Source organism: Nostoc sp. (assembly GCF_036918245.1).
Taxonomy (GTDB): Bacteria; Cyanobacteriota; Cyanobacteriia; order Cyanobacteriales; family Nostocaceae; genus Nostoc.
On record NZ_JBALEF010000056.1, the window covers coordinates 230,686 to 288,356 of the forward strand.

Annotated in this window: 54 protein-coding genes, 3 pseudogenes and 1 riboswitch (2 of these 58 only partly in view); of the genes and pseudogenes, 26 read left to right on the forward strand and 31 right to left on the reverse strand. The window is 42.0% G+C overall.

What is annotated here, in order from left to right; all coding sequences use genetic code 11:
- Together V7L12_RS16125 and glsA are read right to left on the reverse strand one after the other, a co-directional pair.
- A protein-coding gene (locus V7L12_RS16125; RefSeq protein WP_335085578.1) for an FAD-dependent monooxygenase crosses the window boundary here: on the reverse strand, positions 1 to 489 show its 5' end (the start). The gene continues 582 nt to the left of window position 1, outside the view; the window shows 489 of its 1,071 coding nt (coding positions 1–489); it begins with the start codon at positions 487 to 489; its stop codon lies beyond the left edge, outside the window.
- A gap of 198 nt (positions 490 to 687) precedes the next feature.
- Positions 688 to 1,671 (reverse strand): glutaminase A, encoded by a 984-nt coding sequence (glsA, locus tag V7L12_RS16130; RefSeq protein ID WP_335085580.1) that lies wholly within the window; start codon positions 1,669 to 1,671, stop codon positions 688 to 690.
- 899 nt (positions 1,672 to 2,570) lie between these two features.
- Here glsA and V7L12_RS16135 point away from each other — a divergent pair.
- The 7 genes from V7L12_RS16135 to V7L12_RS16165 all read left to right on the forward strand — a co-directional run bounded on the left by V7L12_RS16135 (position 2,571) and on the right by V7L12_RS16165 (position 9,462).
- The gene (locus tag V7L12_RS16135; protein ID WP_335085582.1) at positions 2,571 to 3,674 is read left to right on the forward strand and encodes a septal ring lytic transglycosylase RlpA family protein; all 1,104 of its coding nucleotides are present in this window, start codon (positions 2,571 to 2,573) and stop codon (positions 3,672 to 3,674) included.
- 46 nt (positions 3,675 to 3,720) lie between these two features.
- The gene (locus tag V7L12_RS16140; RefSeq protein WP_335085584.1) at positions 3,721 to 3,900 is read left to right on the forward strand and encodes a hypothetical protein; all 180 of its coding nucleotides are present in this window, start codon (positions 3,721 to 3,723) and stop codon (positions 3,898 to 3,900) included.
- A gap of 35 nt (positions 3,901 to 3,935) precedes the next feature.
- Entirely contained in the window at positions 3,936 to 5,540 is a 1,605-nt protein-coding gene (locus V7L12_RS16145) for a bifunctional pantoate--beta-alanine ligase/(d)CMP kinase (RefSeq protein ID WP_335085586.1), read from the forward strand.
- 502 nt (positions 5,541 to 6,042) lie between these two features.
- Complete coding sequence (locus V7L12_RS16150; protein ID WP_335085588.1) at positions 6,043 to 6,645, forward strand: superoxide dismutase; 603 nt, start codon at positions 6,043 to 6,045, stop codon at positions 6,643 to 6,645.
- Between the two features lie 261 nt (positions 6,646 to 6,906).
- Positions 6,907 to 7,113 carry a hypothetical protein gene (locus V7L12_RS16155; protein WP_104906601.1) on the forward strand — a complete coding sequence of 69 codons (207 nt, stop codon included), beginning with the start codon at positions 6,907 to 6,909 and terminating at the stop codon, positions 7,111 to 7,113.
- Positions 7,114 to 7,182: 69 nt separating this feature from the next.
- On the forward strand, positions 7,183 to 8,319 hold the full coding sequence (locus V7L12_RS16160) for an AIR synthase related protein (protein WP_335085590.1): 1,137 nt from the start codon (positions 7,183 to 7,185) through the stop codon (positions 8,317 to 8,319).
- Between the two features lie 456 nt (positions 8,320 to 8,775).
- Positions 8,776 to 9,462, forward strand: coding sequence for a PHP domain-containing protein (locus tag V7L12_RS16165; RefSeq protein WP_334822660.1), 687 nt, complete (start codon positions 8,776 to 8,778; stop codon positions 9,460 to 9,462).
- 222 nt (positions 9,463 to 9,684) lie between these two features.
- On the opposite strand, the pseudogene arsC reads toward V7L12_RS16165, so the two are convergent.
- The 9 genes and pseudogenes from arsC to V7L12_RS16210 form a co-directional block, all read right to left on the reverse strand.
- Positions 9,685 to 10,083 (reverse strand): annotated as a pseudogene (gene arsC, locus V7L12_RS16170) (arsenate reductase, glutathione/glutaredoxin type); the annotation flags it as partial.
- Between the two features lie 38 nt (positions 10,084 to 10,121).
- A pseudogene (arsB, locus tag V7L12_RS16175) lies at positions 10,122 to 11,183 on the reverse strand (ACR3 family arsenite efflux transporter).
- Between the two features lie 196 nt (positions 11,184 to 11,379).
- The gene (locus V7L12_RS16180; protein ID WP_335085594.1) at positions 11,380 to 11,706 is read right to left on the reverse strand and encodes an ArsR/SmtB family transcription factor; all 327 of its coding nucleotides are present in this window, start codon (positions 11,704 to 11,706) and stop codon (positions 11,380 to 11,382) included.
- Positions 11,707 to 11,786: 80 nt separating this feature from the next.
- Entirely contained in the window at positions 11,787 to 12,491 is a 705-nt protein-coding gene (locus V7L12_RS16185; RefSeq protein WP_334928028.1) for a precorrin-2 C(20)-methyltransferase, read from the reverse strand.
- A gap of 2 nt (positions 12,492 to 12,493) precedes the next feature.
- Complete coding sequence (locus V7L12_RS16190; protein WP_335085596.1) at positions 12,494 to 13,120, reverse strand: precorrin-8X methylmutase; 627 nt, start codon at positions 13,118 to 13,120, stop codon at positions 12,494 to 12,496.
- Positions 13,121 to 13,168: 48 nt separating this feature from the next.
- The gene (gene cobG, locus V7L12_RS16195; protein WP_335085598.1) at positions 13,169 to 14,677 is read right to left on the reverse strand and encodes a precorrin-3B synthase; all 1,509 of its coding nucleotides are present in this window, start codon (positions 14,675 to 14,677) and stop codon (positions 13,169 to 13,171) included.
- 62 nt (positions 14,678 to 14,739) lie between these two features.
- Positions 14,740 to 14,823, reverse strand: a riboswitch (adenosylcobalamin-variant (AdoCbl-variant) riboswitch).
- A gap of 276 nt (positions 14,824 to 15,099) precedes the next feature.
- Positions 15,100 to 16,236 carry an FMNH2-dependent alkanesulfonate monooxygenase gene (ssuD, locus tag V7L12_RS16200; RefSeq protein ID WP_335085600.1) on the reverse strand — a complete coding sequence of 379 codons (1,137 nt, stop codon included), beginning with the start codon at positions 16,234 to 16,236 and terminating at the stop codon, positions 15,100 to 15,102.
- A gap of 17 nt (positions 16,237 to 16,253) precedes the next feature.
- Entirely contained in the window at positions 16,254 to 16,436 is a 183-nt protein-coding gene (locus tag V7L12_RS16205; RefSeq protein WP_335085602.1) for a hypothetical protein, read from the reverse strand.
- Positions 16,437 to 16,549: 113 nt separating this feature from the next.
- Complete coding sequence (locus V7L12_RS16210) at positions 16,550 to 17,305, reverse strand: dienelactone hydrolase family protein (RefSeq protein ID WP_335085603.1); 756 nt, start codon at positions 17,303 to 17,305, stop codon at positions 16,550 to 16,552.
- A 150-nt stretch (positions 17,306 to 17,455) separates the two neighbouring features.
- Between V7L12_RS16210 and V7L12_RS16215 the strand changes: the two genes are divergently transcribed.
- Complete coding sequence (locus V7L12_RS16215) at positions 17,456 to 17,869, forward strand: GNAT family acetyltransferase (protein WP_335085605.1); 414 nt, start codon at positions 17,456 to 17,458, stop codon at positions 17,867 to 17,869.
- A gap of 103 nt (positions 17,870 to 17,972) precedes the next feature.
- On the forward strand, positions 17,973 to 18,413 hold the full coding sequence (locus tag V7L12_RS16220; protein ID WP_335085607.1) for a VOC family protein: 441 nt from the start codon (positions 17,973 to 17,975) through the stop codon (positions 18,411 to 18,413).
- A 198-nt stretch (positions 18,414 to 18,611) separates the two neighbouring features.
- Here the strand turns inward: V7L12_RS16220 and V7L12_RS16225 are convergent, their stop codons facing one another.
- On the reverse strand, positions 18,612 to 19,097 hold the full coding sequence (locus V7L12_RS16225; protein WP_335085609.1) for a molybdenum cofactor biosynthesis protein MoaE: 486 nt from the start codon (positions 19,095 to 19,097) through the stop codon (positions 18,612 to 18,614).
- A gap of 255 nt (positions 19,098 to 19,352) precedes the next feature.
- Positions 19,353 to 19,769 (reverse strand): KTSC domain-containing protein, encoded by a 417-nt coding sequence (locus V7L12_RS16230; RefSeq protein ID WP_335085610.1) that lies wholly within the window; start codon positions 19,767 to 19,769, stop codon positions 19,353 to 19,355.
- 516 nt (positions 19,770 to 20,285) lie between these two features.
- On the opposite strand from V7L12_RS16230, the gene V7L12_RS16235 reads away from it, so the two are divergent.
- Both V7L12_RS16235 and V7L12_RS16240 read left to right on the forward strand, forming a co-directional pair.
- Positions 20,286 to 20,675, forward strand: coding sequence for a hypothetical protein (locus tag V7L12_RS16235; protein ID WP_335085612.1), 390 nt, complete (start codon positions 20,286 to 20,288; stop codon positions 20,673 to 20,675).
- Between the two features lie 227 nt (positions 20,676 to 20,902).
- Positions 20,903 to 21,847 (forward strand): tetratricopeptide repeat protein, encoded by a 945-nt coding sequence (locus V7L12_RS16240; protein ID WP_335085614.1) that lies wholly within the window; start codon positions 20,903 to 20,905, stop codon positions 21,845 to 21,847.
- A 40-nt stretch (positions 21,848 to 21,887) separates the two neighbouring features.
- Here V7L12_RS16240 and V7L12_RS16245 read toward each other — a convergent pair whose 3' ends face one another.
- Positions 21,888 to 22,463, reverse strand: a complete 576-nt coding sequence (locus V7L12_RS16245; protein ID WP_335085616.1) for a DUF411 domain-containing protein — start codon at positions 22,461 to 22,463, stop codon at positions 21,888 to 21,890.
- Positions 22,464 to 22,802: 339 nt separating this feature from the next.
- Positions 22,803 to 22,949 (reverse strand): annotated as a pseudogene (locus tag V7L12_RS16250) (ChaB family protein); the annotation flags it as partial.
- A 109-nt stretch (positions 22,950 to 23,058) separates the two neighbouring features.
- Here V7L12_RS16250 and V7L12_RS16255 point away from each other — a divergent pair.
- Positions 23,059 to 23,202, forward strand: a complete 144-nt coding sequence (locus tag V7L12_RS16255) for a hypothetical protein (protein WP_335085618.1) — start codon at positions 23,059 to 23,061, stop codon at positions 23,200 to 23,202.
- 185 nt (positions 23,203 to 23,387) lie between these two features.
- Here V7L12_RS16255 and V7L12_RS16260 read toward each other — a convergent pair whose 3' ends face one another.
- The gene (locus tag V7L12_RS16260; RefSeq protein ID WP_335085620.1) at positions 23,388 to 23,831 is read right to left on the reverse strand and encodes a pyridoxamine 5'-phosphate oxidase family protein; all 444 of its coding nucleotides are present in this window, start codon (positions 23,829 to 23,831) and stop codon (positions 23,388 to 23,390) included.
- A 1,013-nt stretch (positions 23,832 to 24,844) separates the two neighbouring features.
- Here V7L12_RS16260 and V7L12_RS16265 point away from each other — a divergent pair.
- From V7L12_RS16265 to V7L12_RS16290, 6 genes are all read left to right on the forward strand, one after another.
- The gene (locus V7L12_RS16265; RefSeq protein ID WP_335085623.1) at positions 24,845 to 25,060 is read left to right on the forward strand and encodes a bromodomain-containing protein; all 216 of its coding nucleotides are present in this window, start codon (positions 24,845 to 24,847) and stop codon (positions 25,058 to 25,060) included.
- A 60-nt stretch (positions 25,061 to 25,120) separates the two neighbouring features.
- The gene (locus tag V7L12_RS16270; protein ID WP_335085626.1) at positions 25,121 to 25,672 is read left to right on the forward strand and encodes an alpha/beta hydrolase; all 552 of its coding nucleotides are present in this window, start codon (positions 25,121 to 25,123) and stop codon (positions 25,670 to 25,672) included.
- Between the two features lie 184 nt (positions 25,673 to 25,856).
- Complete coding sequence (locus V7L12_RS16275) at positions 25,857 to 26,429, forward strand: HdeD family acid-resistance protein (protein ID WP_335085628.1); 573 nt, start codon at positions 25,857 to 25,859, stop codon at positions 26,427 to 26,429.
- A gap of 17 nt (positions 26,430 to 26,446) precedes the next feature.
- On the forward strand, positions 26,447 to 26,647 hold the full coding sequence (locus V7L12_RS16280) for a hypothetical protein (RefSeq protein WP_335085630.1): 201 nt from the start codon (positions 26,447 to 26,449) through the stop codon (positions 26,645 to 26,647).
- A 12-nt stretch (positions 26,648 to 26,659) separates the two neighbouring features.
- The gene (locus V7L12_RS16285) at positions 26,660 to 28,732 is read left to right on the forward strand and encodes a glycoside hydrolase family 10 protein (protein ID WP_335085632.1); all 2,073 of its coding nucleotides are present in this window, start codon (positions 26,660 to 26,662) and stop codon (positions 28,730 to 28,732) included.
- Positions 28,733 to 29,027: 295 nt separating this feature from the next.
- Positions 29,028 to 29,465, forward strand: a complete 438-nt coding sequence (locus V7L12_RS16290; RefSeq protein WP_334820825.1) for an NUDIX hydrolase — start codon at positions 29,028 to 29,030, stop codon at positions 29,463 to 29,465.
- A gap of 98 nt (positions 29,466 to 29,563) precedes the next feature.
- Here the strand turns inward: V7L12_RS16290 and V7L12_RS16295 are convergent, their stop codons facing one another.
- Positions 29,564 to 30,355, reverse strand: coding sequence for a GH25 family lysozyme (locus V7L12_RS16295; protein ID WP_335085635.1), 792 nt, complete (start codon positions 30,353 to 30,355; stop codon positions 29,564 to 29,566).
- 102 nt (positions 30,356 to 30,457) lie between these two features.
- Positions 30,458 to 31,099, reverse strand: coding sequence for a DUF4232 domain-containing protein (locus V7L12_RS16300; RefSeq protein ID WP_335085637.1), 642 nt, complete (start codon positions 31,097 to 31,099; stop codon positions 30,458 to 30,460).
- Between the two features lie 189 nt (positions 31,100 to 31,288).
- Between V7L12_RS16300 and V7L12_RS16305 the strand changes: the two genes are divergently transcribed.
- Entirely contained in the window at positions 31,289 to 31,837 is a 549-nt protein-coding gene (locus V7L12_RS16305) for a pentapeptide repeat-containing protein (RefSeq protein WP_335085639.1), read from the forward strand.
- Between the two features lie 137 nt (positions 31,838 to 31,974).
- Here the strand turns inward: V7L12_RS16305 and pip are convergent, their stop codons facing one another.
- On the reverse strand, positions 31,975 to 32,913 hold the full coding sequence (gene pip / locus V7L12_RS16310) for a prolyl aminopeptidase (protein ID WP_335085714.1): 939 nt from the start codon (positions 32,911 to 32,913) through the stop codon (positions 31,975 to 31,977).
- An 893-nt stretch (positions 32,914 to 33,806) separates the two neighbouring features.
- Between pip and V7L12_RS16315 the strand changes: the two genes are divergently transcribed.
- The 3 genes from V7L12_RS16315 (at position 33,807) to V7L12_RS16325 (ending at position 38,308) form a co-directional block, all read left to right on the forward strand.
- Positions 33,807 to 36,458 carry a sensor histidine kinase gene (locus V7L12_RS16315; RefSeq protein ID WP_335085640.1) on the forward strand — a complete coding sequence of 884 codons (2,652 nt, stop codon included), beginning with the start codon at positions 33,807 to 33,809 and terminating at the stop codon, positions 36,456 to 36,458.
- A gap of 272 nt (positions 36,459 to 36,730) precedes the next feature.
- The gene (locus V7L12_RS16320; protein WP_335085642.1) at positions 36,731 to 36,946 is read left to right on the forward strand and encodes a hypothetical protein; all 216 of its coding nucleotides are present in this window, start codon (positions 36,731 to 36,733) and stop codon (positions 36,944 to 36,946) included.
- Between the two features lie 153 nt (positions 36,947 to 37,099).
- Positions 37,100 to 38,308 carry a glycosyltransferase family A protein gene (locus V7L12_RS16325; RefSeq protein ID WP_335085644.1) on the forward strand — a complete coding sequence of 403 codons (1,209 nt, stop codon included), beginning with the start codon at positions 37,100 to 37,102 and terminating at the stop codon, positions 38,306 to 38,308.
- Positions 38,309 to 38,917: 609 nt separating this feature from the next.
- On the opposite strand, the gene V7L12_RS16330 is transcribed toward V7L12_RS16325, so the two are convergent.
- From V7L12_RS16330 to V7L12_RS16375, 10 genes are all read right to left on the reverse strand, one after another.
- The gene (locus V7L12_RS16330) at positions 38,918 to 39,508 is read right to left on the reverse strand and encodes a class I SAM-dependent DNA methyltransferase (RefSeq protein WP_335085646.1); all 591 of its coding nucleotides are present in this window, start codon (positions 39,506 to 39,508) and stop codon (positions 38,918 to 38,920) included.
- Positions 39,505 to 40,254 (reverse strand): PIG-L deacetylase family protein, encoded by a 750-nt coding sequence (locus V7L12_RS16335; RefSeq protein ID WP_335085648.1) that lies wholly within the window; start codon positions 40,252 to 40,254, stop codon positions 39,505 to 39,507. The genes V7L12_RS16330 and V7L12_RS16335 overlap by 4 nt, the downstream gene beginning before the upstream one ends.
- Positions 40,244 to 41,482: an acyl-CoA dehydrogenase family protein gene (locus V7L12_RS16340; protein WP_335085717.1), complete on the reverse strand. Its 1,239-nt coding sequence runs from the start codon at positions 41,480 to 41,482 to the stop codon at positions 40,244 to 40,246. Before V7L12_RS16340 ends, V7L12_RS16335 begins: the two co-directional genes overlap by 11 nt.
- A gap of 589 nt (positions 41,483 to 42,071) precedes the next feature.
- Complete coding sequence (locus tag V7L12_RS16345; protein ID WP_335085650.1) at positions 42,072 to 43,328, reverse strand: hypothetical protein; 1,257 nt, start codon at positions 43,326 to 43,328, stop codon at positions 42,072 to 42,074.
- 89 nt (positions 43,329 to 43,417) lie between these two features.
- The gene (locus tag V7L12_RS16350; protein WP_335085652.1) at positions 43,418 to 44,122 is read right to left on the reverse strand and encodes a helix-hairpin-helix domain-containing protein; all 705 of its coding nucleotides are present in this window, start codon (positions 44,120 to 44,122) and stop codon (positions 43,418 to 43,420) included.
- Between the two features lie 21 nt (positions 44,123 to 44,143).
- Positions 44,144 to 44,485 carry an NINE protein gene (locus tag V7L12_RS16355; RefSeq protein WP_334820850.1) on the reverse strand — a complete coding sequence of 114 codons (342 nt, stop codon included), beginning with the start codon at positions 44,483 to 44,485 and terminating at the stop codon, positions 44,144 to 44,146.
- Positions 44,486 to 45,165: 680 nt separating this feature from the next.
- Positions 45,166 to 45,561 carry a hypothetical protein gene (locus V7L12_RS16360; RefSeq protein ID WP_335085655.1) on the reverse strand — a complete coding sequence of 132 codons (396 nt, stop codon included), beginning with the start codon at positions 45,559 to 45,561 and terminating at the stop codon, positions 45,166 to 45,168.
- Positions 45,562 to 46,165: 604 nt separating this feature from the next.
- On the reverse strand, positions 46,166 to 47,221 hold the full coding sequence (locus tag V7L12_RS16365; protein WP_335085657.1) for an aldo/keto reductase: 1,056 nt from the start codon (positions 47,219 to 47,221) through the stop codon (positions 46,166 to 46,168).
- A gap of 233 nt (positions 47,222 to 47,454) precedes the next feature.
- The gene (locus tag V7L12_RS16370) at positions 47,455 to 48,567 is read right to left on the reverse strand and encodes a Gfo/Idh/MocA family protein (protein ID WP_335085659.1); all 1,113 of its coding nucleotides are present in this window, start codon (positions 48,565 to 48,567) and stop codon (positions 47,455 to 47,457) included.
- 252 nt (positions 48,568 to 48,819) lie between these two features.
- Positions 48,820 to 49,839: an AraC family transcriptional regulator gene (locus V7L12_RS16375; RefSeq protein ID WP_335085661.1), complete on the reverse strand. Its 1,020-nt coding sequence runs from the start codon at positions 49,837 to 49,839 to the stop codon at positions 48,820 to 48,822.
- A gap of 376 nt (positions 49,840 to 50,215) precedes the next feature.
- Between V7L12_RS16375 and V7L12_RS16380 the strand changes: the two genes are divergently transcribed.
- The 4 genes from V7L12_RS16380 to V7L12_RS16395 all read left to right on the forward strand — a co-directional run bounded on the left by V7L12_RS16380 (position 50,216) and on the right by V7L12_RS16395 (position 54,341).
- On the forward strand, positions 50,216 to 50,359 hold the full coding sequence (locus V7L12_RS16380; protein WP_334820861.1) for a hypothetical protein: 144 nt from the start codon (positions 50,216 to 50,218) through the stop codon (positions 50,357 to 50,359).
- 67 nt (positions 50,360 to 50,426) lie between these two features.
- The gene (locus V7L12_RS16385) at positions 50,427 to 50,864 is read left to right on the forward strand and encodes a hypothetical protein (RefSeq protein ID WP_335085664.1); all 438 of its coding nucleotides are present in this window, start codon (positions 50,427 to 50,429) and stop codon (positions 50,862 to 50,864) included.
- A 551-nt stretch (positions 50,865 to 51,415) separates the two neighbouring features.
- Positions 51,416 to 52,768, forward strand: a complete 1,353-nt coding sequence (locus tag V7L12_RS16390) for a histidine phosphatase family protein (protein WP_335085666.1) — start codon at positions 51,416 to 51,418, stop codon at positions 52,766 to 52,768.
- Positions 52,769 to 53,012: 244 nt separating this feature from the next.
- The gene (locus V7L12_RS16395; RefSeq protein ID WP_335085668.1) at positions 53,013 to 54,341 is read left to right on the forward strand and encodes a dihydroorotase; all 1,329 of its coding nucleotides are present in this window, start codon (positions 53,013 to 53,015) and stop codon (positions 54,339 to 54,341) included.
- A 124-nt stretch (positions 54,342 to 54,465) separates the two neighbouring features.
- Here the strand turns inward: V7L12_RS16395 and V7L12_RS16400 are convergent, their stop codons facing one another.
- Together V7L12_RS16400 and V7L12_RS16405 are read right to left on the reverse strand one after the other, a co-directional pair.
- Positions 54,466 to 55,557 carry a hybrid sensor histidine kinase/response regulator gene (locus V7L12_RS16400; RefSeq protein ID WP_335085669.1) on the reverse strand — a complete coding sequence of 364 codons (1,092 nt, stop codon included), beginning with the start codon at positions 55,555 to 55,557 and terminating at the stop codon, positions 54,466 to 54,468.
- A 283-nt stretch (positions 55,558 to 55,840) separates the two neighbouring features.
- Positions 55,841 to 57,671: the 3' portion of a PAS domain S-box protein gene (locus V7L12_RS16405; protein ID WP_335085672.1), read on the reverse strand. 1,508 nt of this gene lie beyond the right edge of the window; the window shows 1,831 of its 3,339 coding nt (coding positions 1,509–3,339); its start codon lies beyond the right edge, outside the window; the stop codon is at positions 55,841 to 55,843.

Below are 57,671 nucleotides of genomic sequence, written 5' to 3' on the forward strand. Positions count from 1 at the left end.
CTTAGAAAGAATGCCATCAGCACCCACTATCAGATCCCCTTCCCAGTGACTTCCATCTTTAAAATGTGCGATCGCACTATTCTCAGTCTGCGTTATCGAAGCTAATTGAGCGTTAAAATGAATATTCTTAGGGGGTAAAGTATCGAGGATTGCTTCTAAAATCGCTTTCCGGTGTACGAGCATTCCTGGTAGTTCATCTTCAGCATAGGTGACAGTTTCTGAATTGATAAATCCACCTTTAAGGTTGCGAAACTCGAATAATTTTACAGGATCGCCTGAGTTAATAATTTTTTGGCTGATTTGAGGGTTTCCTTGATCAAGTGCTTTCATACCTGATTGGACAATAAGAATGCCACATCCATCGGTACGCACTACGGGAGCTTTTTCAAACAAGTCAACTTGAAACCCTTCTTGAATAAGTAAACTTGCAAGATAAGCCCCTGATGTCCCTGCGCCGATAATACCTATCTTGCTGTTGGAAGAAACCATCTGTGACTCTCTTGATTTAATCTTGTTTAGATGATGCTTGATTGAGATATTATCTTAAATAGTAAGCCAAAAAGTTGTTTATGAAGGGCGATGCCTGCGGCGGGCTACGCCTACGCTAATAGGTAAATCGAGCTTTTTGGACTTGTGTATACTATTGTAGACCAGCCAAGAGGAGCAAGAATCAGCCTCCTCCACCTTTCAATCAAATTTCGCCTCTTGACCTGAACAATCAAATAGATGTAAACCTAACCGTTGCGAAAGTTCTTCACACACTTTTACCCCCCGCACACTATTACCACGCATATCCAACAACGGTGAAAAAACTCCGATGCCCATTTTATTGGGTACAACGGCAATAATCCCACCACAAATACCGCTTTTCGCCGGAATCCCAATTTTATAAGCCCACTCACCTGCAAAGTTGTACATCCCGCAAGTATACATCACACTCAGAATATCTTTGATGTAACGCTTATCTACCGCCCGTTCTTTAGTGACGGGGTTAATACCTCTGTTAGCCAGAGTAGCCGCCATCACCGCTAAGTCTTGGCAATTCACCATCACAGCACACTGCTGGAAATAAATATCTAGCGCCTCTTCAATGTTTCGGTCAATCATCCCAAAGTTGAGCATTAAATGCGCCATTGCGCGGTTACGATGCCCTGTACTACGTTCTGAGGTAAAAACTGAAATGTCAACGAATACGTCACGGCCAATATATCGGCGAAACATATCTAGCATTCGGTTGAGGCGTTCGGTAGGACCGGAACCTTTGATTAAGCTAGTGGTGGCGATCGCTCCTGCATTTACCATTGGATTATAAGGTCGCTTCGATTGCTCATCCAAAACAATCGCGTTGAATGCATCCCCCGTCGGTTCAACGCCAACTCTAGTTAAAACATAATCCAGTCCATGATCTTCTAAGGCAAGTCCATAAGCAAACACTTTAGAAATTGACTGAATAGTAAAAAGCTGCTCGTAGTCCCCAACTTTGTAAACTTGACCATCTACTGTCACAATGCAAATGCTGAACAAATCCGGGTTTGCCTTTGCCAGTTCGGGAATGTATTTCGCTACTGCACCCTCCCGCAGAGACTTGTACTGGGAATGTAACTCGTTGAGAAAAGCTTTTAATGGCGATGGTTCTATTTCTAAATCTCCCTGATGTGCTTGGTTTGTCATTAGGCTGATGGCATTTCCCAAAATACCTACTATATATAGAAGAGGTGCAGCTGTACATCCCTACAGTTACAAAGATTTTGTCAAAAACAGCTTGCTCTAAAAAATCATACTTGAGCAATTACTGAAGAGAAACCAGATAAGCTGTGATTTTTAGCACACGCAACATCTGTTACCTAAGCGATCGCAAAGTTTTCTTAATTTTTAAGTCATTAATCCGGAAAAATATTTACTTGAGTATTGCCCTTTTTTTTATACCCAGCTATACGGCTACTATTAGTGATAAATATCACTAATATCAGTCTAGTTGTGGAGAATAAAAGTAATGATTAATGTAAGTAGAAAAATTTTTGAAAAAAGATATTAAACTCAAACTAATTTGCATAATTATTTAAGACGTAACTCATATCACGACTTATTCATAGTTAAATCTAAATATTTCATTAAATAAATGATTTTAAGTATTTATGCAGATGCTATTTAATTAAAGTTATATTATCTCCTGAGAGCAAATAGCCAAAAAACATGTAATCTAGAATACACGAGTAGTTGCGAGCCTTTACAACCGATGTGAATAGGGTATCGTCACTTTGACGTGAAATAAACATAAAATTTTTTGAAGAAATTTTTGACTTCCTGAAAAAAGCGTTACATAGCCAAAGTCCGCTTTTGAAAAAGGTTTCGCCCTCCAAATTGGAATTGGAATTTGAAAAAGCGGGCAATAGTTACGCTAAAACCCTGATCCCCAAGCCAAAAGGTTCGTGTTAGTCTGTTGCAGTTATAAAGAACAAAGTGAAGACGGAACGAGTTCGAGTTTTTCAAACAGGGAAATCACTTTCATTAGTAGAAAAATCCCGCAAATTATAAAACTTAAGTTCTACAGTCGCTTTAAAAACGGACGCATGAATCAAAGACATTTGTGGATTATTGTTGCCCTGTCTATGGCTGTTTTGGGCATACCCTCAGTCGGTTGCACTCAAACCATCAAGGGAAATGTACTAACTTCCCAAAAATCATCGGCCCCTGATGTGGTGAAGGTGGGAGAGTACCAATCAACAGCAGGGAAACAAACCTTGGATGCTGTGATTACAGAAATTCATCCTCACAACATTAGAGGACGTAAGGCGGCAACCCTTTTTATCAGAAATATACCTGTTCTCACCTTTTTGAGTTCTGTATCAAATACGAATCTTGAAACTAAAAAAGTTGGTGCAATTGACAATACTGGGGGCGTACAAGGGTACGCCCTTATTACTAGCAATTCATCAAATGCATTAAATACTGGGAACGTAACAGATGGGAGTAACCAGATTAGCTCCGCTGACGATGACCCGGTTCAGATAGCTGGTGTAATAGCAGCTAAGATCAACCAGTTGAATCGGGAAAATGTGGACGGGAGTAAGATTACCGTCAGTTGGAAAGCTGGGGAAAAATCTACTGCTAATCAAGCGCAAAATAAAAGCGCCCCTGTCCAAGAAGATGGCGATCGCTATATAATCAAAATTAATGGCGAAGAGTTGGTCGAAATCAACGAAGGTACGCGATTAGCAGGTACTACCAACGATCTAGCGCAAGATGCATTGCAAGCAACCAATCGCTTGCGGAGACTACTAGGCAATGCATCTCCCCTAAAAGAGATTGCGAATTTACCAGTACGTCAACAAATATCAATACCAAAGCTACCCCAACAAATTGCCGTCGGAGTAGTGCGAGCCACCTTGAGAGGCATGGCTTCTTATTACGGCTATGACGGTTCTGGTAATCGTACTGCTAGCGGTCAGAGATTCAATCCCGAAGAAATGACTGCCGCCCATCGCAGCTTACCCTTTGGTACGCAAGTGCGTGTAACTAACACCCGCAACGGTCGTTCTGTAGTGTTGCGAATTAATGACCGAGGCCCATTCATTCGGGGTCGAATCATTGACGTGTCTGCCGGCGCGGCTCGAATTTTGGGAATGATGGGCAGTGGCGTTGCACCAGTACATATTGAAGTCTTAGAAAAATAATCATTAGGCAATAGCCAATAAGCAATAGGGAGTAGAGATTTTCCCAATGACGCCAGTCGCCTCAAGTCGGGAAACCCGCCCACGGCGCTGGCTCCCCAATGACGCCAGTCGCCTCAAGTCGGGAAACCCGCCCACGGCGCTGGCTCCCCAATGCCCAATTCCAGTTCCGTATCACTTAATTCCCCTAGTTAAATCATCTCTTCCCTCTATTTCGGATATAAACTAACGGGGGAGGGATCGATAAAAACTAGGGGTATTTTTGTGCGTCTGCTGACAACAGTCGCAGCTTTACGCTGCTATTTAACTAAATGCTCAGAAAACAAGCTAATTGCGGTTACTGAGGATCTGAGATTAGATGAGATGACTGGCTGGTATCAGACGGCAGTCGGTCTGGTACCAACGATGGGAAATTTGCATCAAGGTCATTTAAGCTTAATCCAACGGGCGCGGCAGGAAAATTCTACGGTGATTGTGAGTATTTTCGTCAATCCCCTGCAATTTGCTCCTAATGAGGATTATCAACGATATCCCCGCACTTTAGAGCAAGACCAACAACTTTGCGAACAAGCTGGGGTAGATGCCATTTTTGCACCGACTCCGGAAGAAATGGCAGTTCCTCAGAAGAGTATACAAGAATCAAAGGTTACACAAGTTATCCCCCCATCTGCTATGATAACAGGCTTGTGTGGTCGTTCTCGGCAAGGTCACTTTCAGGGTGTCGCTACGATTGTTACCAAACTTTTCCACTTGGTACAGCCTGACCGTGCCTACTTTGGTCAAAAGGATGGTCAGCAACTAGCAATTATTAAACGCTTAGTAGCTGACTTAAATTTGCCAGTAGAGATTGTTGCTTGTCCAACAGTACGGGAAGCGTCGGGTCTTGCCTTCAGTTCTCGCAATCAATATTTGACTGCAACGGCAAAAGAGCAAGCAGCGGTGTTATATCGAGGCTTGCGACGAGCTGAAGCTGCATTCATTGCAGGCGATCGCAATAGTAACAAGTTGATAGCAGTGGTACAGCAAGAAGTGGCAATGGTCAGCACGGCCTCAGTGGAATATATTGAATTGGTTGAACCGACTACGTTGATGTCTTTAGAAAAAGTTGAGGAGGAAGGAATGTTGGCGATCGCAGCTCGTCTTGGTGCTACACGTTTGATTGACAATATTATATTGCGGGATCGTCAACCCATTATCGCTATTGATGGTCCAGCTGGTGCTGGAAAATCTACAGTGGCGCGGCAAGTGGCAGCAACCCTGAATTTAGTGTATTTAGATACAGGAGCGATGTACCGTGCTGTCACTTGGTTAGTATTGCAAAAGGGGATTGCTATTGACGATGAGTGTGCGATCGCTCAATTAGCTAATCAGTGTAAAATTGAACTTACTCCCACCCAGGATTTACAATCGTCCGTGCGGGTTTGGATTGATGGTACTGATGTTACCCAAGTGATTCGCACCATTGAGGTAACATCTCAAGTATCTGCGATCGCCGCACAAAGCGCTGTCCGTCAAGCACTGGTTAAACAACAGCAAAACTGGGGTAAAAAAGGTGGTTTAGTTGCTGAAGGTCGGGATATCGGTACTCACGTGTTCCCCGATGCCGAAGTTAAAATCTTTTTAACCGCTTCTGTCAGTGAACGCGCCCGTCGCCGCCAGCAAGACTTTAACACCCAAGGTCAACCTGAAGTGAGTTTAGAGCAGCTGGAACACGACATCGCTGAACGTGACTGGAAAGATAGTACACGCAAAGTTTCTCCTTTGCAAAAAGCAGCAGATGCGATCGAACTTCAAACTGATGGTTTGGAAATATCTGAAGTTACGGCACAAATCGTTAACTATTACCAACAGCGTTTATCTCAGTGTTAATTACTGCTATTTGCTTGTTAGTTTTTTAGTTTCAAAGGGTGGTGGGTGAGTGATTATTCACTTACCATCCTCAAAACTGTATTTAAAAATAAAATAGATAATTTGACTATTGGCTATCTTCTTTAAAAATTAACACTTAGAAAATTTAAATAAATGTAAAATTTATTTAAATATTAAATCATCTCACTTTCGAGTGATTTTTCACATCGTAATTAATCCTACTAAAGATAGAAGTATGAAAGCTTTAATTGCTAAATGCTAGTTAGTTATTAGCCTTTCGCTATCAAATATTAGTCATTTTTATTCATAGTCAGGAATTGCTAGCGATTTGACTTATCACCAAAGTACTTTGTTTCCGTCTTCACTTTGGTAGTAAAATGACGATGTTAAGTTTTATGTTCCATGATTAAAGACATAAAACCCCTAAAAATAAAAGCTATTAATTTCCCAAATTTCTGCAATAGCTTAAAACTGGAAACCGGTAAAGAGAGGATTTTACACAATGGCATTTGTACAGCCCCCACTACCCTTTGAAAAGGATGCTCTAGAGCCTTTTGGTATGAAAGCTGAAACTTTCGAGTATCACTATGGCAAGCATCATAAAGCTTATGTAGACAACCTGAACAAGCTCACTGAAGGTACAGAACTTGCTGATAAGTCTCTGGAAGAAGTGATCAAAATTTCCTTCCAAGACTCCTCTAAGGTGGGAATTTTCAACAACGCTGCCCAAGTTTGGAACCACACTTTCTTCTGGAATTCCTTGAAACCACAAGGTGGTGGCACACCGACAGGTGAACTCGCAGCCAAAATCGATAAAGATTTTGGTAGTTTCGACAAATTCAAGGAAGAGTTCTCTAACGCGGCTACAACTCAATTCGGCAGCGGGTGGTCTTGGCTGATCGATGATGGTGGTACGCTAAAGGTGATCAAAACACCAAATGCAGAAAATCCCCTAGCTCATGGTAAGAAGGCACTCCTAACCTTGGATGTTTGGGAACACGCCTACTACATTGACTATAAAAACGCCCGTCCAGCGTTCATCAAGAATTTCCTAGAAAACTTGGCCAACTGGGACTTTGCTGCTGAAAACTTGGCTAAAGCTTAATTAATTTCGGTTTTGAACTGAGTGCGATGCCTCTTAGTAAACTGCTTCTTACCTTTTGAGAATGGCAAAGCTAAATGCGTCTACGCCGCTTGTGCCAGACTATATAAAGTAGAAGCAATAAGTTAATTTACAAAAGTTGAAGCAGAAAGCCCAATAGGAAAGGGAGAAGTTCTTTTTAATTTCTCCCTTTTCTGTTTTCCAGTAGTGGGACAGACATTGCCTAAATAAAAGTAGTGACATGAAAATCAAAATATAAAATATATGGATAGCAAAGAACTAGCGCAATACATCGAAGCAACGAATAGCATCTCTAAACCTTGGGTATTGGTACAACTGCGCCTCAAAAAATTGCAAGAGCGTCGAGCCACCCTGACAAATGATGCCTACATCAAAGAATTAGAAGATATTTACCAAGACTTGATGAATTTGGGGGAATGGTGGCGTGGTATTGAAGATGAGGTATTTTAAAGTGAGGAGTTATGAGTTATGAGTTTTCCTAACTCCTAACTCCTAACTTCTTACTTAAAACGCAACCTGATGGCTCAAGCTCTCGATCAAGTCGATTACGATACTCTCGATGCTGCAAAACGACGCTTCATCGATGCCGCAAAACGCACACTTGGCTTTGCAAGCGCTTATGGCATCGTGCCCGCGTCAGGTCTGGGAGCAAGCGCTAACGCTTTCAGCCTTAACCTTGCTCCGTTTCTGGAGGCCGGGGCTAGAGAACTTTCTGTGACACTTGTCCCCGAAGGACTGGGCACCGCAGACGATACCCGCCCTGACGACCTCTCTGAAGAAGAACTTCGACGATTCTGGTGGAATATTGGTATCAAGATCATCTCGTGTCTGACGAACGATGCCGCAACTTCAGGTATGCAGACTATACTTCTCGGTCTTTATCTGCCGTCGAGTACTCCTGAAACAATCTTTACCCCCGCTTTTCTTGATGGATTTCTTGATGGAGTAGTTGAGGGGTGCAAACGCGTGGGATGTGTCTATCTCTCAGGGGAAACTCCTCAACTCAAAACCAAGATGATTCCAGGGCGGCTCGACATCGCCGGCTCAGTTTTTGGGGTTATGCCGGCTGGTGTTGCTCCTATTGATAGTTCGTGTCTGGATGCCGGAAATACCATTGTTCTCGTCGAAAGTTCAGGTCCCCATGAGAACGGCTTTACCCCACTGCGAAAGCTTGCCGAGTCGCTTCCTGATGCCTACAGAACAAAACTTCCAAGTGGGCAGGAGTTCTGGGAAGCGATGAATGCTGCTTCGTATCTCTACACGCCCCTTGTACAGGCGGTGCTTGGTGAGGGAATTCGTCCCACGGCGATGGAGAATATTACTGGTCATGGCTGGCAAAAGCTGATGCGGTCAGTGAAGCCGCTTCGGTATGTCATTGAAACGATGCTCCCAGTACCAGAGATATTTACATTTGTTGAAAGTCATCTTGAGGGTGGGGCCGAGACGATGCTTTCGGTGTTCAATTACGGTGCAGGATTCGCATTCTATACAGAGTCAGAGCAGGATGCAGAGAGAATTGTCCTGCTTGCAAGAGAACATCAACTTTCGGCTATGATTGCAGGAAGAGTTGAAGCGTCCCTTTCCCGCGAGGTAGTGGTAGAACCCTTGGGAGTCACCTTGAAGGGAGATTCTTTTGGAATTGCACGAGCGATATAATGCAACCCAAGCGATCGCTAGTTTTCTCGAAGTGTAGACTCACTTAGGCGATGCCTGCGGCGGGCTACGCCTACGCTCAAGTCATTATTGATTAAAAAAAGCTGTAATTACTGAGATAAATAACACTTTTTATACGCAATAATATTGTGACTTTCAGGCTTATTAGAAATAATTACTCTATTAAAGCTTTATTTTATAAGTCATTTACCACAAATGCTAAAGACATCTTTATGAAATTTTAGATGTAATATTTATTGCTACTTAAAAATAGAGTAGTGTAAATTACCCATGACTACTGAGATTAAGATTTGCTAACGTAGTCTTAACATATTGAAAAATTTGCTGAGAAAGCTGAGAAAGTAGCAGCCGATACTAATTTTTAGTGTTGGTTCTTTCTCATCTAGAGATGTGGCGTTTTGGTGTGTTAAGAAAATATATTTTTCTTCAGAGGGGGTTATGGTTGTAAATTTGGCCCGTACTACAGCTTCGGCAGAACTTTTGAAGCAAGTATTTCGTAACATTGATGCACATAGTTGTCCAAGGCTATTCAACTTTCACATGCACACTGTCCACTCGGATGGAAGGTTGCAGCCAAGTGCATTGATCGAGCAGGCGATCGCTATTGGGCTAAAAGGGTTAGCGATCACCGATCATCATGGTATTATCGGCTATCAAGCGGCCCTTGCTTGGTTAGAAGATTGGAAGTGGAATAATCCTGATGCAACCATTCCTCACCTGTGGAGTGGCGTGGAAATCAATGCCAACCTTTTAAATATAGAAGTTCACATTTTGGCCTATGCTTTTGCAACAGAACACCCTAGTATGAAACCCTATCTGCAAAGAAGGGCGACTACAGGCCAAGAATATCAGGCAAGTAACGTGATTGCCGCTATTCATGAAGCTGGGGGATTGGCAGTTCTGGCTCATCCAGCTCGTTACAAGCGATCGCTTTTCGATTTAATTCCAGCTGCGGCGCAAAAAGGGATCGATGGTGTGGAAACTTTCTACGCTTACAATAACCCTAACCCCTGGAAACCCAGCACCTTGGAATCAGAACAAGTGCAAAAGTTAGCTGATGAATACTTTCTTTTCAATACCTGTGGTACTGATAGCCACGGTTTAAGCCTGCTACAACGCTTGTAAAAATGAATCGATTTTTTTCAACTCTCCTGGTTCAATCTGCCAGGAGGTTATTCTATTTTGGATTTTCGCTAATCAAGCCTGATATTAACCTACATTCGGCTGGTTAGTTTGAACCATATTAGAGTTAACTTCAAGAGCTTGAGAAGCTATCATAATTGTTTGTTTAGCAGCTTTTCCCTTACGTTCACTGTAGCGGTCTGTGAGATAATCAACTTTGTTACGCAATAATTGAGTCACCCGTTCTTTAATCTCATCGCGGACTCTAGGAAAAATTTCCGGTTGTTCTGCTGGATCGTCTAACTGCCAGTCTTCAAATACTTCTCGCACAACCCACTCCGGCGGCAAATTCACGCCACAGCCACACAAAGAAATCACTACATCAAAGTCTTGCGCTTGGAAATCACTCAGGGGTTTGGAGTGTTGATCGGTAATATCGATACCAATTTCTTTCATGGTGGCGTAGGCGTAGCCCGCCGCAGGCATCGCCTCTGGTCTGACCTGACTTGCTTCTAAGCCTGAGCTAATCACTTCAATTTTTCCCATCCCAAGGGTTTTAGCAAAGCCTTCCGCCATTTGAGAACGAGCAGAATTCTTTTTACAGACAAACATCACACGTTTCATCGTTCAACTCCTCCAAATAATTTGACTAAATTTATTTATCAAGTTCTCAATTCCGATGGCAAAAAATAACGTTTCTCAAACCAGAAAGCAACATTAACAAGACCAATCAATACAGGCACTTCCACCAGAGGCCCGACGACGGCAGCAAAAGCAACACCCGAATTAATGCCAAATACAGCGATCGCAACTGCGATCGCAAGTTCAAAATTATTTCCGGCGGCTGTAAACGCTACACTTGCGGCTCTAGAATAATCTGTCTTAATCCGCCAAGCCATGTAAAAGCTAACCAGAAACATAATCACGAAGTAGACGATCAGGGGAACTGCGATCTTCACTACATCTAAGGGTATTTGAACGATCAAATTCCCCTTCAAGCTGAACATAACCACGATTGTAAATAACAGAGCAATCAGCGTGGTCGGGCTGATTTTAGTCACAAATTCCTCATGATACCACTGCTTGCTTTTCATCTTTACTAGGAAGAAACGAGTGAAGAATCCAGCTAAAAAGGGAATACCGAGATAGATAAACACACTTTTAGCAATCTCGGCAATGCTGACATTAACAACACTGCCTTGTAACCCGAATAGTGGCGGCAGTACAGTGATGAAGAACCATGCATAAGGGCTATAAAAGATAACCTGAAAGATACTGTTGAAGGCAATCAATCCCGCTGTATATTCTGTATTGCCTCGTGCCAAGTCACTCCACACAACTACCATTGCAATACAACGAGCTAATCCAATCAGAATCAATCCCGTCATCTATTCTGGATAACCGTGTAAAAAGGTAGCTGCCAAAGCAAACATCAGAATTGGCCCAATGATCCAATTCTGAAGTAGTGACACACCAAGAATTTTTCCGTTGCGAAATACATCCCCTAATTCTTCATACCGCACCTTAGCTAGGGGCGGGTACATCATTAGAATTAACCCAATGGCGATCGGTATATTGGTTGTTCCTACTTGGAACTGGTTGATAAAGGCTTCTACTCCCGGAAAGAAATAACCCAGACCAACACCAAGAGCCATTGCTAAAAAAATCCACAAGGTTAGGAAGCGGTCAATAAAGGAGAGGCGTTTTAAAGTCTTTTTGTTCATTACAATTAACCCCGTACATGAATGCAGGAGCTTCAAGCAGGAATTTCAGATTATTCAATCCAACATCCAAAATTGAAAATCTAAAATTCGGTGAGTTCTATAAAGAGTATATCTCCATCATTTCAAAAAAAATTGATTTGTAAAATCGTATGTAACTATAAGTAAACAAAAAATTACAAAAAAAATTGATGAATTTTTAAGTCTCGCAGGGGGGACGAATAGGCAATATTGGACTAAAGCGACGGAATTCTGCTAAATACTGCTCTAAGGCAACAAACTGTGGCAGATTGAGGCTGTAGTAAATCCAGCGCCCTTCTTGACGAGCGCGAACTAAACCAGCTTCTTTCAGGGTTTTGAGGTGAAAAGACAGTTTAGACTGAGTGGTTCCCAGATGGTCGCACAGGTCACACACGCATAGTTCTTGAGAGCGCAGCAGTTCTAATATCTTAATCCGTAGGGGGTCAGACAGGGCATGAAAGCCAGCAGCGATCGTATCAGGAGTGAAGGTGCTATTAGGAGGCATCAACTTTTTTTGAAGTATTTATTTATGGTAAAGTCTAAATCATAGGTTAAACAATACCTTTACCAAAAAGAAAAGTAGGTTTATAGTCGATTCTTAGTTGGAATCACAATCATTGAGAAATAGGGTACTTTGGCTGGATCAACTTCATCTAGGGGGATAATGCGTTGCTGTGATGTTGATGCCCGCTCAATATATCTTGCCCGTGATGCTAACCCTAATTTATGCAGGATATCTCGTACTTTGGTAAAGTGACGACCTAATTTCATAATCGCCGCTGCATCGGTCATCAGCAGATGGGTAGTCAGTTCTTCTGCTGGCAATGGGGCGGGTAAGACTGTGAGAATATCAGTGTAGTAGGTGAAAGGTACACCCAAGGCTACTGGACAAGCCATTAGCGAGGAAACTCCGGGGACAACTTCTGTTTCGTACTGGTCACATAACCGCGTGAACAGATACATAAATGAACCATAGAAAAATGGATCGCCCTCACATAGCACTACAACATCTCGACCTGCTGCTAGATGGTCGGCGATTGGTTCAATTTCCTTATCATAAATAGACTTTGCTTTTTCTGGTTCCAAAGCGCGGGGGAGGTGAAATAGTACCTCGATTTGATTGCCAGGAAGATACTGCGCGACGATCGCTCTTGCAATACTTTCTTTATCTGTGGCTGATTGATAAGCTACCACAGGAGCAGCACGTAATAAACGCAGCGCTTTCAGAGTCAATAGTTCGGGATCGCCTGGGCCGACACCAATTCCATAGAGACGACCTTTGGGTTGCATATTCATTCTTCCTCCGTTGCCAGGGCGTTAACTGCTGCTGCCGCGATCGCACTCCCACCGCGCCGACCGTGTAAGGTTAAAAATGGTACATTTCTGCTATCTGCTGCCAATGCGGCTTTTGATTCTGCTGCACCGACAAACCCCACTGGAAAGCCCAAGATAATCGCAGGTTTGGGCGCTCCTGCATCAAGCATTTCTAACAATCTGAACAGGGCTGTGGGCGCATTGCCAATTGCGATTACTGAGCCTTCTAGGTGCGATCGCCATAATTCTAAAGCTGCTGCCGACCTTGTAGTACCCATATTCTGGGCAAGTTCTGGCACTTCTGGCTCATTGAGGGTACAGATAACTTGGTTGTTTGCAGACAACCTCCGTCTGGTAACGCCATCGGCAACCATTCGGCAATCGCACAGAATTGGCGCTCCTGCTGCCAGTGCTGCCCTTGCGGATTGTACTGCTGTTGGTGAATATCCCAAGTCAGTAACAATATCCGTCATTCCACAGGCATGAATGAGGCGTACAGCAACTTTTGCTACATTTGGTGGCAGCACATCTAGGTTTGCTTCTGACCGGATGATTGCAAAAGAATTACGGTAAATTTCGTTGGCATCTCGGATATAGTCGGGCATTAAATTTGGGATTTTAAATTTGGGATTGACATATAAAAATCAAAAGGCTCAGATTGCCGACTTCTCTAAAAAGGTGGCAATCTTGTTGTTCATAATTGATTGAGGGATTATATTAAATAATTGCTGTAATTGTGCCAGTGCAAATCGATTAGCAAATTCTCCAAAGGACTCATCAGAATTTAAGCGTTGAATTTTATATACATATAGCATCCGCTCTATTAATACAGGTAGTTCGCCAAAAGTTACATATTGATATAGTTCGCGTCCAAATTTCTGATTGCTGTCACCAACATAAACGTGATAGCCTTCCACAGTTCTATTTTCAGCCTTAATGCTGACGCCGAGGAGAGTAATATCACTTTTGCTATGCTGGGCACAAGATTTTTCGCAGCCGCTAAAGTGGATATTAACTGGGTAATCGAGAGTAACGCGAGTTTCAAGATACTCTGCCAATGCCAACGCATGACTTTTGGTGTCAGTGGCAGAAGCGGCGCAACCCTTTTTTCCAGAACAGGCAACTAATCCACCCTTGATGTTGGTTGCAGAGGAATCTAATCCTAATAAAGCAATTTCACTTTGGACATCAACAACCCATTGCTGAGGAATATCTGTAAGGAGCAAATTTTGCCAAGGGGTTAGCCTGAGAGTTCCACTACCGTATTTTGCTGCTAAATCTGCTAAACCCCGCATCTGTCTACTCTCCAATCGGCCAAGAGGCAAGACGACACCAATGTAAAATAAGCCTTGCTGACGTTGGGAATGGATGCCAATATGCTGATATTTCTCTCCCTTGCCTTGCTGGGGGAGTAGGTCTTTTCTTATTTCACTGTACAAAAGAGAAAAAGGTAGACGCTGTTGAACTTCCTGGAGATAATTTTCACAACCCAAAGTATTCAATAACTCTCTCAAACGTAACCGCCGCTTACTCGGAGTATGACTATAAGCTAGATAGACATTTGCCAAAGCTGCTAAGACGGGCAAACATTCCTCTGGTGGTAACAAAATTCCCGTATCGCTGGGCGGTTGACCCTTCTCGCCGACACTGAGATAGAGGCGAAAGTAAACATTACCATTAACTAAGACAGCTGCAAAAGCGATATCATTCAAGCGATCGCCCACCTTAATTATCCCACCACCATCAAAGCAAACGCTAAATTTTGCCGACAGTCCCGAAAGCGCCGGATGTCCAGCAATATAACGATCCCAACCTTGGACAAAAGGTCGAGTGTCGATTAATTCTTGGGGATCGATACCAGCTGTTGGACTGGTCATAATATTGCGGATTTGGTCTACAACAGTATTGTCAGAACCCAATCCCATATTTTGTAGGTACTTCAGAACCTCAGCATTTATCCCCGTGCGGATTTCACGAACTTGTAGGTTAGCTCGATTAGTCACATCTATATAGCCGCCACCGTGCTGTTCTGCTATATCTGCGATCGCACGGCATTGCGGAGTACTAATAATTCCACCTGGTATTCTAAGGCGAGATAATATACCATCTGCGGCGGGAGTAGCATAAAACAAGCCAGGACAAGTGGCAAATCCAGAAACCAAACTTAAAACTCCTTCCCCGTGCAACGCAGGGAGTAGACGGTGAGTGTGTCTTGATAAACATCCTGAGAGTTGGCATTCTGACTTGGGTCATCCCATCACAGCTGCGGCACAGTCCCGGAATTTCACCGGAGTTTCCCAACTCCCAGCTTTAGTAATTTAGATTTTGTTTAGGTTATAGATTTCAACCAGACATCATCCAGATAATCATCTTACATTACTATAGCCAGAAATTTTAACTGAGCTTATCCACTGCCAGTCGAAAGATATAGCTTTTGAAGCTAGTCTATAAATTAAATTTAGTCATGGCTCAGGCAGGAATGCTTGAGCCTTTTTGCTGCAAAACTTGCTTTAGAAAAAGTTAGGCGATCTAAGTTGAGGTTTTTTCGTACTGATGCTTTTTGGAATTTGGAATTTTGAATTGCTTACACAGGCTGTGGTTTGAGTAAATCTGTTTTGGTAACAAATTCACTGAATGTACTTGCAACCTGCTGCGGTAATGCGATCGCTGGAGTTTGTAATGGCAACCTGGGAAATAATAATTCAGCAACTCGATATGCTTCTTCAAGATGGGGATAACCTGAGAAAACGAAGGTATCAATTCCTAAATCGGCATATTCCAGCATTCGCGCTGCAACTGTGTCTGGATCTCCGACTAAGGCAGTCCCAGCGCCCCCACGCACTAAGCCAACACCTGCCCATAAGTTGGGGCTAATTTCTAAGTTTTTGCGATTACCATTGTGTAATTGAGCCATGCGGCGTTGTCCTTCTGATTCAGACTCAGCAAACCGCCGATGTGCAGCAGCTATGGTTTCATCATCTACATACTGAATCAGTTCATTAGCTGCATCCCAAGCTTTTTGCGTAGTTTCGCGGACTATGACGTGCATCCGAATCCCAAAGCGTACCGTTCTACCTTCTTCTGCTGCTAATTGGCGTACCTTTGCAATCTTTTGGGCAACTCGATCTGGTGGTTCACCCCAAGTTAAATACACATCAATGTGTTTAGCAGCAACTTGGAGCGCAGCATCTGAAGAACCACCAAAATATAAGGTGGGATAAGGCTTTTGTACGGGAGGAAATTGGAGTTTTGCGCCTTGAACTTGCAAGTGGCGACCACTATAGGTTACTTCTTCACCTTGCATGAGCGATCGCCAAATTGTCAAAAACTCATCCGTGAGTTCATAACGCTGATCGTGATCTAAGAAAATCCCATCTTTTGCAAGTTCTTTTGTATCGCCACCAGTGACAACATTCAGAATAATTCGACCATTAGAAATTTGGTCAAAAGTAGCAGCCATTCTCACTGCCAAAGAAGGCGACATAATTGCCGGACGAAAGGCTACAAGAAACCGCAAGCGTTCCGTAACTGAAATTAATGAAGTAGCTACAATCCAAGTATCTTGTTTTTGTCCAGTACCAATTAACATCCCGCCATAGCCCAATTTATCAACAGCTTGGGCGATTTGCTGCATATAGGGATAAGTGGCTGGTCGCCTACCGATTGTAGTACCTAAATAACGCTCATCTCCCTGTGTCGGCAAATACCAAAAAACTTCCATTTTCCTATCTCCTGGCACTATTTCTGGCTAATGGTTTCCGGTGTTATAGCTGCATATTGTTCGCTAGTCAGCATCGCTTCCTTAATATTGATGGGTTTAAGAATCACTTTTTCCTTGGCAAACAAATCTGCAATTCTCTGTTGATTTTCCATGATTTCTGGCGTAATTGGTCTTAAACCGTAAGTTCGCCTTTCAACCATTGTTGTTAAAATATCTTCTGACTTATTTGGCTAATATTGGCCTATGTTCAGTCGTAGAGGCGCACAGATGTAGATGTGCGCCTCTAGTGTTGTATTGCTTCCAACCTAAAAATTTAGACTTTTTGAAGCTGAAGGTTCTTTTGGAATAGTTCTTGAACATTTTTCCAAGCATCGGCAGCAGCTTCGGCATTGTAGCTGGCGCGATGGTTGCAGAAAAAGCCATGTCCTGCTCCGGGATAACGGAAAATAGCATGAGTAATCTGATTTTTCTTCAATTCAGCCTCAATCTGTTCTGTATGTTCTAAGGGGATTCCCTGATCATCAAGACCAAAGAAGGCGTAAATGGGGCCTTTAATCTCTGGAGTGCTCGTGATGGTTGGTTCTCCACCGCCGGGAGTTGAGTTGGGAATACCGCCACCATAGAAGGAAGCTGTAACTTTAATATCTGGTAAGGTGGCAGCTAGATAAACGACATGACCACCAAAGCAGAAACCAATGGAGCCGATCGCATCTCCTTGCACATTTGGTAAGGTTCTTAAGTAGGCGATCGCAGCCTTAATATCACTCAGTATTTCCTCTGCTGTTGTCTGCTCCTTATACCCTCTTCCTTGCTGGATATCTTCAGGGGTATAGCCACCCTCAAAACCGGGGGCGGTGCGTTGAAATAAAGTCGGTGCGATCGCTACATACCCCTCTTTGGCAAATTTCTCAGCAACTTCCCGAATGTGAATATTAACCCCAAAAATTTCCTGAATCACGATCACGGCTGGGAAGGTTCCCTTTTGTGCTGGTTCAGCTAAGTAAGCATCAATTTGCAAATCTCCGTTAGGGATTTTAACTTGAGCAGTGTGAATTTCTGTGTTTGTCATCTTAGGATTAGCCTGTAATTGCTTTCAGCACGCGATGTTTTATGGTAATTTTTGTGCAATACTACTTAAAATATATCGATTTGCCGTAGTTTTAACAGTAGTATTTCACAAACAATGTGCAAAGGCAAGTCCTTTGATTTAGAGATGTAGATGAATATAAGACCATACCAAGAATCTGATGCTGAATTAGTCAGTGCTTTGTGGGATGAGGTGTTTCCTAATAATCCGTCACACAGTAGCCCAAAATTGGTAATCAGTCAGAAGCTTGCTGTACAGCCTGAGTTATTTTTCGTTACTGAGATTAACTCTGTAATTGTAGGCACTATCATGGCAGGAGATGACGGGCATCGCGGTTGGCTATACACAGTTGCGGTCAGTCCTCAGTATCAACGGCAGGGTATTGGTAGCAAGCTAGTGCAGCACGCAGAGAAGGTATTGATAGCGATGGGATGCTTCAAAATCAATCTCCAAGTTCGCGTCTCCAACGCAGAAGTAGTTGAGTTTTATAGAAAACTTGGCTATCTCATTGAAGAACGCATCAGTATGGGAAAGGTTGTCGCATAGATGTTTGGTGAGTTTGAACAGAAAAACTTTAGAAATACGCCAGTATTACGGCAAAAGGTGATTATAGCGTTACCAAATTTAACCCAAATTAGGAGAAAAATTTATGAAGCTTAATGCAGTTCATCATATTCAAGTAACCTATCCTTTTGAAGTGGAGGAAGCAATGCTATCTTTCTACAGCGGAGTTTTGGGACTGACTGAAATTGCCAGACCTGATGTCATCAAAAATGATTCAGGAGCGTGGTACAAGTTGGGAGACATTGAACTACACGTTAGTAGAGAGAAAAACGCCAATAACCAAGCATCTAGACGGCATTTTTGTTTCCAAGTCGATAACTTGAACGCCTTTGAAGAACACCTAAAAGAGCATGGGATAGAAATTATTCCCGATCAACGACCACTTCCAGGATGCGTGCGGTTTTTCCTCCGAGATCCCGGTGGGAATCGTATAGAGATTGCAGAGTTCGTTAAGAGTACTTTTGCACAGCAACAAAATCGACACCACTTTTCAAATTCTCAACACCCATCAATCAATTCTCAATAAGCAATCGATTTTGTAGCCTGAAACCCTTACTGTGGAAACAATCGACACCACTCAACGAAGTTATGGGGTTTTCAAGCTTTTGGTGAGTGGTGTCGATGAGTTCAATACACTTCAAAAAAGGGCATAGCAGTTTACCTGTGCTTGTGAAGATTTTGTCAATCTGACTCCTGAATTCTGATTGCTGAATTCCTCTTCAAATCAACAATTTTCTCCTGATGTTTCACACGCACCAATACTCACCCAAGTGCTAGAACCATCTTCCCAATGTTCTTTCTTCCAAATGGGTGCTTGATGTTTGAGCGTATCAATAGCATATTGGCAAGCTTCAAACGCCTCACTCCGATGAGGAGAACCCACAGCTACTAAAACGCTGATTTCCCCAACTTGCAAACGTCCAACGCGATGATAAATCGCAACTCGATTCACATCAGACATAGATAAGCGAATATCAGCAGCAATTTGATAAAATATCCGCAATGCCATCGGTTCATAAGCTTGATACTCTAGAGCAATCACAGGTTTACCATCAGTTTGATTGCGAACCATACCACTCATCACAACCACAGCACCATTGGCTGGATCGTCAGATTTGGTGTAGATTTCTTCCAGAGATAATGGCGCAAAGGTAATGGCAAAACTATCTTCTGATCTTGGTTTAACAGCAGAGGCAAGTGTGGTTGTCATAACTGCGTTGATATTATATAGGTTTTTTCTATTGTCTCTGAAGAAAGCATTACTTAGCACCGGGAGAAGAAGCGAGCGCGACTCTGTGTATAGTCGATCGCGTACCACACCAAATCAATCCCCAACAAGTGGAAGCATTGCAAACTCTTAGCCGCGTGGTAGTTAGACAACTAGAGAGCCGGCGGAACTTAGTTGAACTGGCAAGCATCAAACAGGAGTACAAGCAGGTACAAGAAGCATTACACCAAAGCGAATCTACTTTGGACAATCTAGACGATCGCAATCATATCTACCTTTAATCTCTTGATTGAAAAAGCTGCCAATTGAGTCAGAGGAATGTAAATCTTCCCAAGTATCCTCGTCTACGCCTAAGTATTGATAAACCGCTCCACTTTGAAACTCAACTTGCAAAATCTGTTCGTTGTGATCGTAGCCTACAGCCATAGCCATTGATGAGACAACTGGTAGCATGACAATTGGTTCTTCTTCAAAGGGTAATGCAGTCGTTTCGGCAATCGCTTCGTTTAGTTCTTGCAATCCTTCATAAGCCTGTATCGGTGCCGGAATTTCCAAAAACTCTAGTTCGTTACCTCGGTCGAGCAACAACTGCAAATATCCATCAGAGTGAGCGATCGCTACTAAACTGCTCAAGTCTACCTTAGATAGCTTCATTTATTTTGTACTCTCCTATTGGCGTAGTCGGGAGTGGTAAAGTTTTATGCAACATTTAAGCGCTTTTATAGTACATTTATACTATAAAAGCGCTTTGCCGTCAAGTTTTTTCTCCCAAGCGAGAATTTTAGGTGCGTGGAGACGCTTTAACAAAGCAGCACAAAATGTTTTTCTCTGACATCCGGCGAAATACTTACGATTAAGCTTGAGTGAATGGGAGTGTTTGAGTCACCTGTGGCAGCAATCTCTGCTTTGTGAGGAGAACTCAAGAGGCGAATTGAAAAATTGCATAAATGTTCAACTCGCCTCAGTTCAGTACTTGAAAATTTCAACCAATTTTTTCTGTTTCTAGGCTTAAGGAGTCTCTATTGCTCTTTGTGTCATTCAATTAGCTCACCCTTTTGGGTGAGTCATAGATCAACCGATCAGATGACCTGATTGAAGGAAGTTGAGATTGATAATAAAGAGGACTCTATTAATAAAGAATACCGATTGCATTTTACCTAAATATAACTTATGAAACTTGCTACCTTAATAAATTCTGCACTGATTTTTGCTTCTATTACTTTTGTACCTGGAATCGCTGGCGCTCAAATAGCTACTATCAACAATAGTGAAATAGCTGTTAACTTTAATAATTTATCCACTAACTCGACTTCTGCGAATTACCTCCAGCCTTCAAATCTAGTTGCTTTTGCTTATCAAGGAGGTCTGCAACAACATGGTATTCCTAGCGGAGAAGCGCTAATACTTAAAACTCAGAATAGAAATATAATTGCGAAAGATTTGGTTAAAGCTGCTGTTAATGCAGATAAATTACCATCACAAGTTTTAAACGATCAAAATTATCTAAGTGCTGTGAATTCAGAACTCAATGCATTGCCAGATTATGCTGCTGCTGATTAATTTGGTTTTTCTTATATTTTTTAAGAAAGCTAAGTTTTTCAGCATGGTATATTCATGTGCTTGTTAACAATAATAAAAATTTTTTATACACTCTGATGCTGCGTATGTAATAAAGTTTGATATTGAAGAAGAATTTCTCGATTTTGACATAAGTTGCACTTATTCTGTTTTAAAGCCGCAGAAAATTGTATAATCAACAGCTTATCGATCAAAAAGTTCTATAGAGAATGACAGAAGTAATAAGATCCGGGGGACTAAATAATATTGAGTCCATTGAGTTTGAAGAACAGTGCTTAGAAAAAGCCAGAGAAACAGGCGATCGCAATCGGGAAGTCATTTCTTTGGCAAGTTTGGGCAATGCTTACCAGTCACTAGGCGAGTACCACCTAGCAATTGAGTTTTATCAGCAGTGGTTAAATATAGCTAAAGAAATAGGCGATCGCTTAGAAGAAGCCAAATCTTTATCTGGGTTGGGTAACGCTTACCAATCACTGGGAAAATACCAACGAGCGATTGAATTTTATCACCAGTGGTTGAGTATTACCAGGAAAATAGGCGATCGCACTGGGGAAGGTATTTGCTTGGGAAGTTTGGGTAATACTTATGAATACCTGGGTAAGTACGAGCAAGCGATAGAGTTTTATCAGCAGTGGTTGAGTATAACGAAGAAAACAGGTGACTGGACTGGGGAATGCATAAGCCTGGGAAGTTTGGGCAATACTTATGAATCATTGGGATCTTACCAACTAGCAATTGAGTTTTACCAACAATGGTTAGGGCTGGCAAAATTCATCAGCGATCGCAATGGTCAAAGCATGGCCTTGAGTGGATTGGGCGGTGCTTATAAGGCTTTGGGACAGTACCAAAGGGCGTTTGAGTTTTATCAGCATTCATTAGAGATCAGAAGGGATCTTGATGACCGAAATGGGGAAGCAAACACCTGGTTTAATTTGGGTTTGGTGTTAGAAAAAATCAATCGAGAATCAGAAGCGATGGATGCCTTTTGCAATGCTGGTGAAATTTATCATGCAATCGGACTCGATGCCAGCCTGCAAGATTGTAACCATGCCATTGAGTTTCTTTCTCAAAATGTTGCAAGCGCAGCATCTACCTTCTGGTTGAGGAAATGGTTAAGTCATTTGTCGCAGTTGATCAAAACTGGTTCTAAATGAACAGTGGTGAGTTCCGAGTTAAAAGACCCTTTTAATTCACTCAGGACTCACCACTATACTTATTGAATACTGCAACTGAGTTATTACGATCAAAAGAAAACACAGAAAACGGGTCTTTTCGATTCCCCATCTCCATTCCAGGAGTGCCTACAGGCATTTGAGGAACAGTTAAACCAACAACATTTGGCTTTTCTTGAAGCAGACGTTTGATATCGTCAGCTGGGACGTGTCCTTCGATGATATATCCATTAACAATTGCTGTGTGGCAAGATGACAAGTTATCCGGCACGTTGTACTTTTGTTTGACTCTTTCGATGTCAGGCGTATAAAAATCCGTGATTTTAAAACCCTGTGCCTTTAAATGCTCAATCCACCCGCCACAACAGTTACAATCGGGACTGTGATATACAGTGGCATTTAGCACTGTTGATTTTAATGGTGTCTGTTGCTCCTGGATGTGCCTACTGGTAAAAACAGCTTGAGCATGACTCATCGGAGCAGTGCTTCCCAAGATGCTCAACACCCCTAATGTTAGAACCACTATTTGCACAGTGGCAGACATCAAGATGGGAAATAACCATTTTTGCCAGCAGTAAATCAATTGTTTGTGCGACATCTGATACTTCCTAAATACAATATTACTTCCAAAATACTCTGTGCTTACTTTGCGCCCCTCTGCGTTTAAAAAGACTACAATTTTACATAATAAAAGAGATATGAGTAAAATTAAATATGTGTTATCTATAACCATTGTAGAAACATAGCAGTGCTACGCCTCTACATTCATTTTTGCTCATATCTCTAAAACTGTACTATATCCTATCAAGCAAAAGCGATTCCTTATTAGTCATTATATTTTCATAAAAACAAATGGAGCGATGTCTACGACGGGCTACGCCTACGCTTTTTTTGAGGCGATCGTCCCATGATTGATATTTTGGTGGCTAGTTCACTTCTATTCTGGCTTTTTGTACCAATGCCCATCATCGCCTTTTTCGTAATCGCGCTTTACCGCACCCCAAGCGACTCGAAAGGCACTTTCTTTTCCACCAGATTGTTCTTGAGCGCTGTTAAATGCAGCCAGAAAAATTTCTTGGGCGTGCTTGGGTAAGTTTTATTTGACTGAATCTGGTAAGTCTGCAATTTGTTTGTAAGTCATAACTTTTATTTCCCCAGTCTCATATTTGTCCTTTACTTTGGGGTGAAAAGCCATGTTTGATTCTGCCTTCATTCAGTATCAAATCTTTGGAAGTTTTGAAGAGTTTAAAACCTTTCTCAGCGGCGTATTGGTAACAGCGATCGCGCAATGCTTGTATTGGTTGAAAGCCACGGGCGATGCCTGCGGTGGTCACTGAGCTTTGTCGTTCGCGCAGCGTCTCGTAGAGAAGTGCGGGCTACGCCTACACTCAATTCTGAGGCAGTACTTTCAGCGAATCAATACCGCTGAAAACTGTCGCAATTTCGTCTAACAATTACATGTCTTAAATAATTCGTAATTGAATTATTAACTACGAATTACGAATTACGAATTATTAATTACTTAAAGACTAATTGTTTGTGGCTTGAAACTCGATGCACTATCCCAATAATTAACCTGGTTAATATTTACCTTCAGCAAAGCAATATCAGGTTCGTCTAGTCCTTTAGGAAACCAGGTTTGAAGTTCTGGTTTCCATAGCTCTCGCATCTTGTTGCGCTCTTTCACAAGTTGTGCTGTACCTGAGATAGAAACGTATCGCTGCTGTTCGGATGACGAGAAACTAACATTGACCTGCTCATAGTGTTCAATTTCAGTCACCTTATGGGAACCAGCATAAGTAAAGAACCAGAGTATGCAATCAGAGTTAATCTCACCACTCTTTGACATGGGGTAACTATGCAAACTGCCATCATCATCGACTGTGGTAAACATACCATAATCAATATCTTTGATTAGTTCATGCAGTTTTTGAATCTGTTGATCGCGGTCTGTAGAAGTTGTCATTGTTTGTACTTTTTTATCTATTTGTTCTCTGGGCTGTAATTTTTGATTACAACCAGATTTAATGTTGATAAAGTTATTTTTCAGTATTAACCTTTTTAGTTTCGATTGCGTGAGCCTAAAGGTGTAATTATAATAAAATTAGCTTTTTTAGTTATATCTATAGAGATATTGTTTAAGATCCACTGGTTTCTTTTTACATACAGCAGAATTCAGAATGGGCTAGGCCCTGCTACGCTAACAGGAGTAAGACACGCTTTCTACTTGGTTAACAGACTTAGGTTGTGTACCTCATCAACTTGAAATCTGCTGTAAGTTATAAGCATAGTAAACTTAATTCCGCATTATTTCTTTAGACATAAATTTTATCAGTTTTGCACCCAGCTAAATTTAAACTTATCTATAACTTTAGGCTGATGAATATAACTATTAACTACGCTTCTAGTTAGACATATTCTGTAAGTACAATTTTTAGTCTGCGTTCTCAGCACTGTTGATGTAAATAAATGTGATTTTCATAGGCAAATTGCTGCTTATGATCACTTATAGATAAAATTGATGTTTGTTGAAAGTGAATTAAGAGATTATTGATAACAATCAAAACCAGATTTTAGAATTGCGATCGCTTCGCCAGGGCATAGCTCATCACCAATGATTAGTGGGGCGATCGCAGTTTAAAAATAAAATTAATTCAGCTTTTTTCACTACTGCATAATTTCAATGACTTTATTAATTTTTCAGATTTAATTTGACCTGCTTGGTATAATAGAATTTGCTTAAACAAATTATGCGACTGTGAAATTTTAGATGTCACAGCAATAGCGATCGCCACTCATGACTTTTTATTCGCGTATTAAAGTATTAAAATTTACCCAGCAAAGTATTCTTACTCTAAAATGTTAAATTTATACCCTCTGAATGAGCCTCTTCAACCCATAGCAGGAGTATCATTTTCCATTCAGCATCTACTATAAACAATTAGGAAATAAAATTGCAGTATATCTGCCTTTAAAATTATGGACTGGAAGTACAGGTGGAAAAATGGTTATCGGCCAAGCCGAGATGAAGCAGCAAAAAATCCTCATTTGTTAGATGAGAGTCAGTTCGAGAACGAACAAGACCGAAAGCTTGCTGAAGAAACTGCAAGGAAGCATTTGGGCGTGCCGGCATCAACCTTAGACGAAGATCAATCTATACTACCTCATGCAGCTTCGCCTAATGCCAAGATTTAATCTTAAGACATAGGCATTTTTTGCTTATCTCTACTCCATACCATTATCAAGTTTAACAAAATGCAGATTTATCAACTTTTCAGTCGATTAAACAATAAAAAATTTCCTAAGTTACTCACTCAGACAGTAGCTCTAGGCGTAGGCGCTATTGTTCTATTCTCAACTACTAATGCTAATGCTGCCGAGCAAGTTGTTTTAAAGTATGGTACTTTTCAGGGGCAAATATCTGTTGAAGAATTAAGTCAGTTTACAGAAACTGGCAAAACTACCCCAATATTAAGAGCTTATTTACAGGCGGCGCAACAAGACCCCGCAGTAGCTCGTAAGGCACTGAAAGCTCCAATAAAAGCTGATGCTGCCTTTTTAAATAGCTTACTAGCTAGTTGGGCAGGGCCAATTTTAGTTAACCAAATTGGTGAGGTAGTTCACCCTCCAGCAGGACAACTAGATCAGCAGGCACTGCGAAGCGCTTTAAGTGCATCTATTAAACAAAATGGTGAAGTTACACTACTTGGAGCCATTCAGAATTATCCAAATACTTCTGTTGAACTTGAAGGAGATCGTCTCATCTCTGTTTATGAACGCCTAAGCAATCTTGCAGAACTCTTATAAGGGTCATTTAGAGACAATGCAGTTGTCATCTTATGATTGATTTAGTATCTCAATAGTCGTAAATTTTAGTCACGCTCGCGATCAATTTAATACTGATGAGTCTATCTTAGGGTTCATACCCTATTACTTAGAAATTCCCTAACCTAAATGTAGAGTTTAGTCTAAGAATAGGAAAAGGATTTTTATGACAAGCGATGTTTCTAGAGATACTAACAAGAATGTGAATGGGTCACTGATAAGTGGTGTTATCCTGAGTGTTTTGGGGATTATTGCGATCGCAGCACCTAATTTTACCACCATATTTGCCGAAACTTGGATTGCCGCGATCTTGGTTTTCGCCGGATTTACAAAACTAGTTTATGCCACTCAAACCCGCGAGAGAGGGGGTTTTATTTGGAAACTTCTCTTGAGTGGACTTTATATTGCAACCGGCATTATGCTGTTTGTTTACCCTTATACGGGTGTTCTTACATTGACTCTGTTACTTGGCACATTTTTGTTGACTGAAGGCACATTCGAGTTAATTCTGGCATTCAAGTTGCGTCCACAAGAAAACTGGACGTGGCCATTAGCTAATGGCATTATTACTCTTGTGTTAGGTGCAATGATTTGGTTCCAGTGGCCCTTCAATGCACCTTGGCTTCTGGGTACACTAGTTGGTGTCAGCATTATTTTCACCGGCATCTCACGCGTAATGCTGGCGTTGAATGGGCGTTCTACCTCGAATCCTCCTGACCAAACTGCAAACGCTAGTTAGTAGATAGGAGTGGGGAGATGCAGGACAAGGAAGTCAAAGGTAAAAAGAAAAAAATCTTTTGCCTTTTTGCTTCTCAATGCCCAATGCCCAATGCCCCATTCCCAAACTTGAGTAGTCAAAGTTTACAAGATATTGCAGCAGCGATGCCTACGGCTGGCTATGCCTACGCCAACAAAATTGCTAAATTAACTAAGGAAATCAAAATCAAGGCCAGCTAGCTGCAATTAACAATGGTATCTATTGCTACTCCATTCTCGGATATTCAAAACCATTGGGCACGCTCATTTATTACAGCCTTAGCCCAACGTGGTATTGTCAATGGGTTGCCTAATGGCACTTATCGCCCCGATAATTCACTTACCCGTGCTGAATTTGCTGCTATTATCGCCAACGCATTTGGGACAGTTTCCAAGAAGCGGCAGTATGTTCCCTTTGTTGATGTACCCACAAATTATTGGGCAGCAGCCGCCATCAAAACAGCTTACGAAAAAGCATTTATTAGCGGGTTTCCTGATAAAACGTTCCGTTCTGCTAACCGAATTACTAGAGTTGAAGTCTTGGTTTCCTTGGTAGGAGGCTTAGAAATTGCCACCAAGGTAAAACCTGACCTCCTCTCAAAACTCTCACAAATTTATCAAGATTCTATTCAGATTCCTGAGTATGGTAGAAATCACGTAGCTATTGCCACCAGCGCTGGCTTGGTGGTTAGTTTCCCAAACATCAAATTACTCAATCCTAATCTTGCAGCTACCCGTGCCGATGTGGCAGTGATTATTTATCAAGCTTTGGTGTATTTAGGTCAGGCAGAAAAAATTGCCTCTAGTTACCTAGTACAGGCGCAAATATTTACGCCCACGCCGATACCGATACCAACTCCAATTCCAACGCCAACACCCACACCGACACCTGTCAATAGCGTTAAAGTAAATCATAACCGGGAGTTCCGGGGGGCATGGGTAGTATCTGTGTGGAATGGTGATTGGCCTTCCAAACCGGGACTTTCTGTTGCTCAACAAAAAGCTGAACTTACCGAGATTATTACTAAATTACAAGCGCTAAACTTCAATGCCTTGATTTTCCAGGTGCGACCAGAGGGAGACGCTTTGTATGAATCTAGATTAGAGCCTTGGAGTGCTTGGATTACAGGAACTCAAGGGAAAGCACCAGAACCATTTTACGATCCTTTAGCGTTTGCGATCGCAGAATGTCATAAGCACAATCTTGAACTCCATGCTTGGTTTAACCCTTACCGCGCTAGCACTTCCACCAACCCAGCAAAAACAGTCCGTCCCCACATAGCAGCTACCAATCCAGAAAGCGTTTATTTGTGGAAAACACAACGCTGGATGGACCCAGGACTAAAAATAGTTCAGGATAGGGCGTATAACGTAATTCTCGATGTAGTGAAGCGCTACGATGTTGATGGCATTCACTTAGATGATTATTTTTATCCATATCCCATTGAGGGACAACCTTTCCCCGATGATAAAACCTACGCTGCATATAAAGCAGCTGGTGGTACACTCAGCCTTGGCGACTGGCGACGGGACAATGTTAACAAAATGGTACAGCGCCTTTGGCAGGGAATTAAAACAACCAAACCCGACGTTAAATTTGGTATTAGTCCTTTTGGGATTTATCGCCCCGGACAACCCGCTGGTATTACTGGATTGGATGCTTACAACGTGCTGTATGCTGACTCAAAGAAATGGTTAGAAGAAGGCTGGATTGATTATATCGCTCCTCAACTTTACTGGCGCACAGACCAACCACAACAAAGTTATCCAGCGTTGCTAAAGTGGTGGACACAGGTAAACACAAAGCAAAGACACGTTTACGCTGGCAACAATTTGACAGAACCAAGCAACAAGAGTCGAGAGAGTGATGAGATTGAAAAACAGGTGAAAATTAGTCGTAGCCAAGCTGCACAGTTATCACTGGGGAATATCTTCTTTAATCTCAGTGTTTTGACAGAAAATAGTCAGGGCATTGCTGATAAATTCCAAAGTCTGCTGTATAACAAACCTGCCTTACCACCGACTTTGCCTTGGCAGGATACAACACCACCATCTCCACCCATTGGACTACAAGTCAATAACCGCAAACTGAGTTGGCAGCCTGGAGATAATCAGCCAGTTCGTTCCTGGACACTTTATCGGCTGAGTGGCGATACTTGGACAATTCAACGAATTTTGTCTGCTGGTACAACCTTCGCTACCGTCCAACAAGCGGGAACCTATGCCGTGTGTGCAGTGGATAGATTAGCCAACGAGAGTGTGGGAACAGTTATTACAGTTAATTGAACAAAAGTGCTGCCCAGATTACCCACAACTTTTATGGATACAACTCACGAATAGGGGTCTGACTCTTCAAGATAAAACCACTCTAATAATAATAGTGTAACTGCGGCATTAAAACCATCATCACCCGCTCAAACACTGATGCTGGAAATTTTTTGAATAATTAACTCTTATAAGCAAAAAGCAATTTTTAACCTTTTCATAACTTAAGATTAACCAAAATTTATTCGGTATCAGCTCTAGAATTTTTGAAGTAAACATTGTACAAAAAAGCTAGGACGTACAGGATGTAAATTACATGAGTCGAAAAGCCAGCAAAGTGTTTATACAGTCTGGGGTGATTCCTTACAGAGTGAACAATGGTAAAGTTGAAATCTTGCTAATTACAACCCGTGACTTTCAACACTGGGTGATTCCGAAAGGAGATATTCCTAATGGCATGAGTCCGCCTGCTTCAGCAGCCAAAGAGGCGTGGGAAGAAGCAGGAATAATTGGGCAAGTAGATGCAAATGAACTGGGAACTTACAAGTACCGCAAACAAGGCAAAATTTACTGCGTCAAGATGTATTTATTATCAGTCGATATGCTGAGTGAAGATTATCCCGAAGCAAGTAAAAGAAAACGGCAGTGGGTAGAAGTGAATAAAGCTATCAGGCGGGTTAAGTTTAATTCACTCAAACGAATCCTTAAAGGTTTTTTCCAGGTGAAATCTGAATTTTGTGCATTACGACGTTAAGTAGTAGACATAATAAATTAAACTATATTATACAATATAAAATTAATTAAAGGTTTGGAGCCGTTGACACAAACCTTTGTTTATTCACACCTACTTACTTAAATCCATAGTAAAGCTACCCAAGTTTTTATACCGACAATTCCATCAGCCTGCAATTTCTTAGATGTTTGGAAACTAATAATTGCATTCTTAACTGACTCAGAAAAACGCCCATCAATGGCATCAGTATATAATCCAATATCTTTTAATTGCTGTTGTAATTGTTTTACTCTTAGCCCAGAATCTCCCAGCTGCAATCCATTAAATCTATTCAAATCGGCTCGACCACTAACACCAGTTACACCAGATATATCACCTTCATATTGATGGATTAAATATTGTCCCTGCCAAGCACCAGGAATAGTTGGGTTTCTAGTTCCGTAGTGGGCAATCCATAACGGATAATTAGCAAAATCAGATGGATTACCAAGTTCTGTCCAGAAACTGGGGAAAGTATAAATAATTGGTTTGATTGGTTTTTTTGTTTGTTGTAGAAGGGCTTTTTCTACCTCTGCCAACCACTGTTTAGCTGCATTAATTACAGCTTGACCATTTACTTTGTCAGTTACCTCTACATCTATGACTGGTGGTAAGTCTCCCGGTTCTAATTTGCCCAAAGTTTTTAAGAATTCCTTCGCTTGCTGAACCGGGTCAGATGTATGGGGATGAAAAAAATGATAAGCACCCCGAATAATACCAACTGCTTTCATGGTCTGCCAGTGATGAGCAAAAGCAGAATCTTTGATGCTAGCTCCTTCTGTGGCTTTGACAAACGCAAAAGTTTTACCAGAGTTTTTTACTGCCGTCCAATCTACTCTGCCGTCTTGATCGGCAACATCAATTCCTTCCATAAAATTTTTTTAACCTTTTTGATTAGTACAATACTGAACTTATCAGAGGCTTTGATTAAATTTATGCTTTTTCTGGGTCTTTAAGTAAATTACAGAAAGTTACTAGGGTTGAGTGTTAGCAGCTTGTACTGGAGTCACTCTAACTTTGCCTGTACAAGGCTTGATTTGTTCTGTAAGGGTAAAGTGCTCGTAAGCATTAGGAGGTGTGATTTGAATTTTACTAGACATTGGGCAGTTTTTCTCTGGGGAACTAATGTGGTTGTATGCTATCTGAAATGAGGCTTGTTTGCCAGGAGCTAGAGTTACTTGTTGTCGAGGTTGCTTACTTGAAAAGTAAGTGTCCTGGGAGCGAATAACTTTAATCCCCTGCAAAGGTTGATCTTTTGCATCCAGTAGTCCCAATCCTGGATAACCGTAGAGGTTGCAAGGGGATGAGCCGTTATTAGTGAAGGCGTAGGTAAGTGCAACATTTCCAACGCCAGCATCTTCAGAGACTCGACGCACTGACAATTGACTAGTTTCACAGCGCGTCGGATTCGTGGCAGTAGTGGCTTCAGGGGTAGAATTCTCTGTAGTTTTTTCAATCGGTGTGGGTGTTGAGGTCAACACAGCTTCTTTCGTCGGCTGTTCAGTAATTGTTGGTAAGGCTTGTGTCTGTTTGGTAACAGAAGGAGAACCGACACAGCCAGTTGTCACCGCAGTCAGGAGCAATAACAGACTGCTTTCCATAAATAGAATTCGCATATCTCTTTTTTTGTAGTGAACTACTTACACTGATGCTTCATATACAGTGTAAGTTTCCAAATTAACAAGAGTTAGCGTTGCTGTGTATATACCATCTTTAGTGTAGGTATGAGTGATGCCATTGAAGCTCAGGGCAGTACCTTTATCTATTGTCTGCACATATATGTTAATTAATGCGGGAGGTAAATAATGGTCTGGGAAATTACTGCTGAAGAATTGCTGGAGCGGTATGCTGATGGGGAACGTAACTTTGCTGGAATCAAATTGGCTCATTATGGACTCTATGGATTTCGCCGCTCCAAACATAGTGGACTTGATCTCGATGGTGTGGTTTTGCGAGATATCAACCTGCGAGGGGCTGATTTGCGTAATGTCTATCTGATTGGAGCCGATTTGACTGGAGCCGATTTGGGCGGTATTTGCTTGGAAAGTTGTTATTTGGTAGGAGCAATTATCCGCGATGCTAATTTGCGTGCCGCCTGTTTGGATTGGAGCGCTTTCGATAACGCTGACTTGCAAGGAAGTAACTTGGATCACATGAATGCCAATTGTGCTAACTTTCCTGGAGTCCAAATTGGCTCCTTCGAGTACGCTGTTCTCGCTCAAACCTATTTCAAAGGTGCTCATACCGATGACGGTATGATTCGTCGGGGTTCCAATTTGATCTGCCGAACTACCCTGCCCAGTGGGATTGTAGTAGAAGGTCCCCAGTGGGGGAATGGTCGTGATGCCAGATGATAAAAATTCCTCATCTTTTGCCGCGACAATAATTAGGAATGTCAACTTTAATTGTTAGCGATCGCATCAAAATTCCCATCAAACAAAGTAGCTACTACAAAATCACCTCGCATCCTGGTAAAGATTACCTAACGGAATTAAATATTATCTGTTGCTTCAATCAAAGCACTACGAATTCCTGGTTCACTCATCGAATGTCCGGCATCAGGAACCACTATAAATTCGGCTTCTGGCCAAGCGCGATGTAATTCCCAAGCTGATATCATTGGGCAGACTACATCATAGCGTCCCTGAACAATTACAGCCGGAATATGGCGGATGCGGTCTACATTTAAGAGTAATTGATCTTCTGTTTCCAAAAATCCTTTATTCATAAAGTAATGGCATTCAATCCGAGCGAAAGCGGAAGCAAATTCACTCTTACCAAACTTTTGCATGAGTTCTGGGTCTAAGAAAAGTCTACTGGTACTAGCTTCCCAAATTGACCAAGCACGCGCTGCTGTTAATTGAATTTCTAAATCTGGATTGGTCAAGCGTTTGTAATATGCTGCGATCATATCATCACGTTCATCTATGGGAATTGGTTTGAGATATTCTTCCCAAGCATCAGGAAAAATATAGCTAGCACCCTCTTGGTAGAACCAGCGCAACTCCTTTTGTCTCAGCATGAAGATCCCACGCAGAATTAATCCCGTGCATCGAGAGGGATGGGTTTGACTGTAGGCTAATGATAAAGTGCTACCCCAACTACCACCGAAAACCACCCACTTTTCTATACCTAAATGTTGGCGGAGTTTTTCGATATCACTGACTAAATCCCAAGTGGTGTTTTCTCGTAATTCAGCATGGGGAGTACTTTGACCACAACCGCGCTGGTCAAACATGACTAACCGCCATTTTTCTGGGTGGAAATATTGCCGATAAAAAGCTGGACATCCACCACCAGGGCCCCCATGCAGCAAAACGATGGGTTGACCTTGTGGGTTTCCTGACTCTTCAAAATGGATAGTATGAAGGTCGGAAACTTGTAAACTACCTTCTAAGTAAGGCTCGATCGCTGGGTAAAGTTCTCGCATTTTGCATATTTTATCAGTAATGTTGTCATGGCGATCGCTATGTTTTGGTAAAACAACTTTGCTTCTATAAAATGTGGCTTTTAACCGCCCTTTCATTTAAAAATTGCTTCACTGACATTCTCGACTGAGTACCAAGCGTCCATCAGCAAGTCGATAAAGCCCTTGTGGTTCAACTATTGCATCGCCTTTTTTCCAAGCCTGCGATATTGGTTCAACATTACGCACTTCACCTGTAGAATAGATTGAAATTAATCCATCTCCCGGACTACTACGTAAAGCACCAGAACCTGTGATGAAGAATGTACCCTGTTGTTTGGGACTGCGAACAATGCAACTATTGGCGATGAGTGCATTGGTGTCGATGACTTTTGGGGGTAATCCGGTGAAGCTGTTTAGAATGTAACTAGTATCGGGTGCGTTAATATTTGTTATACCTGAAACGCCTAATTCAGAACTTGCAGTAATATCCAGGGTAAACGCAAGAAAATTTATACTTGAGATGAGTTAGAGTGTAGAGGAATCGAAGGTTGTAAAACTTTAAGCATATACTCTTCATCCATGCTGGCTCGCTTTGCTTTTTGACACTATGTCATTTTTCTTGCGTTTACCCTGGCTATAGAAACTCTTTATATCTGATGCATGAGTCTTGCATTTTGTACCTCACTTAAAAAGCAAACTGCTGTAAATGATAAATATTTAACCGGACGCGATATCATATCGTCATATTTTGGCTGGTAAAATTTACAGGTGCAGTTAAGTAACGTTTTGTTCTTTTACCAGAAGTGGTATATTGGCACTTGACCTGACCGAGTACAAACTATGCATAAGCCCACAGGACAGCAAACTAAAGGTGTTGTACTCAGTACTACAGGACAGGAAGGGGAAGTGGGCAGATGAACAAAAATACTGGGCAAAGTAGTGTTTTTTCCTTGTTTAAAGGCGTACCTCTAAGTAGGATTTTGGTAGCGTTGTTTTTGCTGCAAATCTTGCTAGCTGTGGGATTGACTGCATACTTATCAATCCGCAATGGGCAAAAGGCAGTCAATGAGGTAGCTAGCGAATTACGTCATGAAGTTGCCAATCGAGTCGAGCAGAATTTACAAACTTATTTGGCAACTGGGCGTCAGGTACTACGCAGTAATCAAAATGTGATTAACATGGGGTTGCTGAAGATAGAAAATCTGGCAACCTGGGAGTCATACTTAATAGAGCAGTTAAAGATTTTTCCAGATGCGTTGGCAATAACTGCAAGCAATGAGCAAGAATATCTAGCTGTAGAGAAGTTCAACGATCGCCAATTTTTACTCAGAAAGGCCGATAAGTCAACTGGGTACGACCTCTACACCTACATAATTGACTCTCAAGGTGAACGAACTCAATTACCAGAAGTAATCAAAAACTATGATGCGCGATCGCGTCCTGATTATCAAACAGCAGTTACCGCCAAAAAATTCAGCTTTAGTCAGATTTTTACACCCCGCACTGAACCAACACTCCTAATTAGTGCTTCTCTTCCCATCTATAACTCCCAAGGTGAATTACTCGGAGTCAACAGCACTCTCACTCACTTATCACAAATTGGGGATTTGCTGCAAAACATTAAAGTTGGCAAGTCTGGGCAAATTTTTATTATCGAGCGATCAGGGCTATTAGTGGCAAGTTCCACTGCCGAAGAACCATTCCCCTTTCAAAATGGTAAACCTATTAGGTTAGCAGCTTCCCAAAGTGGCGATTCTTTGACTCAAGCAACCGCTAAATACTTAAAAACTAAATTTAGTAACTTTGACCAAATTCAAAGTTTACAGCAACTAGATTTTTCCTTGGACGGCAAACGGCAATTTTTAGAAGTTAGACCCTTTGAGGGCGAACCAAATGTCAACTGGTTGATTATCGTAGCTGTCCCAGAAGCACACTTTATGGGACAAATCAATCGCAACATTCAAACTACAATTATTCTCTGTTTGGGAGCATTGGGATTAGCTACTATATTGGGGATTGTTACCGCCCGGTGGATTACTCAGCCTATTTTGTATTTCAGCACGGTGACGAAAGATTTAACTGATTTTACCAACAGCGATGATTCAGTAGTGAAAGTACAAGGCATTAAAGAATTAGAGATGCTGGGTGGATCTTTGAATGAGATGGCGCAGCAGTTACGCAAAACCTTTACTGCACTAATTACCAAAAATGAAGATTTAGAACTGCAAGTTAAGCAGCGCACTCAAGAATTACAGCAAGAGATTCAAGAACGGATTAACTGTGAGCGAAAACTGGGCCAGTATAATCAAGTACTAACAGAACTGGCAAATCACAAAGCAGTTTTTGAAGGAAACTTAGAAACAGCATTCAAAGTTATTACAGAAAAAGCAGCCAATGCCTTAGAAGTAGAGCGAGTGAGTGTGTGGTTATTCAATAGCGATGCCGACGGCGGGCTGCGCCAACGCACCAAGCTACAATGCATAAGTCTCTATGAACGCAGCAATCAGAGACATTCGGCAGGTTTAGAACGCAACCTTGTAGATTATTTAATCTACTTTAAAGCCCTGGTGGTTTCTCGTACAATTGCCGTTTCTGACACTCGCACCGATCCACGAGTACAAGAATTATGGGATATGCTCGAACCAAATAATATTGTATCCCTACTTGATACCAGCCTTTGGGTTGGAGGGCAAATGGTGGGAACATTATTATTTGAACAGGTTGATATTCCCCAAAAATGGGAACTGAGCGAGCAAAATTTCATTAGCTCAATCGCGGAAATTGTCGCCCTAACTTTAGAAGTATGCGATCGCAAACGTGCAGAATCCGCTCTGCATGAGTCTAAAGAAGCTGCCGAAGTGGCAAATCGTGCCAAAAGCACCTTTTTAGGAAACATCAACCACGATCTGAGGACTCCTTTAAACTCAATTCTGGAAATCACAGAGGCACTCAAAGAGCAAGTATACGGCTCTGTGAGTGAAGAACAGCGCCAGTCTCTAAATATGCTCGAATCTAGCGGTAAAAACTTACTAAAATTAATTAACCAAATCCTTGACTTTACCGACACCGAATCCAGCAAGATAGAACTGCAACTAGCTGCTACTTCGATTCAGGGATTATGTGATTCCAGCTTAAGTTTTGTCAAACATCTGGCGTTCCAGAAAAATATCCGGCTGAGGGCACAAATACCTGAAGAACTCGAACCCATCCAAGTTGATGAACCCCGCATCCGCCAAGTATTTATCAACTTATTGACTAACGCAATCAAGTTTACTAGAGAAGGAGGCGAAGTCTGGATTGAAGTTCAGCCAAGTTCCACCAATGAATATATCTTTTTTAGCGTGGTAGATACGGGTATTGGAATGCTTTCTGATGACCTTTTCAAATTATTTCAACCTTTTGTACAGGTTGAAACTGCCTCTAACTCTCGTTCTCCAGGCACTGGTTTAGGATTAGTGATGGTGCAAAAAATTGTCGAGTTGCACGGTGGGACTGTCCACGCCGAAAGTCAGTTAGGTAAAGGTAGTCGATTTACAGTCAAACTTCCTTGGAAAAAGGCGGGATAATGGGGGGTTAGGGACTTCCCAAGATAAAAATAATTAATCGCAAAGTGATCTGTTGTTAAGCTGTTCTTGAGCATGTCAAGAAAATATCTGAATAGTCGTCTTGGATGGAGGAATTGAGTAATTTAATATTTAGACTTACCTGAGAATTAATATTAATTCAAATGTACTTAGAATCTACTTTTCGAGTAACTCTTACCGCAAGGCAAAAGTCAAGAGTCAAAAGTCAAAAGTCAAAAGTGTTATGGAATAAGCTCTTTAGGGATTTTAAATGGTTGCTCGTCTTGCAAAGTTCTGATGCCTGCGGCGGGCTGCGCCAACGGCGGGAACCGCCGCTCAACGCCAGTTCCTTTAAGTGGGGGAACCCCACCAACGGACTGGCTCAACTTTGCGCTATTTACGCCACCTTGTACTCTGTTGTAAATGGACTCTTGTGCGATCGCATACGAACGCTTTTGGCAGCCCAGAAGCATTGGCCCAAACCTTTATAATTTTGTCAAGCTCCAAAAGTTTTCGATCTACTTACTGTAGGTAGATTTCAAGTAAATCAAAGAACATTCAAAATAGTATTACAAATACTAATAATTTCCGATTGTCGATGAATATCCTGTGTCGCTGTTCCTGGAGATGGAAAAATGGTTTTTATGGAAAGTAAGCGCTCACTCCTCGTTGCTGACTTTCCATCTGTACAACTTGATAAAGACTCTTCTCAAACTTTAGTTCAAATACCGCCTTCACCGCATTGTGAAGTTTGTGTAATTGTTCCAGTTTGCAATGAAGCTCAGACATTGGTAGCAACCCTTACTGCCTTGATACATCAAGTTGATCTAGAAGGACAGCTTTTAGATCCCAAACGCTACGAAATAATTCTGTTGGCAAATAATTGTAGCGATGATTCAGCAGCTATAGCCCGGAGTTTCGCGGGACAACATCCAGATATAGCACTGCATATAGTTGAAAAAACTCTGCCACCAACCGAAGCCTATATTGGTCGAGTGCGGCAGATTTTGATGGATGAAGCATACCGCCGTTTGTCTAGTTTAGGACGTACAAGGGGGGTAATTGCTTCAACTGATGGAGACTCGCAAGTAAGCCCAACTTGGATTGCTGCCAACCTGTACGAAATTAACTGTGGTGCTGATGCTGTCGGTGGGCGAATTATCACTGAGGGTGCTAGTCGTGCGGCTTTAGACCCTTACGCCAGAGCTTGCTTTCTGCGTGAAGTGGGTTACTGCTATTTAATTAGCGAATTAGAAACTTATCTCGATCCCGACCCCTATGACAGCTTTCCCCGCCACTATCAACACTATGGAGCAAGTTTAGCAGTAACAGCAGAAATGTATGCACTGGCAGGAGGCTTACCACCAGTGCGGACTCCTGAAGATGTGGCTTTTTACCGTGCCTTGGTACGGGTAAATGCCCGTTTCCGCCATAGTTTGCTAGTGCGGGTAGTAACTTCGGCAAGACAAATCGGACGTACTGATGTTGGTTTAGCAAATCAACTGAGTAAATGGAAAGAAATGGGACGGCAACAGCAAGCATTTGTAGTCGAGCCAGCAACGGCTATCGAAACTCGTTTTGTTGCACGTCGCCAATTACGACTGATGTGGTGGTGCGCTCTCAATGGCTATCAGCCATGTTATCCCAGTGTCACGTCCTTGGCAGAGATGCTGGGAATTTCAGCTCAATGGCTTGTCCAGAAATTAACGCAACCTTATTCCTTTGGTCAGTTGTTTGAACTAGTCGAAGAACGCCAGCAAGAAGAACAAACTTGGGCTTCGCGCTGGAAATACGTGGATATTAAACAAGCAATTGGGGATTTGCGCTTGCGTCTTGAGAGTTTGCGTCAGTAATTGCTAAGGGAAAGCGTTACCCTACTTTCGGGCAACGCTTCCAAATAAGAAATATCCCATTGCTTTTTAGGCAGCAGAGAGCAGGGAAAGGAAAGTCCTTTTGATTCGATAAATTGGATAATTTATTTTTTGGAGTTCGCCTACAGTAACACTTAGGGAGATCCAAAGCCGTTTCTTCTAAAAGGTAAAACTAAACACTAAAAAATAAGACTCATTTTATTTCTCAGAGGTTGTTTGAAAAGTGTTTCACTGTAACTTTAGGCACTTTTAGATCCCCCCTAACCCCCCTTAAAAAGGCTACCGTGTATACATAAGTCAAATTACCCCCCTTAATCCCCCCTTATAAAGGGGGGAAATAATAAATCTTGTTCCCTCCCCTTTCTAAGGGGAGCCACTGCGTTGGGCGGCTCTGCCGACTTGAAGCAAGTGGCGTGAGGGTTAGGGTGGGGTAAAACTGACACGAAAAACCAGGTGAGTAAACTATTTCAGACTTGTATATACACTGTAGTATGTTAAGGGGGGAACCGGAATCAAAGTCTCCCTTTTTAAGGGAGATTTAGAGGGATCTAAAACTTTTGATACTGACAAGAGGACTTTTCAAACATCCTCTTAAACTCGCTCGAATAAATCAAGTCGATACTCTTCCTCGCGTTGACCTTTTAAATGCCGCAATTTATTCGCGGTCAACTCAAAAAACGAGTCATGAACTTCATCTCCACTCAACGGATAATCACGAGCATAGAGTGTCCAATGAACTAAAAGTAGATGTCCTCCAGGTTCCAAGTGTTCTAAAATGTACTGTTGCGATTTTTTCAGGTCTTCCCAGCTCCAGTAATAGCCAACTTCCGAAATCAAGGTCAAATCAAAGATTTCATCAGGATATTGCTCTGGGACACGCATAATCTGGAACTTAACATTGGAGAGATGCTGACAGCGCTCTATTGCTTTATCCTGAGCTATTTTTGATACATCAATCGAAAGGAGTGAGTCACAACGCTGTTGCAGTTTCTCAGTTAAAACACCAATAGAACCGCCGATTTCAAAGGCAGAGCGATAGCGCTCCTTGGGTAAAGCTGCGATTGTGGCAGCATATTTGTTAGCTTCGTATTCACTCGTCTCAAATCTCCACGGGTCGGGGTTTTCGCTGTAGAGTTTATCGAAGTAGCTGGGTGGTAAGGAGCCGGATTGTGACGGGTTCATAGGTTTTCCTCTATATAAACTTCCCAAGGACGAGTGAAGTTCGCTAACATTTCGGGAGTTAGGCGAAAGCCTTCTGGGTCATCGTCAATTAAGTCTGTAATTTGGGAACGATAAGCAGCGATCGCTTGTTGTTTCAACTCCACTACCGTGCTAATATCCAATCGCCAGGTTGTCACTTCCAAAGATGCTGGCAAACTCCCGCGTTGCTTCCAGTCCCAATCCCAAATAGGATATTCAATCAATCGGGGGGACAAGCGCAAATCATCCAGCGCTGCTTTAATTAACTTCCATGTTGCTCGATGGTCTGCGTGAGGGTCATATCGCCACGGTAAAAAGATAATTTCTGGGGCGATTTCAGTGATGTAAGCACGACAACTAGCTACTGCACTTTCATACTGTGTTGTAATTGACCCATCTTGCATTCTCCAGAAGCTGACAGCATTTCCCTCTACACTTAGCAATTTCGTTGCTGATAGCGTTTCCGCTTCCCGCAATCCCCGGAGTTTATCTGCGGGATATTTCAGAGAGCGAGGGTGTGAAAGTGTACCATCACTTATAACTAATATTTGCACATGACAATTTAAAGACCGTAACAGCGCGATCGCACCTCCACAACCTAATGTCTCATCATCAGGATGGGGTGCGACGATTAGTGCGGAACTACAAGCGATCTCATTAATTGAACGCCAGGGCAAACCACTCGGATTGCTTAGTGGTAATCCAATCAAGCCAGATTTATTCATCATTCCAAAGCAAATTAGCAGGATTACTTTCACCCAAGACATACTGCCCTACATTTGCCAAGGATGCATCAAAAGCAGGTTGACGCAGATACAGAGTCAAATCTCGGATGATGCGTTCCATCGGATTTGGTGGCATTAAGCCACGAGTCCCAACAGAACGTTCGCACAACTGCATTACATCAATGCAAATTTGTTCAATTGCTGTCCTCACCATGTTTGCATAGGCAACGAGTTGGTCTGCTTGCGGCTGGGGAGCTGTGGGATAGCCACCAAATATAGGTGCATAGGCTGCTACCTTATCCGCAGCCCCCCGTAACCAGAGATTACCACTTTCAATGGCGATCGCCATTCTGCCCAGCCGTTCTTTTTGATATGGATCGTTCGTATATTCCAACTCTTGGAGATACTGGCGAGTCAGGTTAAACAGTGCTTCTGCCCCACCTAGTTGCACAGCAGCAAATCGAATTACCCCAACAGACAACCAAGGCTGTCGATAGTAATCTCCTGGCTGTCCAATTAAAGCGCTTTGATCCAACTCTACACCGCTAAAATCCACTTTATAACTAGCAGTAGCTCGCATCCCAGAAGGTTGCCACCAAGCTGGATCGCTAACTGTTGTAACTTCGTCCATCGGCACAATGCATATTTGCCAACCGCCATCTGGCAATACTCCATTAACGAAAGGACGTTCAACATAGCCTGCGCCAGTACAAAACGTTTTAGAACCTTCCAACCGATAACGCCCATTTTCACAAGGAATTACCTTAACACCATCAGATGCTTCGGCATTCCAAACGCCAAATATTTTATGATGCTCACGAGCATCACGAGCATATCTTGTGATTTGTTCTCCAGTCCCAAAGGTCTGAATCAGTTGCAGGGCGTTGATATGTCCTTCATAAATTCGCCCAACTGCCAGATTGCCATGCCCTATCTGTTTTAATAGTATTAGAAGCTCGTAGGTAACATTAGCATCTATTCCTGCACCCCATCCGCCTAATTCTTTCGCCAATGGTGCAGCCAACAACCCAGCCTTAGCAATCAACTCAAACTCCTGCTTGGGAAAAGCACCATTGTAATCTATTACACTGGCATTCTTGGCAGAATAATCAGCAATTTCTGTGGCACGTTTGAGATCCAGAGTAATGTTGGAATCATGCCATTTTGGAATGACGACATTCTGTGGTAGTTGGATGCTAATAACCGACTCCTTTGTATAATCTTTTTTTATGCATTGTTGATAATAATCAAATTAAGTCGTTTAATACCTCTATCTTTTGTGTGATTATATACTCAATAAAAAGGAGTAAAATTTCAATAAGTAACTTTTTACTTATTCGCAACTGATACAACCCCTCAACTGCGTCCTGACGCTAAGACGTTGGTTAAACGTGGGTATATTTATCAACCAAATATAATAAAAGGTAACAAACCTATCAACATTGGCCATTCTTACTTGCTATTCTCAATCCTAGCAAAGAAAGAGACTGATGCTAAAGCAGCTTGGACAGTTCTCTTGTACAGCAGATTGCAAGTTAATGAAGTACAAAAATACCCCACCCTAACCCTCCCCTTATAAAGGGGAGGGAACAACATTTTTTCTGTTTCCCCCCTTTATAAGGGGGGATTAAAAGGGGTAATTTGACTTGTGTATACATGGTAGCCAATACATCGGGGAGATTAAGGGGGGTAAGGATGTACTTCATTTAGATGCAAAATGCTATAAGGTCAGGTTCAAAGGCAACGAACTAAGTACAGCTCGTCGTTAAAAAGGGACGCAAATCAAGCCGCAGTTATCAGGTTATATTTAGTCAACAATTTCAAGCACATTTGTTTAAAAACTGTTTGGCAATTGGACTCCAAAGCACAAGCAACACAACTCCAAAACCTAAAATCAAGAACTGAATGTTGTTTGCAAGTCTTTGTTCGGTGTAGACGGAATTATTAACCTGCGTCCAGGGTACTAAAGTTTTGCCCCAAACCAAAAAATCATCAATTACTAGGAATAACCCCAAAGCATAGGACTTTTCCTCACCCCATACTAGCGGTAATCCCAAAATTTCAGTGATAGCGAGCGTACTTTCAAACAACTGAGTATCTTGATAAGCATGTGCTGGAGCAATGCTGACAATTGTACTGGTTGGGCCAATGCCAAAGATAATTGGCCCAGAGTCAACATCTGCGTGGCCATCAGCGTTGAGGGGATACTCCCTCACGGGGAAAAAGCCTAAGACTGAGGGAACAAACTGTTTGCGAAACTGAGCATACTGCTGTTTTGCAAACTTTGAATCTAATTCTAGTAGAAACGGCAAAAGATAGACTTGACTGGTACCTCGTGTGCCAATCTTAATTTCACCAGTCACAGCGTCAATTTTGTGAGGAATTAAATTTGTTTGTGGATCAAGATGCTGGCGAGTATAGCTAACCCAACGCTGAATTACTGGTTGATAATTACTATCAAACAATTCATCGTGCAAAGCTAAAGATGCTAAAGCTACGGTTTGATCACAAGGCCAAGCTTGTCCGGGATAAGCATCAATGGTTACAGTGGGACTTTTTGTAAACGCCTGGGCTAACTCTTGAGATTGGGCACGAAATCGAGTAATATCTTGGAGCGATCGCTCTTTTGGTGACTGAATTTTTAATAGTCCACCCAACAACCGATTACTCCAACCTAAATAAAATACACCATTGGCAACTTGGGTATCTGCTGTGAAAGGTGCGCGTCCTTCGGGTGTATCTACTTGAGATAAAACCCAACGCACCTCTTTAATTGCTTGTTGGCGAAGAGGTTCGGACTTTGAAGACAAAGCAACATTCACCCAACTGTAACCATAGATTATATGGCTAAAAAACCATCCTTCTGGGAAAAACGCCTGCATCGTTTTTCCTTCACCTGCATTTAACCGTCGTTTGATGTTCTTTAATTGCATTAGTGCATCAGGACTAAGTTGTCCAGGTGCATAATCTTTGGCTGACACTGTTAACAAGCAAAAATTAACTCGGAGTACAAGTAAACTTATAGCAATAGTTAAAAAGACATAAGTCCAATAACCAAATTTCTGCAATCTACTCATATTAATTATCTCTAACAGATTTATTCTCTGTGTTTTCCTACTAAGAATTATCTTCTCCTATTTTCGACCCTTTTTTCTGACGGACTGTACTAAGCTATGTGACGATAAGTATTAAACGGTAATCCAGTGCGCTGCTTGACATCAATCAAGGATTTATACTCACCTCGTTGTTTCCTTTCTGCTACAATTTGTTCTGCGATCGCTCCATCTAATCCACAGGTAATCAATTCATCAGTTGAATATGTGTTTAATCGTTTCCAAGAAAAATCAGCTTCTTTTTTGTAGTTGTAGCTAAAAGTAATTAGCGGTGTAATTCGAGTTACCTGCTTTTCGGGAATTCCGGCTATTTCGATTAACTCTTCTACATGAGTGAAAATATATCCCTCATTCATTAGGGATTCGATGTTATTTGCATAAACTATCGGTAGCCCTAAATAATTAACTAGTTCATGTTTTGAACATTCATTAATATCTACTTTCTCACGAGTATTCGCAACTAAATTTGCTAGCTCTTGTTCTTCGGGAATTGGTAAGTTCTTTGGATAAGTTTTAACTAAATAAGATTTTTTGAGATAAAAAGCAACACCAATTTGAGCCAGCCAGATTGCAACTGCTAAAGTATTTGCCGATAAAGCTAAAGCTAAAGCAGAGATGCTAATCCCTATGACAATCCAAGTATTAGTCTTAGATTTATAACCTGCATAGGCAATCGCAAATCCCCCCAATGTCGGAATTAATGATAACCACACCCAAGCAGGAGTTTGTTGAAACCAAGATTTAGATTGTGACATCATAAATCGACTGATAATTTTAATTTACAAATATTTCAAAAGCTTTTGGCGCTTTTCTTCATACTCTTCTGCGGTAATTATCCCAGAATCAAAAAGGTTTTTTAAGTCAGCTAAGGCACTGGTTGCATCTTTAGCAGAGACTGCTCCACCTGCGCTTGCTATACTATGATTATATTTTGTATTGAATTCGGTATCTGACATTAAAACTAGAACGAAGAACTCAACAAAGGCTATTAAAGATGGAATACAAGTCCAGAAAAATAATAAGTACAAAATACCTGCTACATTTTCTCCTAAATAAAATTTGTGAATTCCCAGCCACCCGCCAAAAAAGCAAAGTATAATTGCTGTAGATTTAGTCTTCATGGTATTTACTTCTTTAATTAACTCTCATAAATGTCTATTGGCATATAATATAATACAAACAAAATTTTTGACCTTTTCTGATTATTTATCTGGTTTACTAGCAACCCTTGCTGTCAAAAAATAAATAACAATTATACACAGTTGAGATTCCATTAAGACTAAATATCCTTTAACTATGTAGTTTAAATCTAGGTTGGAATTTAAATAAAAAATCAGAGAACCAATTGCTAGATATGGAACTAAACGCAACTGATGAAGTTTAAATTTGAGTCTTTGGTTATTCAAGTTGCTCATCAGTAGATAAAGTTATATTGAGCAATAATTGCTTATAAACAATCGAGCGGTTATTACAAAAATGTTTGGTTTAACAGATATTGACTCTTAGTTAAAGCTAATTTTAGTTAATTTCTATCTGTTAAACCTCACGAATTTTACCGACTTTACTTATAGTTACATCAATAGAGTTACGTAAAGTTTCTGATGACTAAAGTAAAATGCACAGCAGAAAAAATCACTTAAGTTTTGTCTTCTTTGCTGTTTTAGACAACAAAACAATGTAAAATTCAAGCATGACAGCGATTAGCAGTTTTTGTTCTACTTTGCATAACTCCTGTTCGTGCCTAAAAACCTGCTAAAAACAGGCTTTGTTTCCATAGTGCAGACTTAAGTCTGAGGCGCTTTTATGCAGTTGTAGCACTCTTAGTAGTTGCTTCCTCTAAAGTCGCTCTCAAGCGTGTTGCTGTGCTTTTACGGATGCGATCGCTTTTGCGAACACCACCCGCCATCTCATATTCATAGCTGTCTTTACCGTACTTAAAAGCAACTCCAAGGAGCATTTTTTCAGTCAAGTCGCTCAAAGTTTTTTCCAACTCTTCCATCTCACTTTTGTAAGAGTCAATTACAGCCAGAGTGGTATTATAAGCATCTATTTTGCTACGGTACTGCTGAATTATTTGTGTGATATTTTGCAAGTTGCGATCATTCCCAAAATCCATGCTCGGATCAATTGCTTTGAGTCCGGCCATTCTCAATTCAGCTTTTTCTAGAACGCGATGTGTACGCTTTTGACGAGGCATAATTATGTTCTTTTTATTGTGTTCTAGAGCTAGCTTGTCTTACTAAAGCCTAATTTTGGTTGAGTAAAATCCACATACTTTGGTGTCGAATATAACAGCTACCTCAGCAATATCAACGAAAATTATGATCTTTGTAACGAAAATCATCGTGGTGGTAACTAAATTCGTAACAATGTAACGAAAATTATGATGTTTGTAACAAAAATCGTCGTGGTGGTAACTAAACTCGTTATTTTAGTAACAAACTCGTAACAATGTAACGAAAATTATGATGTTTGTAACGAAAATCGTAGTGTTGGTAATTAAACTCGTTATTTTAGCCAGTAGGGTGCGTTAGGCTTTAGCCTAACGCACCGCCAGACAGACAAAGTGGTGCGTTAAGCACTTAATAGAAATATTTTTCATGTTGAATTTTGAATTGGTATAAGGTGCGTTATGGTGCAATACGCTTGGGTTAAGGATAATTGTAGGTTGGGTTGAACGTAGATACTGAAGGTGGCTTCCGGAAGGGTAGTGAAATCCAACATTAAACGTTAATTCTTGGGTTTCGTTCCTCAACCCAACCTAGTAGATTAGCGATCGCGCATCTGAGATGAAGCGGCTATCACCAGCCCTGGACGGTCGTACCGCCGAAGATGCCACGGTTCGCTTCGCTTGTGAACATGCCGTAGGGGAAGGCAAGGTCAAGCGCACTGCTCTCATTCAGAGTCCAAAGCTGTTCCGAAGTCAGGCAAATGTCCAGCGAGGACAAGTTGTTGTGCAGTTGTTCTAGCTTGCTGGCACCCAGAATGGGCGAGGTAATGCCCGACTGCGCCAAGACCCAAGCAAGGGCGACCTGCGCCAGGGGACGATCAACCTGTGTCGCCACCGTTCGCAGGGTATCGAGGACGCGCCAGTTACGATCAGTGAACTTGGTGAAGTTCCCCTGGAAGGGATTGCTGCCACTGAGCCGTCCCTGTCCGGTGGCATCCGCGTCTGTGCGAGCGTACTTGCCAGCCAGAAAACCGCCTGCAAGTGGACTCCAGGGACAGATGCCAAGTCCACACTCGCGGGCGGCGGGCAGATGTTCGCGCTCAATGCTACGCTCGACGAGGGAGTACTCAACCTGCAAGGCAATCGGTGCGGGAATGCTGTGTGCTGTGGCGAGTGTGGCTGCCTTGACAGTGTACCAGGCGGGCACATCTGAGAATCCAAAGTAGCGGATCTTGCCAGCGCGCACTAAATCACCGAGCGACTGTAGCACCTCTTCGACGGGTGTGACGAGATCCCAGACATGCAGCCAGTAGAGGTCAACGTAGTCGGTGCGGAGTCGGCGAAGCGAACCCTCAAGCGCCCGATGCATATTCTTGCGTCCGTTACCGCCCGCATTCGGGTTGCCCGGTTCGCCGCCGTGAAAGCTGAACTTGGTCGCGAGTACCAGTTGGTCACGCAGGCTGCGATCGGCGATATAGCCGCCGATTAATTCTTCGCTGCGACCCTTTGCATACACATCGGCAGTGTCGATGAAGTTGCCGCCAGCATCAACATAGGTGTGGAAAATAGACTCAGAAACCTCATCGGGCGCACCCCATCGCGGCGTGCCGAAGGTCATAGTGCCGAGGGCGAGGGGGCTGATGATCAAGCCGGAGCGACCAAGGGTGCGGAAAGCAGTGAGATTCATAAGGGTTCTTTTCTAATCGGAACAACAAAATTCGTTGATTTACGTTTAACCAAAGTGCCATTCAATCCTTTATCAGGACTTACGCAAAATTATGAAAAAACGAACCGCAAAGAACGCAAAGGACACAAAGGAAAGAGGGTTTCAGAGAGTTATTGCGTAAGTCCTACTTTATGAAATGGTACTATTTGCTAGCAGTGGCGATTCAGAAACTTTCTGGAACACAACCCCCGTTCTCACCACTGCCAATCGTGTGCTTGTTGCCGCTTGCCTGTGCTTGCCGCGAAGCTAACAGCGTCGATAAGTCGCGTAAGATGGGCGGCGTGTTTGAAATCCGGCACGTTCCAGGTTGAAGCACGAATGTCACGGCTTAATTGCGCGTAGACTTCAGCGACGTTTGCCGCTTCTTGCGTCAAGCCAGCGACCACCGGCGCATCCGGCTCAACGAAGTCACGATCTGCTTCAAGCCTAAGTTCGCCAGCTTGGAAACCATTAGGATGCCCTCCAGTCAGGAGCATCCGACCGGCCGTCCCGATAATCTCAAAGGTAAATTTCGTGTCCGGCGGACGGTTGCCTCCAACTTCGATAGATACGATGCAATCATTGTCGTGACGACTGAGCATCAGCAAGTGGTCGGCGGTTAAGCGTTCGATCCGCTCATCTGTGTCGGTGAGGTGGATTGACTTGAACTGAATGCTCGTGAGTGCATCAATCTCATTGATTTTGCCAAGCACATAACTCGCTAAGTCCAGCGTATGACCGCCAAGAATCGAGGATAAATTTGCACCGCTCGCCGGGTCGTTGAAATAGGCATAGGCGCTCGGCAGTTGCGGCGCGAAACCCACCGTCGTCGATACGATGCGCGCCGAAAGCGGACTGCCGATAACACCGTCAGCTACCATTTGATGTGCTCTGCGGGCGGCAGGACTCGCGCGCCCCTGTAAACCGATTGCAGTATGCACGCCACTGCGCTCTGCCGCCGTTGCCAATTCCGTCGCTTCCTCGACGTTCCGCCCCAGCGGCCATTCGCACAGCACATGTTTCCCAGCAGCGATCGCCGCCAGAACAATATCGCGATGCTCTGGCACTTTTACGCAAACCGAGACGATATCGACATCATCACTATGCACGAGCGCGAAAGCGTTGTCATACCATGACCCGATGCCAAAAGCCTCCGCAGCAGCGCGGGCACTCTTTTCACTACGCGTCGCCACAGCGGTCAGCTTTAGGTCAGGAAGCTTCTGAAGAGCCGGAACGTGGGAATCCTTTGCCCAGCTTCGCTCTGGATTAACGCCGACGATACCGACGCGCAGAAATTTTATCGGGTCGGATAGAGATGCTTTGCTCATAAATTACAACAACTGTACAGTTACTTTTTATACTTTTTATTCGTCTCAATGCCAATTTAATCTGGTGCGTCACCAAAAATCTAGTAAACGCTGTACACAGTGTTGAAACGCCAGGCAATATAACGCTGGCAGTGACAGTTTAGAGACTTTTTATCACCCAAACGGTGCTACTCCCCAATCAGACTGTAGCGAAAACACAAGGTTGATTTCGCTCGGTTTCTTGCGATCGTCTTCGGAATCTTGCTACTGTCTTTAGCGACTCTGCCGAAAGGTGGTTGGAGATGCGCCCGTTAAGCGTTTAAATTGCGTAGCAAAATGGCTGGGGCTGTTATAGCCTACTGCTATGGCAACATCAAGGATGCCTAATGCTGTTTCCCTCAAGAGTCGTTGTGCAGCTTCAATACGCTGGCGGGTGACGTATTTATTTGGACTCTCACCGGTGGATTGTTTGAACAGCCGCGCAAAATGGTAAGCGCTGATACCAACTTGCTGCGCTAAATCATCTAATGACAAATTGGTGTCTAGATGTGCCTGCACATAGTCTGTAATGCGGCGGAGTCGATTTGGGGACAGTCTGCCACGATAGTCTTGAACCCGATGCTTAAAGCAACAATGCTGACGCAGGAGATGAACGGCTAAGAGTTGAGCGGCAGATTCAACATAGAGCTGACTACCTAGCCCACCCTGTTCGAGTTCCTGTTTCAGCATCAAGCAAACTTGCTCAATGATCGGATCATGAATACCTGACCGCTCAATCAATTCAAAGCGAGCGACATCGATATCGGCGACTTCTACCGCTACTTTAGCTAGAAAGTGGGTATTGAGGTGTAGATGAACTGTTTCAACCGGGTCAAATGATTGACTGACCCAGCGCAGTTCGGACGGACAATCACTCGCAGGGGTGAGGAAAAGCTGTCCAGGCTGGAGTTGCACCTCTGCCCATGCTCCACCGATCTCTCGAACTTCAACGCAGGTTGAATTACTCAGTTGCAGAACGATATGGGGATCAAGAACAGCAGGCACAACTAGATCACCCGTTGGGGGGTCTTGGTAAGTTCGGATGACAAGATTCTGCCAACCTAATTCAATACTTGAGCGAATCGGCTTTGAGGCAGCATAGTTCTCAAATGCCAAAGTGGAAGTTTGCGCTGGAACTTGCCGTTGAACTGTCATAAAGATCGCATTGAGCAGGAGAAACCAAGCAGTTGCATCAATCACATTGTCATAGTGAACTTGTCTAAAGCTACTGCCTCTAGAGATAGGAGCGGACATTGATTGCTTTTGTACAGTGACAAATTAAATAGCACTGGGACAAATTCGTAACAATCAAGCGCAAAACTATCTGTTTCATGCTTGTTTGGGCTACATTTGGGTTTGATTTTTGTTTAAGTCCTGTTAACTTGGTAGCGGAATTTAGAACAAAAGCGATGTGTTAATAAGTAAATAGGATACACATAGTCAAAGTAGCAGATGGAACCTTTAACGACTGCGGCGATCGCTGTTAAATCAATATATCTGATGCTCCCGTTGTGCATTTTGTACTTCACTTAAAAAGCAAACTGCTGAAATTGTCCCTGTAGATGCTTACTTCTGCACAAAAGCAAGCGGGAGCAAAGCGTCGTCTAGAGAAGCAGCTTGTCATCAGACAATGATTGCTACCAAGGAAGGGAATACCCTTGATTTCCCTGATAATATCCCTGATTTAATGCTGGTATATCTCCACAAACTTAACTGCGATCGCCCAGACACTGAACCAGATAATCCAACTTCCAAAGAGATGCTAAAGCTATAACTTGTTAATGCCTAAAACAGCAAAAATCATTGACACGCTAAGTATATACGCAATAAAATTATTATAGTTGAACCTAACGATAGAGTTAATCAAAATATTTTTCCCAGACAATAATAGACAAGCAATATTAAAAATAATTTGGATTAAACAAATGAACACCAAAACTATTGCTTTTTTGGGGATTACGGCAGCCTTTGCAAGCTTAGGAAGCCAAGTCTACGCTCAATCACCAGCATCAAACTCAAATCCCGGACAATATAGATTAACTGGTGATTCTTTAGTTGGAATTGATCAGAAAACAGCCCAAGATGACTTTAGAAGTTTTTTTGAGCAAACTAATCCAGCAAGTCTTTCCAACAATAATAGAAGAGAAAATAAAACTCCAGTCAAAATCCGCTTTAACGAATCATTATCACAGCCAGACACTTCAGTTTTCTTAACACCGGCTCAGTCAGGCAGTGACAATGATGGATTGGAAGTACAGTTAGATATAAGGAGAGAATAATCAGGTATAAAGGCTGACACTGTAATTTTAATTAATTATGCGTTGCCTAAAATCCTTGCTAATAGTCTGTTAAGTTTAAGTTAGTAAGGTCAACAAGTTCGTAGTAAAGACTTTAGTCTTTAATTTTCTAAGCACTAAAATGCTTACTACAAACTTTTCATTACTAGCTTAGACAAAGTACTAAGCTAGTAATTCCTAAATTGTACCTACATCCTTTTCACTCTTACTATTTTTACTTAAATCAAAACAGCTTTATAGCGGTTATCGCTTGGGTGAAGTACAGTTTTGACCTCTCTCCTACAAGGAGAGAGGCTTTGAATCTTACTCCCCTTCCCTCGTAGGGAAGGGGTTGGGGGTTAGGTCTGTATTGGACTCAACTGCAAACCGCTATATTAGAAAATATCGTTCATACAACAGCAGTTTTAGCCAATCGTTCTGCTTCCTCTAACAGAATAAAGTTTTGCGCCTGACTCAATCCGCCTTCCTGAGACGATAATTATGCAATCGTTTTGCAGTAAAATTGATCGTCAAGATAAGAGGAGGGCTTTGAGATGACTCGTGTCATCATTGTGCGCCACGGTCAAAGCGGTTATAACACCGAGCGGCGTATCCAAGGACGCACTGATGCGTCAACATTAACCGAAAAAGGTCGTAACGATGCCAGTCTAGTAGGCAAAGCCCTCAGCAATATCTTATTTAATGCGATTTACAGCAGTCCCTTGCAACGAGCGAAACACACAGCAGATATTATCCATAGTGAGTTAGCTATTCAGGCTAAACAATCTGCTGTAATCCAAGTTTCTGATTTGCTGCTAGAAATTGACCTGCCTTTATGGGAAGCATTGCTGACTTCCCAAGTCAAGCAAAACTTTGCCGAAGACTACCGCACTTGGCATCAAAACCCCGACAAACTGCGGATGCTGCTTAATGATGCACAAGGAACGAGAGAACATTATCCCGTTCTTGCTTTATACGAACAAGCACGGCAGTTTTGGCCAGAAATTTTGTCTCAACATCAAGGCGAAACTATTCTCATCGTGGGACATAACGGAATTAATCGCGCCTTGATTAGCACAGCGTTAGGAATCCCTCCCAGTCGTTACCACTCAATACAGCAATCTAACTGTGGCATCACCGTATTAAATTTTGCTGGAGGATTGGGCGAACCAGTCCAGCTAGAATCCTTAAATCAGACGCAACACACCGGAGAAACTCTACCTTCATTGCGACCGGATCATCAAGGAGTACGATTGTTACTAGTGCGTCACGGTGAAACAGACTGGAATCGCCAAACCAGGTTTCAAGGGCAAATTGATGTCCCCCTCAACGACAACGGTAGACAACAGTCACAACAAGCAAGCGAATTTCTCCAAGAAGTAGCAATTGATAATGCTTGCAGTAGCACAATGCTGCGTCCTAAAGAAACAGCAGAGATTATCTTAAAACAACATCCTAATGTCAAGTTAGAATTACAAGATGGTTTAAGAGAAATCAGTCATGGTCTCTGGGAAGGAAAATTAGAAACAGAGATAGAGCAAGAGTTTCCGGGAGAATTGCAGCGATGGCGGCTGATACCAACGCAAGTGCAAATGCCTGAAGGGGAGAATTTGCAACAGGTGTGGGAGCGCAGCGTTGCAGCTTGGCAATCAATTCTGCAAGCAGCATCAAATAATCAGTTCAAAACTGTATTAGTAGTAGCTCATGACGCTACTAACAAAACCTTGCTTTGTCACATTCTGGGTTTATCGCTGGAAAACTTCTGGAGTTTTCGTCAGGGTAACGGTGCAGTCAGTGTTATCGACTACCCTGCTGGAATCGATGGTTTACCAGTACTGCAAGCGATGAACATCACCTATCACTTTGGTGGAGGCGTACTAGATAAAACAGCAGCGGGGGCGTTGTGAGTGCTGAGTGAGGAGCGAGGAGTGAGGAGTCAGAAGTTAGGAGTGAGGAATAAAGTTAGAAGCAATGACTGAAGAACAAATAACTCATAAGTAGCTAGACGTAAATAAATTAAAGTTTTTAGTAAGGACTTTAGTCCTAATAATCCTTGCTTTGAGCGATGAATCGCTCACTACAAACTAGGATTTTACTTGATGTTTAATTATGCCTACCTACTTAACTCCTAACTCATAACTAAAAACTTTTATGACTGAACTGCTGCAAAAAGTACGAGTGATTGACCCTGTTTCTGAAATCGACGAACTCTTTGATGTGCTGATTGCTGATGGTTATATCCGAGAAGTGGCTTCGCACATTTCTGATATCACTTCCGATACTAAAATCAGAGATTGTCAGGGATTAGTTCTCGGCCCTGGATTAGTGGATTTGTACAGCCACTCTGGTGAACCTGGCTTTGAAGAACGAGAAACCCTCTTGTCTTTCTTACAAGCTGCTGCTGCTGGCGGCTTTACCAGAGTTAGCATTTTACCCGATACATCCCCAGTTATTGATAACCCTGCGCTTGTGGCACAGTTGCAGCAGAAGAGGGCAGAGGGGCACAAAAGCAGAGGGGCAGAGAAGAATTTGTCCCCCCTGCTCCCACTTCGGCAAAGCTCAGTGACCAACTGCTCCCCTGATCCCCTGCTTCATATCTGGGGTGCTATCACCGTAGATGTTGCTGGGAAGCAGATGACGGAATTGGCAGATTTAGCGTCTGCTGGAATTGTTGGCTTTACTGATGGTAAGCCCTTAGAAAATTTGGCGCTGGTGCGGAGAGTGTTAGAGTATCTCCAGCCTTTGGGTAAACCAGTAGCATTTTGGCCTAGCGATCGCCAGTTAACAGCGAATGGTGTAATCAGAGAAGGGACAAATGCTCTCCGTTTTGGCTTACCCCCTATACCCGCCAGCGCTGAAACTACTGCGATCGCAGCAATGCTTGAATTGGTTGCAACCATCGGCACACCAGTCCATATCATGCGTGTCTCCACAGCTCGCAGCGTGGAATTAATCGCCTCAGCTAAAGCAGCTGGTTTACCCATCACCGCCAGCACCACCTGGATGCACCTTTTACTTGATACCAAAGCAGTTAAGAGTTATCACACCAGCTTGCATTTAGACCCGCCTTTAGGTAATCCCAGTGATATGGCGGCGTTACGTGCAGGGGTACGTGCGGGTGTAATCAATGCGATCGCTATCGATCACACACCCTACAGCTACGAAGAAAAAGTCCAAGCCTTTGCCGAAGCACCCGCTGGGGCAATTGGTTTAGAGATAGCATTACCTTTACTGTGGCAATATCTCGTTGAAACTGAGGAATTTACAGCTTTAGAATTATGGCGGGCATTGAGTACCAATCCAGCAGAGTGTTTGGGGCAAAAAGTAAGTGCGATCGTACCTCATCAACCAGCGGAACTTACTTTATTTGATCCGCAGCAAACCTGGAAAGTCGAACGTAAAAGTCTTTATACACTTTCACAAAATACACCTTGGTTAGGACAACAGTTGAAGGGTCATGTTGTGCAAATCTGGTGTTGAAAAAGCGTATTTAAAACTACAGAATATAACTAATCCCTTAAAAGATTAAGATAGATTCCGCTTACTCCCTGAATTACTATTTTGCAAATTTCTATTTTACTGTAGTTATATTTGTAAGCATCCCCTAGCGAGGCAAACTAACACTTACAGTAGTTCCTTTTTCAGGAATGCTAGCAATTGTAAATTCACCACCATATAATTTAACTATATGCTGAACAATAGCCAGCCCTAAGCCAGAGCCTTGTTGTTCCCATAACTTTCGATTAAATTGTACAAAAGCTCCAATTTTATTAATCTCTTCAATTGCCATCCCTTTGCCATTATCAATTACATATAAATTAAATTTATTACCTTTTATCTTACTTATAACTTTAATTTCGCTGCTTGATAAAGAAAATTTAAAAGAATTCTCAAGTAATTCTTCAATAAGAATACTCAATTTTTCTTGTGGTAATTGTACCGTAGATTCTTGGATATATAGCTTTAAATCTTTTTGTCTACAGTTTTCTGTAGCTTTTTTTAGAGCGACTTCACTAATAATTTTCTCAGCAAGACATCTATCTTTTTTTTCTTTTATTTGACGAATTTTTTCGGGAGTTTTAGTTATTAACTCCAAATTACTATATAATAAAAATCTTTTAACTAATGCATTCAAGCGATTGGCGGATCTGTAAATTAATTCGGCAATTTCGACTTCTTCAGAGTCAGGCATGATGCCACAACTTTCTATTAACAACTGTGACATACCGAGAATACCATTTAAAGGCGTATTCAGTTCGTGAGGTAATGAGTGAGCAATATTCATTCTGAGTTCGTCTAGTTTGGCTTGAGCTTGGCGCTCAACCAAGGCGTGTTTATCAAGACGAGAAGCGATCGCATTGAGTAGTTCTTCAGGAGTAAATGGTTTAGTCAAATAATCATCAGCCCCCAAATCCATTCCTTGACGAAAATCTGAACGCTCTGATTTAGCAGTAACAAATATTAAAGGAATATTGATAGTTGCTTCATTTTGACGTAAAGCAGACAGCACGCTATAGCCGTCTAATTCAGGCATCATAATGTCACAGATAATTAAATCTGGCAATTTTGCTTGAGCAATTTCTAATCCAATCTTACCGTTTGCAGCTATCAAAGTTTCAAAATCAGAAAGTTGTAAAATTTCTTGAATGTTTCCCCTTACTTGGGGTTCATCTTCTATAATTAAAATTGTGTTCATCTCTGATTAGTAAACATAAAAAAATCAGTTTTAGTAGTTTTGTAATGTTTAGAGACGCAGTAAATACAGTTGCTAGAACAGATTATCCAGCTTAACAAACTTCAGTGGGTTTAAGTCCCAGGCTACAAGAGAAGCCGCAAGTATGTAAGTCTTGTTCTAAATCCCCGTTACAAAACTGTACTTCCGACTTCTTTAATGATTTGCTAATCTACATTAAATTCTAAATAATCTGCCGTAGTTTATTGTTCCCTAAAATTATTTACTAATAACACATTAGATATTTTTAATTGAGGAAGTCACTTCTCATTAGTGGCAGTTCTACCCTAAATGTCGTACCGATTCCGCCCTGGCTAGCGAAGGTAATTCTTCCTCTATGAAGGTCTATACAATTGTTGACTATTGCCAAACCTAATCCAGTTCCTGGCGTATTACCAACATTACTAGCTCGGTAGAATGGTTCAAATAAGTTCTGTTGATCCTCTGGTAAAATACCAATACCCTTATCTTGAATTAAAAAAACTGCACTTTCATCTTGAACTAATAAATCAATTTTAACATTGCTACCATCTGGTGAGTATTTGACAGCGTTTGAAAGCAAATTGCTCAGTATTTGTCGCAAAAGCTTCTTGTCTATACAAGCCATAAAGCGATCATCTGTTGATGAATTACCCAAGTACTGGGGAGAAAAAGCTAGAGTATGCTTGGGAGAACTGAGTTGAATTTCCTCTACCAAAGAACGACAGAAATTAATTAAATTAATACAAGTTGGTTCAAATGCCAATTTTCCAGCTTCAGCCTTATTAATTAGCAAAATATCATCTAATAGTTGAGTAGTGTGTTGAACATAAGTCTGAATGCACTGGAGATGTTTATGCTTTTGTTGTTCATCTAGTTTATGACTAAAACTTTTTAAGATTCCAGCAGAGGAAGCAATCACAGCTAAAGGAGTTCGGAACTCGTGGGAGGTCATAGAAATGAAACGAGATTTCAACTCACTGAGTTCTTTTTCTTTTACTAAAGCTTTACAAATATTTTCTTCAGCTTGTTTGCGTTCGCGCAGCGCAGCTTGCTGTTCGCGTATATCTTTAACTACACCGATCACGTAAATGGGTTTACCAATCGGATCTCGAATTAGAGAAACCGTTAGATTTATCCAAATTACATCAGCATTTTTATGTAAATAGCGCTTCTCAATGGAGAATGTTTCTAGCTTTCCTGCTATTAATTTTTGCAACTGATTTAGATGGATTTGTATATCCTCTGGATGTGTGATATCTCTAAAGTTTTTCTTTAGTATGTCTTCTTGGCTATAGCCTAAAATTTCACACAACTTTTGATTAGCTTTAAGAAAATGACCATCTAAAGTTTCTAGTTTAATTCCCACAGCTGCTTGATTAAAAATAGCTCTAAGTTCTGCCTCACTTTGTTGTAAGTCTAAAGTGCGTTGCTTAACCCTGACTTCTAAATCTTGATTGAGTTTTTGTAGAGCTTCTTGCGCTCGTTGCCTTTGTAGTTCAGCAGATGCTCTGGCTGCAAATACTTTGAGAATTCCCTCAAATTTATGTTGGTCAGGTATGGGTTTGTCATTTACTATGCATAATGAGCCAATTGGTTGACCAAAATCATCACTCAAAATAACTCCCATATAACTTTCAGCTTCCATAGCAGCTAATCTTTTAGCATTAGGAAAGAGTTGCTGAATTCTCGAACTACAGTGGTAAAATCCTTGCTTGAGCAAAATTTCACATGGAGTTGATTTTAGGTCATAGCAAATATTGGGTTGTAACTGCCCATCAGACCAAAATCCTAAAGTGTAAGCTTGCCCATCAATTAACTCAGTTACTAAGGTGTTACGGACATCTAAAGTAGAAGAAATATGCTCAACTAATGCTGGGAAAAAGTCACGTCCAGTCGTAGAAGCTGTACTTTCTATCAAACTTTGTAAGGCTATTTCAGCTTGTTTGCGTTTTGTAATATCGATTCCGATTGCAACAGCAGCTGTGTTTTGTTGATATTTTTGAGCTACGAGCAAATAATTGCATATCTTACCATTAATTTGGGTATCAATAACCTTAGAATCTGCTACATCTTGCCTAGCTAAAAATTCACGCATA

Bases quoted from the DNA above. Each gene is read 5' to 3' on its own strand.
- V7L12_RS16400 (WP_335085669.1), bottom strand. From the start codon at position 55,557: ATGAACACAATTTTAATTATAGAAGATGAACCCCAAGTAAGGGGAAAC.
- V7L12_RS16355 (WP_334820850.1), bottom strand. From the start codon at position 44,485: ATGAAGACTAAATCTACAGCAATTATACTTTGCTTTTTTGGCGGGTGG.
- V7L12_RS16240 (WP_335085614.1), top strand. From the start codon at position 20,903: ATGACAGAAGTAATAAGATCCGGGGGACTAAATAATATTGAGTCCATT.
- V7L12_RS16165 (WP_334822660.1), top strand. From the start codon at position 8,776: ATGGTTGTAAATTTGGCCCGTACTACAGCTTCGGCAGAACTTTTGAAG.
- V7L12_RS16275 (WP_335085628.1), top strand. From the start codon at position 25,857: ATGACAAGCGATGTTTCTAGAGATACTAACAAGAATGTGAATGGGTCA.
- V7L12_RS16235 (WP_335085612.1), top strand. From the start codon at position 20,286: ATGAAACTTGCTACCTTAATAAATTCTGCACTGATTTTTGCTTCTATT.
- V7L12_RS16285 (WP_335085632.1), top strand. From the start codon at position 26,660: ATGGTATCTATTGCTACTCCATTCTCGGATATTCAAAACCATTGGGCA.
- V7L12_RS16225 (WP_335085609.1), bottom strand. From the start codon at position 19,097: ATGACAACCACACTTGCCTCTGCTGTTAAACCAAGATCAGAAGATAGT.
- V7L12_RS16315 (WP_335085640.1), top strand. From the start codon at position 33,807: ATGAACAAAAATACTGGGCAAAGTAGTGTTTTTTCCTTGTTTAAAGGC.
- V7L12_RS16395 (WP_335085668.1), top strand. From the start codon at position 53,013: ATGACTGAACTGCTGCAAAAAGTACGAGTGATTGACCCTGTTTCTGAA.
- V7L12_RS16305 (WP_335085639.1), top strand. From the start codon at position 31,289: ATGGTCTGGGAAATTACTGCTGAAGAATTGCTGGAGCGGTATGCTGAT.
- V7L12_RS16220 (WP_335085607.1), top strand. From the start codon at position 17,973: ATGAAGCTTAATGCAGTTCATCATATTCAAGTAACCTATCCTTTTGAA.
- V7L12_RS16390 (WP_335085666.1), top strand. From the start codon at position 51,416: ATGACTCGTGTCATCATTGTGCGCCACGGTCAAAGCGGTTATAACACC.
- V7L12_RS16380 (WP_334820861.1), top strand. From the start codon at position 50,216: ATGATTGCTACCAAGGAAGGGAATACCCTTGATTTCCCTGATAATATC.
- ssuD (WP_335085600.1), bottom strand. From the start codon at position 16,236: ATGGAAGTTTTTTGGTATTTGCCGACACAGGGAGATGAGCGTTATTTA.
- V7L12_RS16365 (WP_335085657.1), bottom strand. From the start codon at position 47,221: ATGAATCTCACTGCTTTCCGCACCCTTGGTCGCTCCGGCTTGATCATC.
- V7L12_RS16300 (WP_335085637.1), bottom strand. From the start codon at position 31,099: ATGCGAATTCTATTTATGGAAAGCAGTCTGTTATTGCTCCTGACTGCG.
- V7L12_RS16265 (WP_335085623.1), top strand. From the start codon at position 24,845: ATGGACTGGAAGTACAGGTGGAAAAATGGTTATCGGCCAAGCCGAGAT.
- V7L12_RS16140 (WP_335085584.1), top strand. From the start codon at position 3,721: ATGACGCCAGTCGCCTCAAGTCGGGAAACCCGCCCACGGCGCTGGCTC.
- V7L12_RS16330 (WP_335085646.1), bottom strand. From the start codon at position 39,508: ATGAACCCGTCACAATCCGGCTCCTTACCACCCAGCTACTTCGATAAA.
- V7L12_RS16370 (WP_335085659.1), bottom strand. From the start codon at position 48,567: ATGAGCAAAGCATCTCTATCCGACCCGATAAAATTTCTGCGCGTCGGT.
- V7L12_RS16160 (WP_335085590.1), top strand. From the start codon at position 7,183: ATGGCTCAAGCTCTCGATCAAGTCGATTACGATACTCTCGATGCTGCA.
- V7L12_RS16375 (WP_335085661.1), bottom strand. From the start codon at position 49,839: ATGTCCGCTCCTATCTCTAGAGGCAGTAGCTTTAGACAAGTTCACTAT.
- V7L12_RS16345 (WP_335085650.1), bottom strand. From the start codon at position 43,328: ATGAGTAGATTGCAGAAATTTGGTTATTGGACTTATGTCTTTTTAACT.
- V7L12_RS16205 (WP_335085602.1), bottom strand. From the start codon at position 16,436: ATGGTTGAAAGGCGAACTTACGGTTTAAGACCAATTACGCCAGAAATC.
- V7L12_RS16295 (WP_335085635.1), bottom strand. From the start codon at position 30,355: ATGGAAGGAATTGATGTTGCCGATCAAGACGGCAGAGTAGATTGGACG.
- V7L12_RS16350 (WP_335085652.1), bottom strand. From the start codon at position 44,122: ATGATGTCACAATCTAAATCTTGGTTTCAACAAACTCCTGCTTGGGTG.
- V7L12_RS16135 (WP_335085582.1), top strand. From the start codon at position 2,571: ATGAATCAAAGACATTTGTGGATTATTGTTGCCCTGTCTATGGCTGTT.
- glsA (WP_335085580.1), bottom strand. From the start codon at position 1,671: ATGACAAACCAAGCACATCAGGGAGATTTAGAAATAGAACCATCGCCA.
- V7L12_RS16210 (WP_335085603.1), bottom strand. From the start codon at position 17,305: ATGACAAACACAGAAATTCACACTGCTCAAGTTAAAATCCCTAACGGA.
- V7L12_RS16360 (WP_335085655.1), bottom strand. From the start codon at position 45,561: ATGCCTCGTCAAAAGCGTACACATCGCGTTCTAGAAAAAGCTGAATTG.
- V7L12_RS16245 (WP_335085616.1), bottom strand. From the start codon at position 22,463: ATGTCGCACAAACAATTGATTTACTGCTGGCAAAAATGGTTATTTCCC.
- V7L12_RS16255 (WP_335085618.1), top strand. From the start codon at position 23,059: ATGTTTGATTCTGCCTTCATTCAGTATCAAATCTTTGGAAGTTTTGAA.
- V7L12_RS16335 (WP_335085648.1), bottom strand. From the start codon at position 40,254: ATGATGAATAAATCTGGCTTGATTGGATTACCACTAAGCAATCCGAGT.
- V7L12_RS16185 (WP_334928028.1), bottom strand. From the start codon at position 12,491: ATGCAACCCAAAGGTCGTCTCTATGGAATTGGTGTCGGCCCAGGCGAT.
- V7L12_RS16270 (WP_335085626.1), top strand. From the start codon at position 25,121: ATGCAGATTTATCAACTTTTCAGTCGATTAAACAATAAAAAATTTCCT.
- V7L12_RS16215 (WP_335085605.1), top strand. From the start codon at position 17,456: ATGAATATAAGACCATACCAAGAATCTGATGCTGAATTAGTCAGTGCT.
- V7L12_RS16190 (WP_335085596.1), bottom strand. From the start codon at position 13,120: ATGCCCGACTATATCCGAGATGCCAACGAAATTTACCGTAATTCTTTT.
- V7L12_RS16325 (WP_335085644.1), top strand. From the start codon at position 37,100: ATGGAAAGTAAGCGCTCACTCCTCGTTGCTGACTTTCCATCTGTACAA.
- V7L12_RS16180 (WP_335085594.1), bottom strand. From the start codon at position 11,706: ATGCCTCCTAATAGCACCTTCACTCCTGATACGATCGCTGCTGGCTTT.
- V7L12_RS16290 (WP_334820825.1), top strand. From the start codon at position 29,028: ATGAGTCGAAAAGCCAGCAAAGTGTTTATACAGTCTGGGGTGATTCCT.
- pip (WP_335085714.1), bottom strand. From the start codon at position 32,913: ATGCGAGAACTTTACCCAGCGATCGAGCCTTACTTAGAAGGTAGTTTA.
- V7L12_RS16150 (WP_335085588.1), top strand. From the start codon at position 6,043: ATGGCATTTGTACAGCCCCCACTACCCTTTGAAAAGGATGCTCTAGAG.
- V7L12_RS16155 (WP_104906601.1), top strand. From the start codon at position 6,907: ATGGATAGCAAAGAACTAGCGCAATACATCGAAGCAACGAATAGCATC.
- V7L12_RS16280 (WP_335085630.1), top strand. From the start codon at position 26,447: ATGCAGGACAAGGAAGTCAAAGGTAAAAAGAAAAAAATCTTTTGCCTT.
- V7L12_RS16230 (WP_335085610.1), bottom strand. From the start codon at position 19,769: ATGAAGCTATCTAAGGTAGACTTGAGCAGTTTAGTAGCGATCGCTCAC.
- V7L12_RS16260 (WP_335085620.1), bottom strand. From the start codon at position 23,831: ATGACAACTTCTACAGACCGCGATCAACAGATTCAAAAACTGCATGAA.